General features: G+C 63.7%; 53 protein-coding genes (1 of these 53 running past the window's edge). 22 read left to right on the top strand and 31 right to left on the bottom strand.

What is annotated here, in order from left to right; translation table 11 throughout:
• Positions 1-461 precede the first annotated feature (461 nt).
• On the bottom strand, positions 462-635 hold the full coding sequence (locus RX331_RS29650) for a hypothetical protein (RefSeq protein ID WP_317253145.1): 174 nt from the start codon (positions 633-635) through the stop codon (positions 462-464).
• Positions 636-641: 6 nt separating this feature from the next.
• Positions 642-911, bottom strand: a complete 270-nt coding sequence (locus RX331_RS29645) for a hypothetical protein (RefSeq protein WP_317253144.1) — start codon at positions 909-911, stop codon at positions 642-644.
• Between the two features lie 114 nt (positions 912-1,025).
• Between RX331_RS29645 and RX331_RS29640 the strand changes: the two genes are divergently transcribed.
• On the top strand, positions 1,026-1,502 hold the full coding sequence (locus RX331_RS29640) for a Phasin protein (protein ID WP_317253143.1): 477 nt from the start codon (positions 1,026-1,028) through the stop codon (positions 1,500-1,502).
• A 596-nt stretch (positions 1,503-2,098) separates the two neighbouring features.
• Here the strand turns inward: RX331_RS29640 and RX331_RS29635 are convergent.
• Positions 2,099-3,691 (bottom strand): NAD(P)/FAD-dependent oxidoreductase, encoded by a 1,593-nt coding sequence (locus RX331_RS29635; RefSeq protein ID WP_317253142.1) that lies wholly within the window; start codon positions 3,689-3,691, stop codon positions 2,099-2,101.
• Between the two features lie 196 nt (positions 3,692-3,887).
• On the opposite strand from RX331_RS29635, the gene RX331_RS29630 reads away from it, so the two are divergent.
• The 4 genes from RX331_RS29630 (at position 3,888) to RX331_RS29615 (ending at position 7,210) form a co-directional block, all read left to right on the top strand.
• Positions 3,888-4,043, top strand: coding sequence for a hypothetical protein (locus tag RX331_RS29630; RefSeq protein WP_317253141.1), 156 nt, complete (start codon positions 3,888-3,890; stop codon positions 4,041-4,043).
• Positions 4,044-4,045: 2 nt separating this feature from the next.
• Positions 4,046-5,650: a GMC family oxidoreductase gene (locus tag RX331_RS29625; protein WP_317253140.1), complete on the top strand. Its 1,605-nt coding sequence runs from the start codon at positions 4,046-4,048 to the stop codon at positions 5,648-5,650.
• Between the two features lie 7 nt (positions 5,651-5,657).
• Positions 5,658-6,107, top strand: a complete 450-nt coding sequence (locus RX331_RS29620; protein ID WP_317253139.1) for a hypothetical protein — start codon at positions 5,658-5,660, stop codon at positions 6,105-6,107.
• Positions 6,108-6,190: 83 nt separating this feature from the next.
• A complete protein-coding gene (locus RX331_RS29615) occupies positions 6,191-7,210 on the top strand; it encodes a S1C family serine protease (RefSeq protein ID WP_317253138.1) in 1,020 nt (339 codons plus the stop codon).
• A 199-nt stretch (positions 7,211-7,409) separates the two neighbouring features.
• On the opposite strand, the gene RX331_RS29610 is transcribed toward RX331_RS29615, so the two are convergent.
• The 5 genes from RX331_RS29610 to RX331_RS29590 form a co-directional block, all read right to left on the bottom strand.
• Positions 7,410-8,192: an alpha/beta hydrolase gene (locus RX331_RS29610; RefSeq protein ID WP_317253137.1), complete on the bottom strand. Its 783-nt coding sequence runs from the start codon at positions 8,190-8,192 to the stop codon at positions 7,410-7,412.
• Between the two features lie 3 nt (positions 8,193-8,195).
• Positions 8,196-9,491 (bottom strand): O-acetylhomoserine aminocarboxypropyltransferase, encoded by a 1,296-nt coding sequence (locus tag RX331_RS29605; protein ID WP_317253136.1) that lies wholly within the window; start codon positions 9,489-9,491, stop codon positions 8,196-8,198.
• Positions 9,492-9,534: 43 nt separating this feature from the next.
• Positions 9,535-10,839, bottom strand: coding sequence for a nicotinate phosphoribosyltransferase (pncB, locus tag RX331_RS29600; protein WP_317253135.1), 1,305 nt, complete (start codon positions 10,837-10,839; stop codon positions 9,535-9,537).
• A gap of 61 nt (positions 10,840-10,900) precedes the next feature.
• Complete coding sequence (locus RX331_RS29595) at positions 10,901-14,449, bottom strand: molybdopterin cofactor-binding domain-containing protein (RefSeq protein ID WP_317253134.1); 3,549 nt, start codon at positions 14,447-14,449, stop codon at positions 10,901-10,903.
• Positions 14,449-14,931 carry a (2Fe-2S)-binding protein gene (locus RX331_RS29590; RefSeq protein ID WP_317253133.1) on the bottom strand — a complete coding sequence of 161 codons (483 nt, stop codon included), beginning with the start codon at positions 14,929-14,931 and terminating at the stop codon, positions 14,449-14,451. The genes RX331_RS29595 and RX331_RS29590 overlap by 1 nt, the downstream gene beginning before the upstream one ends.
• 285 nt (positions 14,932-15,216) lie before the next feature.
• Between RX331_RS29590 and RX331_RS29585 the strand changes: the two genes are divergently transcribed.
• From RX331_RS29585 to RX331_RS29550, 8 genes are all read left to right on the top strand, one after another.
• Positions 15,217-16,665, top strand: coding sequence for a 6-hydroxynicotinate reductase (locus tag RX331_RS29585; RefSeq protein ID WP_317253132.1), 1,449 nt, complete (start codon positions 15,217-15,219; stop codon positions 16,663-16,665).
• On the top strand, positions 16,662-17,594 hold the full coding sequence (locus tag RX331_RS29580; protein WP_317253131.1) for a UPF0280 family protein: 933 nt from the start codon (positions 16,662-16,664) through the stop codon (positions 17,592-17,594). Before RX331_RS29585 ends, RX331_RS29580 begins: the two co-directional genes overlap by 4 nt.
• Positions 17,591-18,175 (top strand): amino acid synthesis family protein, encoded by a 585-nt coding sequence (locus RX331_RS29575; RefSeq protein WP_317253130.1) that lies wholly within the window; start codon positions 17,591-17,593, stop codon positions 18,173-18,175. The genes RX331_RS29580 and RX331_RS29575 overlap by 4 nt, the downstream gene beginning before the upstream one ends.
• A gap of 23 nt (positions 18,176-18,198) precedes the next feature.
• Positions 18,199-19,404, top strand: coding sequence for an ABC transporter substrate-binding protein (locus RX331_RS29570; RefSeq protein ID WP_317253129.1), 1,206 nt, complete (start codon positions 18,199-18,201; stop codon positions 19,402-19,404).
• Between the two features lie 178 nt (positions 19,405-19,582).
• Complete coding sequence (locus RX331_RS29565; RefSeq protein WP_317253128.1) at positions 19,583-21,469, top strand: ABC transporter permease; 1,887 nt, start codon at positions 19,583-19,585, stop codon at positions 21,467-21,469.
• Complete coding sequence (locus RX331_RS29560; protein WP_317253127.1) at positions 21,466-22,257, top strand: ABC transporter ATP-binding protein; 792 nt, start codon at positions 21,466-21,468, stop codon at positions 22,255-22,257. The genes RX331_RS29565 and RX331_RS29560 overlap by 4 nt, the downstream gene beginning before the upstream one ends.
• Positions 22,254-22,958: an ABC transporter ATP-binding protein gene (locus tag RX331_RS29555; RefSeq protein ID WP_317253126.1), complete on the top strand. Its 705-nt coding sequence runs from the start codon at positions 22,254-22,256 to the stop codon at positions 22,956-22,958. The genes RX331_RS29560 and RX331_RS29555 overlap by 4 nt, the downstream gene beginning before the upstream one ends.
• A gap of 24 nt (positions 22,959-22,982) precedes the next feature.
• Positions 22,983-23,438 carry a MarR family winged helix-turn-helix transcriptional regulator gene (locus RX331_RS29550; protein ID WP_317253125.1) on the top strand — a complete coding sequence of 152 codons (456 nt, stop codon included), beginning with the start codon at positions 22,983-22,985 and terminating at the stop codon, positions 23,436-23,438.
• Positions 23,439-23,447: 9 nt separating this feature from the next.
• Here RX331_RS29550 and RX331_RS29545 read toward each other — a convergent pair whose 3' ends face one another.
• Positions 23,448-24,113 carry a hypothetical protein gene (locus RX331_RS29545; protein ID WP_317253124.1) on the bottom strand — a complete coding sequence of 222 codons (666 nt, stop codon included), beginning with the start codon at positions 24,111-24,113 and terminating at the stop codon, positions 23,448-23,450.
• Positions 24,114-24,115: 2 nt separating this feature from the next.
• Positions 24,116-25,516 carry a selenium-binding protein SBP56-related protein gene (locus RX331_RS29540; RefSeq protein ID WP_317253123.1) on the bottom strand — a complete coding sequence of 467 codons (1,401 nt, stop codon included), beginning with the start codon at positions 25,514-25,516 and terminating at the stop codon, positions 24,116-24,118.
• Between the two features lie 324 nt (positions 25,517-25,840).
• On the opposite strand from RX331_RS29540, the gene RX331_RS29535 reads away from it, so the two are divergent.
• From RX331_RS29535 to RX331_RS29525, 3 genes are read left to right on the top strand one after another with little or no spacing between them, the layout of a single operon-like run.
• A complete protein-coding gene (locus tag RX331_RS29535) occupies positions 25,841-26,503 on the top strand; it encodes a TetR/AcrR family transcriptional regulator (RefSeq protein WP_317253122.1) in 663 nt (220 codons plus the stop codon).
• Between the two features lie 12 nt (positions 26,504-26,515).
• The gene (locus tag RX331_RS29530) at positions 26,516-27,328 is read left to right on the top strand and encodes a crotonase/enoyl-CoA hydratase family protein (protein ID WP_317253121.1); all 813 of its coding nucleotides are present in this window, start codon (positions 26,516-26,518) and stop codon (positions 27,326-27,328) included.
• A gap of 25 nt (positions 27,329-27,353) precedes the next feature.
• Positions 27,354-28,205, top strand: coding sequence for a crotonase/enoyl-CoA hydratase family protein (locus tag RX331_RS29525; RefSeq protein ID WP_317253120.1), 852 nt, complete (start codon positions 27,354-27,356; stop codon positions 28,203-28,205).
• A gap of 209 nt (positions 28,206-28,414) precedes the next feature.
• Here RX331_RS29525 and RX331_RS29520 read toward each other — a convergent pair whose 3' ends face one another.
• The 5 genes from RX331_RS29520 to RX331_RS29500 form a co-directional block, all read right to left on the bottom strand.
• Positions 28,415-28,876, bottom strand: a complete 462-nt coding sequence (locus RX331_RS29520) for a nuclear transport factor 2 family protein (protein WP_317253119.1) — start codon at positions 28,874-28,876, stop codon at positions 28,415-28,417.
• Positions 28,877-29,274: 398 nt separating this feature from the next.
• Positions 29,275-29,700 carry a DUF4399 domain-containing protein gene (locus RX331_RS29515; RefSeq protein WP_317253118.1) on the bottom strand — a complete coding sequence of 142 codons (426 nt, stop codon included), beginning with the start codon at positions 29,698-29,700 and terminating at the stop codon, positions 29,275-29,277.
• 18 nt (positions 29,701-29,718) lie between these two features.
• Entirely contained in the window at positions 29,719-31,317 is a 1,599-nt protein-coding gene (locus RX331_RS29510) for an SUMF1/EgtB/PvdO family nonheme iron enzyme (RefSeq protein WP_317253117.1), read from the bottom strand.
• A 294-nt stretch (positions 31,318-31,611) separates the two neighbouring features.
• Positions 31,612-32,376, bottom strand: a complete 765-nt coding sequence (locus tag RX331_RS29505; RefSeq protein WP_317253116.1) for a hypothetical protein — start codon at positions 32,374-32,376, stop codon at positions 31,612-31,614.
• A gap of 55 nt (positions 32,377-32,431) precedes the next feature.
• A complete protein-coding gene (locus RX331_RS29500) occupies positions 32,432-33,631 on the bottom strand; it encodes an amidohydrolase family protein (RefSeq protein WP_317253115.1) in 1,200 nt (399 codons plus the stop codon).
• A 143-nt stretch (positions 33,632-33,774) separates the two neighbouring features.
• On the opposite strand from RX331_RS29500, the gene RX331_RS29495 reads away from it, so the two are divergent.
• A complete protein-coding gene (locus RX331_RS29495; protein ID WP_317253114.1) occupies positions 33,775-34,548 on the top strand; it encodes a ferredoxin--NADP reductase in 774 nt (257 codons plus the stop codon).
• Positions 34,549-34,673: 125 nt separating this feature from the next.
• Here the strand turns inward: RX331_RS29495 and soxA are convergent, their stop codons facing one another.
• From soxA to RX331_RS29425, 14 genes are all read right to left on the bottom strand, one after another.
• Complete coding sequence (soxA, locus tag RX331_RS29490; RefSeq protein WP_317253113.1) at positions 34,674-35,444, bottom strand: sulfur oxidation c-type cytochrome SoxA; 771 nt, start codon at positions 35,442-35,444, stop codon at positions 34,674-34,676.
• Positions 35,441-35,761: a thiosulfate oxidation carrier complex protein SoxZ gene (gene soxZ, locus RX331_RS29485; protein ID WP_317253112.1), complete on the bottom strand. Its 321-nt coding sequence runs from the start codon at positions 35,759-35,761 to the stop codon at positions 35,441-35,443. Before soxZ ends, soxA begins: the two co-directional genes overlap by 4 nt.
• Entirely contained in the window at positions 35,761-36,240 is a 480-nt protein-coding gene (locus RX331_RS29480; RefSeq protein WP_317253111.1) for a SoxY-related AACIE arm protein, read from the bottom strand. Before RX331_RS29480 ends, soxZ begins: the two co-directional genes overlap by 1 nt.
• A 9-nt stretch (positions 36,241-36,249) precedes the next feature.
• A complete protein-coding gene (gene soxX / locus RX331_RS29475) occupies positions 36,250-36,678 on the bottom strand; it encodes a sulfur oxidation c-type cytochrome SoxX (RefSeq protein WP_317253110.1) in 429 nt (142 codons plus the stop codon).
• Between the two features lie 19 nt (positions 36,679-36,697).
• Positions 36,698-37,972 (bottom strand): NAD(P)/FAD-dependent oxidoreductase, encoded by a 1,275-nt coding sequence (locus RX331_RS29470; RefSeq protein WP_317253109.1) that lies wholly within the window; start codon positions 37,970-37,972, stop codon positions 36,698-36,700.
• A gap of 58 nt (positions 37,973-38,030) precedes the next feature.
• On the bottom strand, positions 38,031-40,223 hold the full coding sequence (locus RX331_RS29465; protein WP_317253108.1) for a xanthine dehydrogenase family protein molybdopterin-binding subunit: 2,193 nt from the start codon (positions 40,221-40,223) through the stop codon (positions 38,031-38,033).
• 10 nt (positions 40,224-40,233) lie between these two features.
• On the bottom strand, positions 40,234-40,683 hold the full coding sequence (locus tag RX331_RS29460) for a (2Fe-2S)-binding protein (RefSeq protein WP_317253107.1): 450 nt from the start codon (positions 40,681-40,683) through the stop codon (positions 40,234-40,236).
• 154 nt (positions 40,684-40,837) lie between these two features.
• Complete coding sequence (locus tag RX331_RS29455; RefSeq protein ID WP_317253106.1) at positions 40,838-42,223, bottom strand: MFS transporter; 1,386 nt, start codon at positions 42,221-42,223, stop codon at positions 40,838-40,840.
• Positions 42,224-42,356: 133 nt separating this feature from the next.
• On the bottom strand, positions 42,357-43,145 hold the full coding sequence (locus RX331_RS29450; RefSeq protein WP_317253105.1) for an ABC transporter ATP-binding protein: 789 nt from the start codon (positions 43,143-43,145) through the stop codon (positions 42,357-42,359).
• Complete coding sequence (locus tag RX331_RS29445; RefSeq protein WP_317253104.1) at positions 43,133-44,188, bottom strand: dihydrodipicolinate synthase family protein; 1,056 nt, start codon at positions 44,186-44,188, stop codon at positions 43,133-43,135. The genes RX331_RS29450 and RX331_RS29445 overlap by 13 nt, the downstream gene beginning before the upstream one ends.
• An 8-nt stretch (positions 44,189-44,196) precedes the next feature.
• Positions 44,197-45,021: a GNAT family N-acetyltransferase gene (locus RX331_RS29440; protein ID WP_317253103.1), complete on the bottom strand. Its 825-nt coding sequence runs from the start codon at positions 45,019-45,021 to the stop codon at positions 44,197-44,199.
• Complete coding sequence (locus RX331_RS29435; RefSeq protein WP_317253102.1) at positions 45,008-46,045, bottom strand: NAD(P)-dependent oxidoreductase; 1,038 nt, start codon at positions 46,043-46,045, stop codon at positions 45,008-45,010. Before RX331_RS29435 ends, RX331_RS29440 begins: the two co-directional genes overlap by 14 nt.
• A 14-nt stretch (positions 46,046-46,059) precedes the next feature.
• Positions 46,060-46,830: an ABC transporter permease gene (locus RX331_RS29430; protein ID WP_317253101.1), complete on the bottom strand. Its 771-nt coding sequence runs from the start codon at positions 46,828-46,830 to the stop codon at positions 46,060-46,062.
• A 92-nt stretch (positions 46,831-46,922) separates the two neighbouring features.
• Entirely contained in the window at positions 46,923-47,570 is a 648-nt protein-coding gene (locus RX331_RS29425) for a TetR/AcrR family transcriptional regulator (protein WP_317253100.1), read from the bottom strand.
• 99 nt (positions 47,571-47,669) lie between these two features.
• Here RX331_RS29425 and RX331_RS29420 point away from each other — a divergent pair, with 99 nt between their 5' ends.
• A complete protein-coding gene (locus tag RX331_RS29420; RefSeq protein WP_317253099.1) occupies positions 47,670-48,674 on the top strand; it encodes an ABC transporter substrate-binding protein in 1,005 nt (334 codons plus the stop codon).
• 225 nt (positions 48,675-48,899) lie between these two features.
• On the opposite strand, the gene RX331_RS29415 is transcribed toward RX331_RS29420, so the two are convergent.
• Positions 48,900-49,379, bottom strand: a complete 480-nt coding sequence (locus RX331_RS29415) for a helix-turn-helix domain-containing protein (RefSeq protein ID WP_317253098.1) — start codon at positions 49,377-49,379, stop codon at positions 48,900-48,902.
• A gap of 62 nt (positions 49,380-49,441) precedes the next feature.
• Here RX331_RS29415 and RX331_RS29410 point away from each other — a divergent pair, with 62 nt between their 5' ends.
• The 3 genes from RX331_RS29410 (at position 49,442) to RX331_RS29400 (ending at position 53,872) form a co-directional block, all read left to right on the top strand.
• The gene (locus tag RX331_RS29410; RefSeq protein ID WP_317253097.1) at positions 49,442-49,870 is read left to right on the top strand and encodes a DUF1772 domain-containing protein; all 429 of its coding nucleotides are present in this window, start codon (positions 49,442-49,444) and stop codon (positions 49,868-49,870) included.
• A 198-nt stretch (positions 49,871-50,068) separates the two neighbouring features.
• Positions 50,069-51,889 carry an NAD(P)/FAD-dependent oxidoreductase gene (locus RX331_RS29405; protein WP_317253096.1) on the top strand — a complete coding sequence of 607 codons (1,821 nt, stop codon included), beginning with the start codon at positions 50,069-50,071 and terminating at the stop codon, positions 51,887-51,889.
• 39 nt (positions 51,890-51,928) lie between these two features.
• Positions 51,929-53,872, top strand: coding sequence for an alkyl/aryl-sulfatase (locus RX331_RS29400; protein WP_317253095.1), 1,944 nt, complete (start codon positions 51,929-51,931; stop codon positions 53,870-53,872).
• A 149-nt stretch (positions 53,873-54,021) separates the two neighbouring features.
• Here the strand turns inward: RX331_RS29400 and RX331_RS29395 are convergent, their stop codons facing one another.
• Positions 54,022-55,092, bottom strand: a complete 1,071-nt coding sequence (locus tag RX331_RS29395; RefSeq protein ID WP_317258270.1) for a glycosyltransferase family 4 protein — start codon at positions 55,090-55,092, stop codon at positions 54,022-54,024.
• Between the two features lie 304 nt (positions 55,093-55,396).
• Here RX331_RS29395 and RX331_RS29390 point away from each other — a divergent pair, with 304 nt between their 5' ends.
• Positions 55,397-57,157 carry the 5' portion of an ABC transporter ATP-binding protein gene (locus RX331_RS29390; protein WP_317253094.1) on the top strand. The gene runs 3 nt beyond the window's last position, so 1,761 of the gene's 1,764 nt are visible here — the first part of the coding sequence; it begins with the start codon at positions 55,397-55,399; its stop codon lies off the right edge, out of view.

The following is a 57,157-nucleotide window of genomic DNA, read 5'->3' as shown; positions in this document are numbered from 1 at the left end:
ACGCAGAACTTGATCTGCTGCGGCTCTCGCAGCCCGGTCGTCATGCAACTTGTCCAGATTTCTCAAGTAAGCAACTGCAGCTATTTGCAAGAGAGCGAAATCATATTCGCCGGTATCACGAAGTTGGGTGACGTAGCGATGGAGGGCGGAACGCCTGCTATCGTTCTCGCCGACACTGCTGTGGCGCAGCAAGTAGTTCCGCCAAGCGAATGCGCACGCGCCCTCAATGGCCAGAGAAGTCATGGGCACCTCCCGATTTTTTTTAGAAAAGACTGACCAGCCGTTTCGTTCCGCGCTTTTGTCAGGTGTAATGTTGCTCCGCAGCTGCACTGCAAAGTGTTTGCGCGTGATGCCCGTGCTACAGAACGTGCGCGACTCTCTGCCCCAAAACAGGCTGCTGTGCTGGTCGGAAGCAGACTGGACCACCTGGAGCTTACGCATCGGCATGTCGATGGTGTCGGCTAGGGTGCAGGTTCGCCAGTATTAGTTGATCGAGGGGTGTGCTCGCGCAGCGCTTCCAAGGCGAGGCGGGCGCGGCGCGCAGCCTTGAGATCGCCGGTTTTATCGATGTACTCAATTGCCCAAATCAAGTATTGCGTAGCGATGACAGCGGGAGGATCAGGGCGAATGGTCATTGCGGGCTATTCGTAGGGATCTGCACGCCGTTCCGATGAGTTGGCCCGCCACTCACCACAACGATTAGCCAACTTGTCGTATTCCTCAGCGACCCGTAGCATTCGACGCATTTCGCGCGGGTCGTAGCGCAATTGCTTCGCTTTCGCGCGGGTCGCCTTTGCGCGATCACGCCAATACTTCGGCTGTTTGACCAGGTTATCCATGCCGCAGGTAGAACCATTTTCACGCCGTTGCTCCCCAACAATTGTGAAGGAAGGCGGATTCGTGCCGTTCACGATTTATTAGTAAGTAGAAGTTTTTCGGGAAAAGGTGGAAATTGGCTCCGTTTGGAACGCTAGATCGCAAAGCCTGTTGTCTTTCCATAGATCTATCAGCCTTTGGAGCGTCGGATGAGTAAGCGTAAACCAGCCAAGGCGTCAAAGCGCGCCCGCAGCCCCGCGATAGCCACGCGGGCCCATGGGAAGAAGCAGGCTATTGTTAAAAGCGGAAAAGACAATCTATTGCGCTCTGTTGCCGCTGGGCCGACTGAGTCGCCACTTGGGCGTCATGACGATTCAAAACAGGAAGTTCCCAACGTCGAGCAGCAAGGGACTCCCAACGCTGCGAACCCGGTGCAAAACGGCCCCGGTCAGATACGAGGGTTTGACTTTGCTTCAGCGACGGGAAACATGATTGGTTACCAAGTGAAGCTTCTGGAATTAACACAAGCCAACATGCGATTTGCTTTTGATTTCAGCCAGAAGCTTGCGACGATCAGATCGCCGTTTCAATTTGTCGACGTGATTGTAGAATTTACAAAAAGGCGGGCCGACATGTTGGGGCAGCAGTCGACAGAACTGCATGCACTCACAAGACAAGCGAGGTGATAACCCCTTCCTCTTCGACCTGCCCGCTGCTGTCGCGATAGATCACTGTGCGCTCTTGCTTGGTGGGCTCGATCATGACTTCAGCAACGGATCAATACTCTCGCCGTTTCTTCCGTAACTTAACCATTGATTGATCAGGGCGTATGGCGGCACGGTCCTCCGGCGTCATACCCTCCAGCTCTTGTACACACGCCGCTCATCGTCTTGCCTGCATGATGTCCCGCCTTCGAGAGTTATGCGGTTTGGATCACAAGCGCGCATCAGATCGATCAGCCGCGTCGCGCCAGTGCGCTGCGCACGCTAGGCGTCCAAACGAGGCCGCAAGGAAAGCGACACTCCTGAAGCGGCGGCTTCATATTCAGTTGTCGTCACCCGCCCTGTGCGTACTTGCGCACTGGGGCTGGTGCCCAAGTATTCCGGAGACAGTCGTGATTGAGCCGAGAAGCCGCGGTGTACCGGATCCGCCGTCTGCGCGGAGGTGACAGCGGTGTGTGTCGCGCCCAGGCGAGCGAAGCGAAGCAATCCATCTGTCCCCGAGCCGGGACGTGGATTGCTTCGCTTCGTCGCATGAGGGGAGGGAACATGTCGGAATGCCGCTACCCCAACCGCAACTCCGCATACCGCTTCGCAGCGACCTCGTCGCACCTCGCGCGATAGGCCGGGGCGCTGCCGCTGTAGCGGGCGACGATGCGGGTCTGCTTGCCTTCGACGTTGGAATTGATGCCGGTCATCCAGGAATCGACCTCGCTGGATAGCATACCCTCGCCAAGCGCCTTGACGTGATCGGTCCAGGATTTCACGCCCTCCGGCGTCGCCTCCAGCCGGGTTAATCCCTTTTCCCTCGCGAACCTGATCAGCCCCGTGACCCAATCGACGCTATATTCGATGCTGCGCGGAATGTTGCCGAGCGCGGTGTGCGGGCCCATCAGCATCAGCATGTTCGGAAATTCATGCACCATGATGCCGAGATAGGTCTCCGGACCGCGCTTCCATCTTTCCTTCAGCCGCGCGCCGCCGGTCCCACGAAAATCGATCTTGTCGAAACTGCCGGTGATGGCATCAAAGCCCGTCGCATAGATGATGATGTCGAATTCGTAATCCCGATCGCTGGTCTTGATGCCCTTAGGCGTGATCCGCTCGATCGGCGTCTCCTTGATGTCGACCAGTTCGACATTGTCCTGGTTATAGACCTCGTAATAGAAGGTCTCGAGCGGCAGCCGACGCGTCCCAAAACCGTGATTCTTCGGGATCAGCTTTTCGGCGACCGCCTGGTTCTTCACGCGCTCGCGGATCTTCCGCGCGACGAAATCGGAGATCGTGGCGTTTGCCTTGCGGTCGGTCAGGATGTCATTGAAATTGCCCACCCAGATGCCGAAGCCGCGCTCGCCATAGAGTCTTTCATAATTGGCCTCGCGCTCCTCGTCGGATACCTCGAAGGCGCCGCGCGGGTCGGGCGTGTGAATGAAGCAGGCAAAGGTCTCGCGGCAGCGCGCGAATATCTCGGGATAGCTAGTCTTGATCTTCGCCTGGGTCTCGGCGTCGATCTTGCCGTTATGCAGCGGCGCGGCCCAGTTGGCGGTGCGCTGAAACACGGTGAGGTGGCCGACCTGACTGGCGATGGTCTGGATCGTCTGGATGCCGGTCGCGCCGGTGCCGATCACGGCGACACGCTTGCCGGCGAAATCCACCGGCTCCTTCGGCCAGCGCGCGGTGTGATACGCTGCGCCCTTGAAATCGTCGCGGCCTTCGATGTTCGGTAGCGTCGGCGTCGAGAGCGGCCCGATGGCGGTGATCAGGAAGCGTGAATTGAAGTGGCTGCCGTCCTCGAGCGTAACGGTCCAGCTTCGCGCGTCCTCGTCCCAAACGGCAGCCGTCACCCGGCTGCGAAACTGGATGTCACGCCGCAGGTCGAACTTGTCGGCGACGTAGTTGATGTAGCGCAGCGTTTCCGGCTGGCCGGCAAAATGCTCGGACCACTCCCATTCCTGCAGCAACTCCTTCGAGAACGAGTAACCGTAGGAATAGCTTTCAGAGTCGAAGCGCGCGCCGGGATAGCGGTTCCAGTACCAGGTGCCGCCGACATCCGTACCGGCCTCCAACACGCGCACCCGCAGGCCCCGTTCGCGCAAGCGGTAGAGCTGGTACAGGCCGGACAGGCCCGCGCCGATGATGATGGCGTCGTGATCCAAGACTGGCGTTGCTCCGATGCTCATATCTTAGCACAAGCCTATCCGCTCTCGTGGCCGCGGACAAACCCCGCCTGGACGCGGGGCAGGGTTGCAGGTTAGCCATCGCGGTGTCGGCTTTACTCGCAGCCGCATCTGCCTCTATCGTCTCGACCTAGATCGCGCGGCAAGCGGCGATGGGGGAACGGGGTGGGAAGCGATGGCCAAGGCCGGCGGGAATTACGAATTTGGCCCCGTGCCGTTGCCCCGTCATTGCGAGGAGCGTAGCGACGAAGCAATCCATGTCACCGCTCGCGGCGAAATGGATTGCTTCGCTTCGCTCGCAATGACGGCAGAGACAGTTGAGAAACAATAATAATGAACAAACACGATCCCGTTGACGTCCTGATCATCGGCGCCGGCGCGTCCGGCGCGGCGGTGGCATGGAGTCTGGCCGAAACCAAAATGCACATCCTCTGCCTCGACCAGGGCGGCTGGATGAAGCCGTCGGAATATCCCAGCACCGGGCGCGATTGGGAGGCAAAGTTTTATGGCGAGTGGTCGACCAGCCCGAACGTTCGCGGCCGACCGGAGGACTATCCCGTTAACGACGACAACTCGCCAATCAAAGTCGTTAACTTCAACGGCGTCGGCGGCTCGACGGTGATGTACACCGCGCACTGGCCGCGGCTGCACCCGTCCGATTTCAAGGTGAAGACGCTGGACGGCGTCGCCGACGACTGGCCGATCGACTACGATGCGCTGACCCCGTTCTTCGAGGAGAACGACCGGATCATGGGCGTCTCCGGCCTGTCGGGCGATCCGCGCTCGCCGCTGACCCATCCGCCGATGCCGCCGCAGCCGCTCGGGCTCTCCGGCCCGCTGATCGGCAAGGCCATGAACAAGCTCGGCTGGCACTGGTGGCCATCAGATACCACCGTCGCGACAATAGACTACGAGGGCAGGGCGCGCTGCATCAATCTCGGCCATTGCACGCCGGCCTGCGCGCAGGGCGCAAAAGCCTCGACTGACATCACCTATTGGCCGCAGGCGATCCGCGCCGGCGTCGAACTAAGGACACACTGCCGGGTGCGCGAGATCCTGACCAATGAGCACGGCATGGCCTCGGGCGTCGTCTATTACGACCAAGATGGAGTTGAGCAGTTCCAGCCGGCCGAGGTCGTCGTCATCGCCTGCAACGGCGTCGGCACGCCCCGGCTGCTGCTGAACTCGGTGTCCGGCCGCTTCCCGAACGGGCTCGCCAATTCATCCGGCCTGGTCGGCAAGAACCTGATGTTTCATCCCTACGCGCAGATCTACGGTTTCGTGAAGGAGCCGACCGATAGCAACCGCGCGCCGCCGACCTGCCTTTGGAGCAAGGAGTTCTACGACACGGACCTCTCGCGCGGTTTCGTCCGCGGTTACGGCATCCAGTTCGGCCGCGGCGCCGGGCCGGTGTTCGAGGCTGTTGCCAGCGAGCAGAAGGGCATATTGCCATGGGGCGAGGAGCATCATCGCGTGTTCCGCCGGCTGAACGGCCATCGCCTCGCGGTGTCAGCGATCTGTGAGGATCTGCCCGAGGAGCACAACCGCGTCACGCTCGATCCCGTACTCAAGGACAGCCACGGCATCCCAGCCCCGAAGGTCGACTACACGATCAGCGCGAACAGCCGGAAGATGATGGACCACGGGTTGGCGCGCGGCCGGGAGATCCTCGAGGCTGCCGGCGCCACCGATATCTGCATCAACGACCCGATCCCGTGGGGCGGCTGGCACCTGCTCGGCACCGCGCGGATGGGCACCGATCCGGCGCGCTCCGTGGTCAACGAGTGGGGCCGGTCGCACGACGTAAAAAACCTCTTCATCGTCGATGGCAGCGTGTTCGTCACCTCCGGCGGCGTCAACCCGACCTCGACCATCCAGGCAATCGCGCTCTACATCGCCGACCAGATGAAGCAGCGCCTTGCCAACCTCTTCGACTGAGACCGCCATGTCCGCAAGCAATGAACTGACCGCAGCCCAGCGCAATGATCTCCGCACCATCGCGGCGATGATCGTTCCCGCCAGCGACGAGTACAAGGTGCCCGCCGCCGATGATCCCGCAATCCAGGCGGACATGCTGGCCACAATGGGGCGAGACACGCTGCTGGTGCGCACCGCACTGGATCATCTCGCGCGCCTCGCCGGCCAGTCGCTGGCTGAACTCGACGCAGCCAGGCGCGATGCGATCGCAAAGGAATTCCGCGCCACCGGCGGCGCCGCCGCGGCGACGCTCGTCCGCGTCGTCCTGCAATGCTACTACCGCGACGACCGCGTCCTGCGCTCGCTCGGGCTCGAGCTGCGCGCGCCATTCCCGAAGGGCCATGTGCTGCCCGAAGGCGACTGGTCGCTGCTGGATCCCGTCAAGACACGCGGCGGGAATCTTAGGCGGGCGCCATAGCAGGCCAGCCCTGCGCCGAGCGCGTTCCCACCTTGCGCTGGCGGTTCCCGGCCACCATCTGAGGAAGCCGAAGGAATCTCGCCATGTTGGATTTTACCTCAGATATCGCCGATGCCGCCTCGTCATCGCGAACGGCCGAGCCTGCCCCGGATGACCGGGCCCTGCTCGATGCCTATTCCAATGCCGTGATCGACGTGACCGAGCGCGTCGGTCCCGCGGTCGTGCGCGTCGAAACTGGGCCGAAAGTGCGGAATGCGCGCGAGCGCGGCGGGCTCGGCTCGGGCATCGTGATCTCGCCCGATGGGCTCGTGCTGACCAACAGCCATGTGGTCGGCTCGGCGAAAGAGATCCGCCTGCGCGACACCGAAGGTTTTGTGACCGACGCGCATGTGCTCGGCGTCGATCCCGACACCGATCTCGCACTGCTGCGCGCCGACGGCGCGCGCGACCTTGCCTATGCCTCGCTTGGCAACTCGAAGAGCCTGCGGCGCGGGCAACTCGTGGTGGCGATCGGCAATCCGCTGGGATTCGAATCGACGGTGACTGCTGGCGTGGTCTCCGCGCTCGGACGCTCGATCCGGTCGGTGAGCGGACGCACCATCGAGGACGTGATCCAGACCGATGCCGCGCTCAATCCCGGCAATTCCGGCGGGCCGCTAGTGTCGTCGGCGGCGGAGGTGATCGGGATCAACACCGCGATCATCAGCGGCGCACAGGGCATCTGCTTTGCGGTCGCCAGCAACACCGCGCAGTTCGTGCTGTCGGAAATCATCCGCCACGGCTATGTCCGCCGCGCCTATATCGGCGTCGCCGGCCAGACCGCGCCGGTCCCGCGGCGCCATGCGGTGGTCGCCGGCGTCGACAACACGATGGGCGCGCTGCTGGCGCAGATCGAACCGGATAGCCCCGCCGCGAAGGCCGGCCTGCTACCGGGTGATGTCGTGATCAGGCTCGACGGCGCCGAGATCAACGGCGTCGACGACTTGATCCGTGCCCTCGACCGCGACCGCATCGGCCGCACACTGTCGATGGACGTGCTGCGGCTGGGAAGGCTGCGCGGCATCGACATCCATCCAGTGGAGCGGAAGCCGGCGCGGCAGTGATGCTTTGCTTCACCCGCCCCTTGAGAGGGCGGGTCGGCACGCATCGTAAGATGCGTGACGGGGCGGGGTGACAGTCTCTCGACACGGGCGCTGTCAGATGTGGAGAGCCCGTCACCCCACCTCGGTTCGCATTCCATGCGAAACCGATCCTCCCCTCCAGGGTCCCTCCAGGGGAGGATGAGAGCGGAGTGTGTCGCCGCTACAGCCTTAGCGCCGCCAGCAATTCATCCGGCGCCTCGGCCATGATCATGTGGCCGGCGCCGGGCACGACGATGGTGCGCGCATTCGGCGTCGCCGCCGCGAGAGTCTTGCCGGCCTTCGCCGGCGTCATCATGTCGCGTTCGCCGAGAATGAAAGTCACGGGCACTTTCACCTGCGCCGCGGCGGCGACCGCGTTCTGATAGCTGTTGCAGGCGTTGAGATCGCTGTAGAGCACGCCCGGCCGCGTCTGCTGCAGCACGCGTTGTGCGCCCTGATGCATCCACAGTCCTGGCGCGAGGCTGCCGCCGAGCTCGGCCTTGAAGCCGAGGCCCCAGATCGAGACCATGTCGATGGCATCGGGATTGTTGACCTCGGCGGCCTTGAGCAGATCAGGGCCGACCGTCATCGTCGCGGCCGTGCCGATCAGGCTGAGGCCGGAGACCTTGTCCGGATGCCGCGCAGATGTCTCCAGCGCAATCAGCGATCCCATCGAATGCCCGATGAGTTTGGCCTTCGGCGTGCGCGCCGCATCGAGCAGCGCGGCGGTCCAGTCCGCCATGTCGGCGATGGTCGGCAGCGGCTCGCCGCCCGAACGGCCATGGCCGGGGAGGTCGGGCGCCAGCACCGAATAGCCGTGATGCGCGAACCAGCGGCTGTGCAGCGCCCAGGTCGAATGATCGAAACCCGCACCATGCAACATCACCACGGCGGGGAGCGACGGATCGAACGGCCGGCCGCCGGTCGCCACAAAAGTATCAACGCCATTGACGGAAAGCTGCATGGATCAAACCTTCTGCGATGCGCGGAGCGCCTGGCCGAGATCGTCGATGATGTCGGAGATCGCTTCGATGCCGACCGACAGCCGCACCAACTCCTCGCCGATCCCGGCGGCCTTGAGCTGATCGGCATCCATCTGCTGATGCGTCGTGCTGGCGGGATGGATCACCAGCGTCTTGGCGTCGCCGACATTGGCGAGATGGCTGATCATCCGCAGAGACTCGATGAACTTCTTGCCCGCCGCCCGCCCGCCCTTGATGCCGAATGAGACGATCGATCCCGCGCCGCGCGGCAGCAACCGCTTCGCGAGCTGATAGTCGGGATGATTCTCCAGCGCCGGATGCAGCACCCAGTCGACCGCCTTGTTGGAAGTCAGCGCTTCGAGCACCGCCAGCGTATTGCTCGTGTGACGCTCCATGCGTACGCCGAGCGTCTCGACGCCCTGCAGCAACTGAAATGAGTTGGTCGGCGACAGGCAGGCGCCGAAGTCGCGCAAGCCTTCGGTGCGCGCGCGCATGATGAAGGCGGCCTGGCCGAACTGCTCGTCGAAGACGATGCCGTGATAGCCGGCATAGGGCTCGGTGAGCTGGGGGAATTTGCCTGAGGCGTGCCAGTCGAACCGGCCGCCATCGACGATGACGCCGCCGATCGCGATGCCGTGGCCGCCGATCCATTTGGTCGCCGAGTTCATCACGAGATCGGCGCCGAGCTCGATCGGCCGGCTGAGGAACGGCGTTGCAAAGGTATTGTCGATCAGGAGCGGAATCTTCGCATCATGCGCGATCCGGGCGACCTCCGGAATATCCAGCACCTCGAGCCCGGGATTGCCGATGGTCTCCCCGATCACGAGGCGCGTGTTCGGCCTGATCGCGGCGCGGAATTCATCGAGCGCGCGCGGCTTGACGAACGTCGTCGTGATGCCGAAGCGGGGCAGGGTGTGCGCCAGCAAATTGATGGTGCCGCCATAGAGCGAGGCGGAGGCGACGATATGATCGCCGGCATTGAGGATGGTCGCGATCGCCAGATGCAGCGCGGCCATGCCGCTCGCCGTGCAGATCGCGCCGACGCCGGCTTCGAGCGCGGCCAGCCGTTCTTCGAGCACGGCGGTCGTCGGGTTGGAGATGCGGGTATAGATGTGGCCGGCGCGCTCCAGGTTGAACAGCGCGGCGGCGTGGTCGGAATCCTGGAACACGTAGGAGGTGGTCTGGTAGATCGGGACGGCGCGCGCGCCGGTCGCAGGATCCGGGCGCTGGCCGGCATGCAGGCTGAGGGTCTCGAAGGCAGGCGGCTTGGGTGCGGGCATGCGGGACTCGTCAGATCAACAGGTGGCAGGAAAGTATGGTGGCTCAGACGTGCACGGGCGTGCGGACGCGGCCGGCATCGCCGAACACGCGCAGATAACGTTCGACCTCGGACGGGCTGCCGGTCGCCTTTTCAGGGTTATCCGACAGCTTGACCGCCGGCCGGCCATCGACCGACGTCACCTTGCAGACCAGCGAGATCGGATCGAGATCGGCGGAACCATCCGGCGCGCAGCCGACGAAATCATTGGTGAGGTTGGTGCCCCAGCCGAAGGAGATGCGGACGCGCCCGGCGAAGTGCCGATAGGTCTCCTCGATGGAATCGACGTCCATGCCGTCGGAGAACACCAGCAGCTTGTCCTTGGGATCTCGGCCCTTCTGCTTCCACCATTTGACGATGTCCTCGCCCGCCGCGATCGGCGGCGCGCTGTCCGGGCGGAAGCCGGTCCAATCGGCGACCCATTCGGGCGCGTCGCGCAGGAATGTCTTGGTGCCGAAGGCGTCGGGAAGGGCGATCAAAAGGTTGCCGCCGTAGGTGTGGCGCCATTGATCGAGGATGCGATAGGGCGCCCAGCGCAGCTCCTCGTCGGAATTCGCCAGTGCAGCGGCGACCATCGGCAGCTCATGCGCATTGGTGCCGATCGCTTCGAGATCGTTGTCCATCGCGAGCAGCACGTTGGAGGTGCCGGTGAAGGAAGAACCGAGGCCTTCCTTGACGGCCTCGACGCACCAGCGCTGCCAAAGGTGGCCGTGGCGGCGGCGGGTGCCGAAGTCGGAAAGCCGCAGGCCTTCGAGCTTGCGCAGCCGCTCGACCTTTGCCCATAGCTTGGCCTTGGCGCGCGCATAGAGCACGTCGAGCACGAAGCGGCCCTGGCCCTTGGTCGCTTGACGCGAGCGCAGCTCGTTCATGATCGCGAGCGCCGGGATCTCCCACATCGTGGTGTGGGTCCACGGACCATGGAAGTGCAGCTCGTACTGGCCGTCGACCTTGTTGAGCTCGTATTCGGGCAGGCGAAAGTTCGCTAGCCAGTTGATGAAGTCCGGCGAGAACATCTGGGTCTTGCCGTAGAACGTATTACCGGCGAGCCAAATCAGCTCCTTCTTGCTGAACCGAATGGTCCGGGCATGGTCGAGTTGCGCGCGCAATTCGCCCTCATCGATGATCTCGGCGAGGCGGACGCGTTTTGACCGGTTGATGACGGAAAAGGTCACGCGCTGGGCCGGGTAGAGATCCCGGATCATCTGCAGCATCAAAAGCTTGTAGAAATCCGTATCGAGCAGGCTGCGCACGATCGGATCGAGCCGCCAGCCGTGATTATAGGTTCGGGATGCAATATCGGTAACTGCCATGGCGGAACTCTACCGTGCCGGAAGCCGCCCAACTAGGGGGATTTGGCCCCGGCATGGCAGCTCAGCGGGCATGTTCCCGCCTGATGCGGCTGATCGCAGCATGAATATCCTTCCAGACCGGCTTGTCCGGAGCAAATTGTTGCCTGAGGTAGCTGGCCAGATCGGCGATCTGGCTGTCGGTCAGGCTGTCCCTGAAGGCGGGCATATAGCCGAGGTCGGTGATGGCCGGTTTGCTGATGCCGTGCAGGATGACCTGGATCAGATTGTCGGGCGCGGCGCTATGCAACTTGCTGTTCAGCGCCAGCGACGGCCGGCTGCCGAACAGCGGCGCACCGCCGACCTCGTGGCACACCGCGCAGGCGCCCTGGTAGATCCGGGCGCCGATGCCGGAGGCCGCCGAGGCGCGCGTGCCGGTCGCGGACTCCAGTCTCGCGGCGAGGGCCTCCTGCGCCGCCCGGTCCATTGGGGTCGTGTTAAACGAAGCGAGATAGACCGCCATGGCGCGGATATCGGAATCCGGCAGCGCCGCGAGTTCCTTCACGACCGGGGCCATCGGGCCGGCGGCGACGCCGTGAAAGCGCGACTCGCCAGTTCGCAAGTAAGCGTACAGCTCGTCCTCGCTCCAAGGGATCGGCACCTGCGACAGTGAGGTCAGCGCCGGTGCTTCCCATCCCTCGGCAAATCCGCCGGCCAAGTGAGCACCAGCGATTTCCGCGCCGAGCGCGTTGCGCGGCGAATGGCAGGCGCTGCAATGGCCGAGCCCTTCGACCAGATAGGCGCCGCGATTCCATGTCTCGGACTTCACGGGATCAGGTTGGAATGTCGCGGGCTTGTGGAACAGCGCGTTCCAGCCCGCCAGCAATGGACGCTGGTTGAACGGAAATGCCAGCGCATTCGGCGGCGTCACTGTGCGCACGGCCGGCTGAACCATCAGGTAGGCGTAGAGCGCCTGCATGTCGGAGTCGGTCGTCTTGGCAAAATGGGTGTAGGGAAACGCAGGATAAAGCTGCCGGCCATCGCGATGGATGCCCTCGCGCATGGCGCGTTCGAAGGCGGGATAGGACCATGCGCCGATGCCGGTCTCGACGTCGGGTGTGATGTTGGTGGAGTAGATGGTGCCGAACGGCGTTTGCAGGGCGCGGCCGCCGGCGTTGAGCGCGCCGTTCGCCGAGGTGTGGCAGACTGCACAATCGCCGAGTGCGGCGAGTTGCTGGCCGCGGGCGATGGTGGCGGCCGAATAGACCGAGGCGTCCGGCCGCGCAATCGGCGCGATGGCGCGCGGTAGCGCGGCGACGCCGATACTGATGGCAGCGGCGCACAGCGCTGCGGCCGTTGCAAACACGCTGCTGCGTATCGCGAATGGACTTTGCCATGTGCGCGCAGCAGGTTGGGGCGGCGGTGCGGGCAATGCCTCCGGGGCTGCCTGCTCCTCGCCGCGCAGCCCGCGCAAGATGCGTTCCGACGTGAACGGCAGCTCACGAAAGCGCACGCCGGTCGCATCATAGATCGCGTTGGCAATCGCCGCGGCACTTGGCACCGAGGCGGATTCGCCGACGCCGAGCGGCGGCTGGTCCTGCCGCGGCAGCATCAAGACGTCGATCTTGGGCACTTCTGGAAACCTGATGATGGGGTAGGCGCCCCATTCGCGCGCCGTCACCGAGGTGCGGTCGAACGAGACTTCCTCCATCAGTGCGCGGCTGGTCGACTGGATAACGTTGCCGTGGATCTGATGGCGGACGCCATCCGGATTGATCATCAGGCCGGAATCCTGGCCCGCTACGACGCGCGTGACGCTGACATCGCCGGTCGCCCTGTTGACGGCGACATCGGCAATCCATGCCGACCACGCTGCGCCATAGCCCGGAAACTTGCTGTGCACATAAAGCGCGTAGGCAAAACCGCGCCCGCGCACGATGTCGCCCCCGGCTTCCCTGTTCTCGCGATGTGGCCGTGGCTTCCAGCCGGCGCGCTCGGCCACGGCGTTGACGAGGTCGACGGCGCGCGGGTCCTTCAGATAGCGCAGGCGGTATTCGATCGGATCGACGCCGGCTTCATCAGCGCATTCGTCGATCCAGGACTCATGCGCAAACGTGTTGGGCAGCGCCGAGACGCCGCGCAGCCACGACGCCCGCACGATCGGCGGCATGTCGTTCGCCACCACGCGCAGATTCTCGTAGTCGTAAGGCGGGATCGCGGTGCGATCGCCCATCTCGAAAATCGCGGGTGTGTGCGGGACCGCGCCGGTCAACAGCAGCGCCAGCGTCGGCGCGCCGTTCGAGGGATAGCGCGTGGCGAAATCATATCCGGCGACGCTGCCATCGGCGTTCAGGCCGCCATTGACGTCCATCAACTGCGCAGTGCCCTTCGGCTCCCAGGCGTGCTCCTGCTCCCGCGTCAACTGGACGCGCACGGGGCGGCCGACAGCACGCGACAGCAGCAGCGCATCGGCGGAGACGTCGTCGGCGCAGTTGCGGCCGTAGCAGCCGGCAGCTTCCAGCCTGATAATTTCGATCTCGGCTTCGCGCCGGTGGATCAGCTGCGCCAGATCGGTGCGCAGATGATGCGGGTTCTGCGTGCCCGACCAGACCCGCGTCACATCGTCCTGATAGTCGGCAACCGCGCAGGATGGACCGATCGAAGCGTGCATCTGGTAGGGCCAGATGTAGGTCCGCGGCATCGACTTGGCCGCGCCGGCAATAGCCGCCTCGACGTCGCCCTTGTCGATCAGCGTGCGCGGCGTCGACGGATTGGCGCGCAACGCGGTCTCGATGTCCTTGAGATCAGGCAGTGTTGGTGTCGGTTTCCAGCTCACCTTGAGCTGCGCCGCGGCCTTGATCGCGTTTTCCTCGCGCTCGGCGACGACGCCGACGAAATCGCCGATCCTGACGACGGCAACGAGCCCGGGAATATCGCGCACCGAACTCTCGTCGACTGCGATCAAGCTGTTGCCGATGAAGTCGCCGACATCGACGCCGGCATAGGGCGGGCGAACGACCCGGCCGTGCAGCATGCCTGGGATGCGTACGTCGTGCACGTAGACCAGTTCGCCGGTCGCCTTCGCCGGCAGGTCGACGCGCAGCACCGACTGCCCGACGATGCTGTAGGCATCGGGGCATTTCACGGAAATGTCGTCTGCCAGCTCAAGCTGGATGATTTCGCCCGCGATCAATTCGCCGTAGCTGACGCTGCGATTATCCTTGCCGCGGATCAGGCCGTCCTCGATGACGAGGTCTTCCACTGCAAGCTCCAGCCGCTCGGCCGCCCGGGTGATCAAAAACTGCCGCGCCTGGGCCGCAGCCTTGCGCAGCGGCACAGCCGTGATCTGGATCGTCTCGCTCGCGATCGTCGCGCCCTGATTGGGGACGAGCGCCGTATCGCCGAGCACGACGACGACACGCGCAAACGACACGTCGAGCTCTTCCGCGACGATCTGGCCGAGCGCGGTGCGAATACCGGTGCCGAGATCGACATGGCCATTGTAGGCAGTGACCGAACCGTCCGATGTGATCTTGATGAACGTCTCGAACGTGACAGCCTCAACCGGCGAAGCGCGCCGAACGACGCTCAGTGTGCCCTGCATCCGCTCGCGGTTCTCGGCAGGCGCAGCCATCACGCCTGCGCCTCAACGACATGGCCGGCAGCCCGCATCGCCGCGCGCATGATCTCGACATGCGCGCCGCAGCGGCACAGATGATGACGCAGCGCTTCCAGCACCTCGTCTTCGGACGGGCGAGGGGAGCGCAGCAACAGCGCCTTCGTTGTGATGATCATGCCGTTGAGGCAGTAGCCACATTGCGCCGCCTGTTCGCTGATGAAGGCTTGCTGCACGGGATCAGGACGCTCGCGCGTGCCGAGGCCTTCGAGCGTCACAATGTCACGGCCTACGCAGCCTTCGATCGGGATCACGCAGGAGCGCGCGGCGAGGCCGTCGATCAGCACGGCGCAGGCGCCGCATTCGCCGAGCCCGCAGCCGTATTTCGGCCCGTTCAGCGCGAGATCATTGCGCAGCACATAAAGCAATGCGGTATCGGGTGCGGCATCGACGTCGTGAGTCTTGCCGTTGACAGTCAGGCGCATCGTATCTTGAGTCATGCTCCCTCGAGCCCTCGCTGCGTTGCAAAACTCTGCGCTGGGCGCCGGGGAAAGATACCGTTTGTGTACAAACGTGCAAGCCGCGCCATCTCGCACTGCGGTGCGCTGCCCGCTTTATGAACAAAGGGCGAGGCAAATGCGGTATTATGCGGCACGCCGAGATTTTCGTCCGCCGGGCCGCTTGACAGGATTTCCGTCCGCGCGCAACATCATTCGTATACGAACAAATGGTCGGGCCCGCGAGGAGGCAGGGCACGATCGGCGCTCTCGATCGCAGGTCTGTTCATGACAGATACGATGGCCGCCGCCGGTGGCGACAAGATCCGCTGCGATGCCTGTCCGGTGATGTGCTACATCAAGCCGGGCGCGGCGGGCGCGTGCGATCGCTATGCCAATCACAACGGCGAACTGGTGCGCGTCGATCCGCACATCGTGCTGGAGCGAACGGTGTCGCATGGCGGACGGCTGGTGCCGTTCCAGGCTGGCGGCGATTGGGACGGCAAGCTCGTGCATGAGCCCAGCGTGTTCGTCACCGCGATTGGTGCCGGCACGACTTATCCCGACTACAAGCCGGCGCCCTTCATCGTGTCGTCGGAAGTCGACGGCGTCGACATGGTTACGGTCGTGACCGAAGGCATTTTCAGCTATTGCGGCGTCAAGGTGAAGATCGACACCGACCGCTATCTCGGCCCCGAAACGGCAATGGTGCGCGCCGAGGGCGAAGCGATCGGTCATGTGACGACGAGCGAATATGGCTCACAGATGCTGTCGCTCGGCGGCGTGCATCATCTGACCGGCGGCTCCAAGAAGGAGGGCCGCGTCACCTGCGACGCGCTGATGGACCTCTCCAACTGCAAGGCGGTGGAACTGACGATTGATGGCGGCGCCACCGTGGTGGTGCAGGCCGGCCGCCCGCCGATCGTCAACGGCGTAGCCGAGGAGCGCATGCGCGTGGGCTGCGGCTCGGCAACGATCGGCATGTTCGCCAAGCAATGGCACGGCAAGGTCGACGAGGTTGTAGTGGTCGACGACCACATCACCGGCGTGCTCTCGGAACATCAGGCCGGCAAGCTGCTCGATATTCCCGATACCGGGATCAAGATGAAGGGCCGGCGCTCGACACCGGGCCGTTACTTCCAGGTCGCCGATCCCGGAACGGGATGGGGCGGTACCCATATTTCCGACCCGCTGTCGGTGCTGGGGCCGTTCAATCCGAAGGAGGCGCGGCCCGGCCTGACCATGCTGATGGTGTCGACCACGGGCGAGCACGCCGCCTATTACGAACTCGACGAGGCGCTCCGGCCGGTCGAGAAGCAGATGCCGGCTGATTTGCAGTTTTCCGTCGAGCGCATTCAGGAGAATTGCGAGCCGGCGCTATGCACGGTGCTGTTCATGGGCGGCGCCGGCGGCTCGCTGCGCGCCGGCGTCACCGACAATCCGGTGCGGCTGACGCGCTCGGTCAAGGATGCGCTGACGCGGGTGACCAGCGGCGGCGCGCCGGTTTATGTTTGGCCGGGCGGCGGCATCACCTTCATGGTCGATGTCACGCAGATGCCGGCCGGCGCGTTCGGCTATGTGCCGACGCCGGCGCTGGTGGCGCCGATCGAGTTCACGCTGAGACTGTCCGATTACGCCGCGCTCGGCGGCCACATGGATCACGTCCGCCCGCTGGCGTCGCTGCGGGACAACACCGAAACCCGCCCGATGCCATTCATTCCGGGGCGACGCGCATGAAACGGCTGCCGCAAATCGCGCTTCTTCCAGACGGCAAGCGGCTGCACTTGCAGGACGGTCCAATCGACCTGATCATTGAGGCAAAGGGAAGCGAGCGTGACGTGCGCGCAGCTTACCAGGCTGCGGCGCGGCGCTTCACCGGTTTACTCGATGAACTCTGCGATGAGCTGGTCGAACTTCGAAAGGCTGCCGATCCGGCACGAAGCGCGCTGAACGGTGTTATCGCGCGCCGAATGTATGCAGCAATCGCGCCGTTTGCGGCGGAACAGTTCATCACGCCGATGGCGGCGGTGGCGGGCAGCGTCGCGGAGGAGATTCTCGGCGCGATGCTGAACGTTGCGCGGCTCGATCGCGCCTACGTCAACAATGGCGGTGATATCGCGTTGCATCTGACGGGCGGCGAGCAATTCACCATCGGGCTGATGGACCGGCCGGATCGTCACGGCGTGATGCAAAGCATCCGCATTGGTGCCGATGACCCAGCCCGCGGCATCGCGACCAGCGGACGGCACGGCCGCAGCTTTTCGCTGGGAATCGCCGATGCCGTGACCGTGCTGGCGCAAACGGCTGCGCAGGCCGATGCCGCCGCCACCATCATTGCAAACGCCGTCGATCTGCCCGGGCATCCCGCCATTGTCCGCCTGCCGGCAAATGAGTTGCAGCCCGATAGCGACCTCGGCGCACGCCTCGTGACCCGCGATGTCGGCAAACTCCGCGACGAGGAAATCGACCAGGCGCTGCGCGCGGGGGTGAGCCGGGCCCAGCAATTGCTTGCGGCAGGATTGATCGAAGGTGCGGCCTTGCGTCTACTAGGCGAGACGGCCGTGGTGGGCTCAACAGGGATCAGGGCGGGCACGCTGCCGGCGTTTCACGGAAGCGCGGCAGAAGAAGCAGCGCATGTTGGATCGGAAGCGAGGCGGGTAGCATGAGCGCGATCATTCGCAAGATCGTCACGGTGGTCGAGGAAACCCACCTCGAGATGGGACAGAAGGTTGCGCCGCCGACCCGGCGGGCGGCGGCGATTGCCGTGATCGAAAATCCGTTTGCCGGCCGGTATGTCGAGGACCTCTCACCCCTGATCGAGATCGGCGAGGAACTCGGCGACCTCCTTTCGAAGAAGGCGGTTGCTGCGCTCGGCATCGACGGCGCCAAGGCGCATAGCTACGGCAAGGCGGCGGCCGTGGGCGAAAACGGCGAGCTCGAACATGCGGCGGCGATCCTGCATCCGAAGATGGGCGCGCCGGTGCGGAAAGTGCTGGGCAAGGGCGCGGCATTGATCCCCTCGTCGAAGAAGCGCAGCGGCCCCGGGACGACACTGGACATTCCGCTCGGCCATAAGGACGCGGCCTTCGTGCGCAGCCATTTCGACGGCATGGAAGTGCAGATCAACGACGCGCCGCGCGCCAACGAGATCATGGTCGCGGTGGCGGTCACTGATAGCGGCCGGCCGTTGCCGCGCGTCGGCGGATTGACGGTTTCGGAAGTCAAAGGCGAAGACGGTTTGCGATAGTTCACAATAAATTGGAGGTAGGGATGCGACGGAGAGACTTACTGGGCGCGGGGCTGGCGATCGCAGTGGTCGGCATGGCCGGCAACGCCATGGCGCAAAGCGGCGAGATCAAGATCGGCGAGATCAACAGCTATTCGCTGCTACCCGCCTTCACCGAGCCCTATCGCAAGGGCTGGCAGCTCGCGGTCGAAGAGGTCAATGCCGCCGGCGGCATCAATGGCAAGAAGCTCGTCGTCGTCTCCAAGGATGATGGCGGCAAGCCGGCGGACGCGCAGACCGCAGCCAACGAACTGGTGTCGAGCGAGAACGTCGCGATGCTGACCGGCACGTTCCTGTCCAATATCGGCCTTGCCGTTTCCGACTTCGCCAACCAGAAGAAGGTATTCTTCCTGGCCGCGGAGCCCCTGACCGACGCCATCACCTGGTCGAAGGGCAACCGCTACACCTTCCGTCTGCGCCCCTCCAACTACATGCAGGCGGCGATGTTGGTGGAAGAGGCCGCGAAACTTCCGGCCAAGCGCTGGGCGACGATCGCGCCGAATTATGAATACGGCCAGTCGGCGGTCGCGGTGTTCAAGAAGCTGATGTCGGAGAAGCGGCCTGATATCCAGTGGGTCGACGAGCAGTGGCCGCCGCAGGGCAAGATCGACGCGGGTCCGGTAGTGCAGGCGGTGGCGGCTGCCAATCCGGAGGCGATCCTCAACGTCACTTTCGGCGCCGACCTGGTCAAGCTCGTGCGCGAAGGCAACACCCGCGGTCTGTTCAAGAATCGCGCCGTCGTCTCGTTCCTCACCGGCGAGCCGGAATATCTCGATCCCCTCAAGGACGAGACGCCGGAAGGCTGGATCGTCACCGGCTATCCCTGGTACGACATCAAGACGCCGGATCATGACAAGTTCCTGAAGGCCTATCAGGCCAAGTACAATGATTATCCGCGTCTCGGCTCGATCGTCGGCTACCAGACGATCAAGGCCGCGGCGGCGATCCTGGCCAAGGCTAACTCCACCGATCCGGAGAAGCTGATCGCCGCGACCGAAGGCCTGTCGATGCCGTCGCCGTTCGGCGAGATTACCTTCCGCAAGATCGATCATCAGTCGACGTTAGGGGCCTTTGTCGGCAAGACCGCGCTGAAGGACGGCAAGGGCGTGATGACAGGCTCGGTCTATCGCAAGGGCTCGGATTATCTGCCTAGTGATGCGGAAGTCGAGAAGCTCCGGCCGAAGGATTGACCATCTCTCTTCTCCCTCTCCCCGCTCTTTGCGGGGAGAGGGTCGGGGTGAGGGGCTGTCTCCACGAACCGTGCTCGCGGAGAGAGCCCCTCACCCGGAGTTCAAGCTGTCGCTTGAACTCCGGCCTCTCCCTGCACGCGGGGAGAGGCTAAGTCCACCGACCTAACCCGGACCGCCAATGGCCTTTTACTTCGTTCAGTTCCTGACCGGTCTTGCCAGCGCAGCGTCGCTGTTTCTGGTGGCATCAGGGCTGTCGATCATCTTCGGCGTGACGCGGATCGTGAATTTTGCCCATGGCGCATTCTATATGCTCGGTGCCTATGTCGCGTTCACGCTGACCGAGCGCTTTTCCGGCGCGCTCGGCTTCTGGGGCGGCATCGTCGTGGCGGCGCTGGTTGTCGCCGCGGTCGGTGTGCTCATCGAAATGGTGCTGCTGCGGCGGATCTATCATGCGCCGGAGCTGTTCCAGCTATTGGCAACCTTCGGCCTCACGCTGATGGTGCAGGACATCGTGGTGCTGATCTGGGGGCCGGACGATCTGCTCGGCCGCCGCGCGCCGGGTTTCAAGGGCGCGGTCGACTTCTTCGGTCAGAATATTCCGAGCTATGACCTGTTCCTGATCGCGCTCAGCCCGGTCGTGCTCGGCGTGCTCTGGCTGTTGTTCCAGCGCACCCGCTGGGGCGTCTTGGTGCGCGCGGCGACGCAGGACCGCGACATGGTGGCGGCGCTCGGCGTCAACCAGAAATGGCTGTTCACCAGCGTGTTCGCACTCGGCGTCTTTCTCGCCGCACTCGGCGGCGCGCTGCAGATCCCGCGCGATGCCGTGCACCACGCGCTGGATCTGCGCATCATCGTCGAAGTGTTCGTGGTCGTGGTGATCGGCGGGCTCGGCAGCATCATCGGCGCCTTCGTCGCCGCCGTGCTGGTGTCCGAACTCAACGCCTTCGGCATCCTCATCTTCCCGAAGATCTCCATCATCCTGGTGTTTCTGGTGATGGCGGTGGTTCTGATCGTGCGTCCCTGGGGCTTGTTCGGCAAGCCGGAAGCCGCCGCGCGGCGCACGCCGGGTCTCACCGTCAATCCGTGGCGGCCGCTCACGTCAGGCGAACGGTTGATGTCGATCGGCGCACTCGTGCTTGCGGCCATGCTGCCGCTGTTCGCCGGCAATTATGCGCTTACCGTTGGATCGGAAATCGCCATCTACGTGATCTTCGCCGCCAGCCTGCATTTCCTGATGTCGGTCGGCGGGCTCGCGTCGTTCGGCCACGCCGCCTATTTCGGGCTCGGCGCCTATGGCGTCGCGTTCCTCGCCAAGGCGGCGGGATTGCCGATGATCGTCTCATTGCTGCTCGGCCCGCTGCTGGGGCTATTGGGTGCCGCAGTGTTCGGCTTCTTCGCCGTGCAGCTCTCCGGCGTCTATTTCGCCATGCTGACGCTGGCCTTTGCGCAGATCGTCTGGTCGATCGCGTTCCAGTGGGTGACGGTGACCGGCGGCGACAACGGCATTTTGGGCGTCTGGCCGGACAGATGGGCCGCGGGGCCCGCCAGCTTCTACTGGCTGTCGCTCGGCATTGCGGCGCTCGTCGTCACGGTGCTGCGGGTGATCGTGTTCTCGCCGTTCGGCTTTGCGCTGCGCGCGACGCGAGATTCGCCGCTGCGCAGCGAGGCGATCGGCATCAACGGCAAGCGCGTGCAGTGGACGGCGTTCGTGATCGCGGGCACGGCGGCTGGGATCGGTGGCGCGCTGTTCGCCTATCTGAAGGGCAGCGTGTTTCCGGACAGCGTCGGCATCTCGCTCTCGGTGGATGCGCTGGTCATGGTGCTGCTCGGCGGCGTCGAGACGGTATCGGGCGCAGTGATCGGCGCGATCGTGTTCAAGGCGGCCAACATCTGGCTGGTCAGTCAAACCGACCTTTCGAAACTGGTGTTGGGGGGCTTCATCGTGCTGATGGTGGTAGCATTCCCGAAAGGCATCGTCGGCACGCTGGAGACGCTGCGGAGTCACTGGCGGCCTTCCGGCACCAAATCCGCGCTGGCTACCTCCCGCGTGGAGGTCGCCGAATGAGCGCGGTCCCCACACTGCTGTCGGTCGAGGGCTTGAGCAAATCCTACGGCGGCGTCCATGCCGTACGCAGCGTGTCGTTCGAACTGCGCGCCGGCGAGATCCTGGCACTGATCGGGCCCAACGGTGCGGGCAAGAGCACCTGCTTCGACATGCTCAACGGCCAGAACATGCCGGATAGCGGCCGGATCACGCTGCTTGGCGAAGATACGGTGGGCAGGAAGCCGCGCGCGATCTGGCGGCTTGGCGTCGGCCGCACCTTCCAGATCACGGCGACGTTCCCGACCATGACGGTGCGCGAGAACGTGCAGGTCGCGCTGGTGTCCTATGGCCGGCAGTTGTTCAATCTCTTCAGCTCGACGGCGGCTTACGCGCGCGGGGAGGCGGGGCGGCTGCTCGATCTCGTCGGCATGGGCGCCTATGCCGAACGGCCCTGCGGCGAGCTGGCCTATGGCGACCTCAAGCGGCTGGAGCTCGCCATCGCGCTCGCCAACCAGCCGCGGCTCCTGCTGATGGATGAGCCGACCGCGGGCATGGCGCCGCGCGAGCGGATCGAGCTGATGCGGCTCACCGCGCGGATCGCCCGCGAACAGTCGATCGGCGTACTCTTCACCGAGCACGACATGGACGTGGTGTTCGAACATGCCGACCGCATTTTGGTGCTGAACCGCGGCAGCCTGATCGCGGAGGGCTCACCTGAAGAGGTGCGCGGCAACCCCCAGGTCCGCGCAATCTATCTTGGCGAGGGCCTGGTTTACGACGCGCGTCACCGCGAGGGAGCCGGCGCATGAAGCTGCAGGTCGCCGATCTCAACAGCTTTTACGGCCCGGCGCATATCCTGTTCGATATCGCGCTCGAAGTCGGCGAGGGTGAGGTGGTGGCGCTGCTCGGCCGCAACGGCGCCGGCAAGTCGACCACCTTCCGCTCCATCGTCGGCCTCGTGGAGAACCGCTCGGGGAAAATCGTGTTCGAGGGCAAGGACGTCTCGCGCGAACCGACCCATGCCATCGTGCGCGGCGGCCTCGGCTACGTACCGGAAGAGCGGCGCATCTTCACCGATCTGACCGTCGAAGAGAATCTCGAGGTCGGCCGCCAGCCGCAGCGGCCGAACGCACCGCACTGGACCCGCGAAAAACTGTTCACGCTATTTCCCAACCTCGGCGAGATGCGGAGCCGGCCGGGCGGGCGGATGAGCGGCGGCGAACAACAAATGTTGACCATCGCGCGCACGCTGATGGGCAATCCGTCGCTGGTGCTGCTCGACGAACCCTCCGAGGGGCTGTCGCCAAAAATCGTCGAGCAGATGGTCGATGCCATCCTCGCGATGAAGAAAGAAGGCGTCAGCATCGTGGTGTCAGAGCAGAACCTGCATTTCGCGCGGCTGATCTCGGACCGCGCCTACATCATCGAGCGTGGCAAGATCTGTTTCGGCGGCACGATGGCCGAACTCGACGCGCGGCCGGACGTCCGCGACGCGCATCTGTCGCTATAGCCGGGCGCAAGAGGGGTGGGGTCGATGGGAAGGAGTGCATCGCCGAAACGAGCGGTCAAGCCGGCGCGGCCGTCCTACATTCTCGACGAGCAGATCGGCTTCATCCTGCGCCAGGTCTGGCAGCGCCATGCCACCATCTTCGCGCGCGAGATCGGCATCAACCTGACGCCGACGCAATGGGCGGCCGTCTCAAAGCTCGCCGAAACCGGACCGTGCTCGCAGAACCTGCTCGGACGGCTGACCGCGATGGACGTCGCCACCATCAAGGGCGTGATCGACCGCCTCACCGCGCGCGGCCTGACCGAAACCGGCCCCGACCCCGACGACGGCCGCCGCCTGCTGGTCAGTCTCACGCGTGCCGGCCAGCAACTGGTGGAGAAGGCCGCGCCGAACGCGCTCGCGATCACGCGGGAGACGCTGGCGCCGCTGGATGCCAAGGAGCGCGAGACCCTGATCACGCTGCTCGACAAGCTGCGGTGAAGGTCTGTGCTAGATCAGGCTGAATGTCAGCGCAATCGCGCCCACCAGGATGAGGCTGGCGGCCCAGACGGTATCGAGATTGAACCAGCTCTGCTTGATGAATTGGACGCCGAGATATCGGTAGGCGAGCCAGGCGCAGCAGGCGCCGGCGATGATCATCGCGGCGGCATGTACAATGGCGACCAGCACGGCCATGCCGAGATTGGCGTTGATGAGCGTATCGGCAGCGGCGTGGCCGCGGTCGAGGTCAGCTTCGCGGCACAGCCCGAGATAGATCGGCACCAGCATCAGCGCCGCGCCATGCGCGAGCGCCACCGCGAACGACCACAGTCCCAGTTGCGCCGGCGATATCCGCGCCAGGACTTTCGGATGGCGCCGATTGGCCAGCCTATAGAGACCAAAACCGATGACGAGAAGGCCGGCGCCGATCTGGATCGCGCGCTGCCATTCGACGAGCGCAATCAATAGCGCGAAGGGAAGGATCACGAGCAGCATCGCCAGCAGATGGCCGGCCGCGAGCGGCAACAGCGCCGATAGCAGCGCCCGCGGGCTCCTTTCCATCAGTCCGGCGGAAACGGCGAGCGGCCAGCCCATGCCAGGGTTGACGCCGTGATAGAGGCCGCTCGCGATCACGGCCAGCCAAAGCCAGGCCGGTGTCCAGTCGGCTGCGCTCAACTTCAGGCCGACGGATAGCAGAACGAATCCGTCGAGCAGTCGCCGCCGTCGAGCCGGATCTGATGCGCGCGGTAACCGTCGGGGAAGTTCACCCAGTAATCCCGTGCCAGTTCGAGGCCGCCGTCCGGCGAAGCGTTGGCCATTACCATGGCGCCGGGAACGCCATCGGGATAGAACTGGTCGTCCCAGGTCGAGTAGAGCGAGTTGGTCCAGTACACCCGCTTGCCGTCGCGGCTGATCTCGACCATCTGCGGGCCGCCACTAAATGCCTTGCCGTTCGGATGCGGCGTCCGCCGAGCGATGCCGCCGATACGGACCGAGCCGGCAAGCTTCGGCTTGCGCGGCTCGCGCACATCATATTGCCGCATCTCGCCGGTGGCCCAGCAGGCGACGTAAAGTAACTTGTCATCCATCGACAGGTCGATGTCGGTTACCAGCGGCGGCACGGCACCGAAGCCTTGCAGCAGCGGCGGCAGTTGCTCCTTCTCAGCCGGCTCCGGCGGGATCGTCGCCGTCTTCTCGATGTGAAACTTGCCACCCTCGCGCCACCAGGTCCAGATCGAGCCTTCGAGATTGGTGGTGTCGACGACGACGCCGAGAAAACCGTATTCGCGTGCCGGATCGTGCGCGGGACGCACCTCCAGCGCCATCTGGTGGTTGGCGCCGAGATCGATGGTCTGGACGTTGCGGCGGCCGCGCAGATCCCAGAAGTGGATGCGATGGCCGTATTTGTTGGAGAGCAGATCCTCCGGCACGATGCCGTTCTCGAACTGCGGCGGCAGCGCCCACTCGCTCGTCACCATGTAGTCGCGCGGCAGGTTCCACCAGAAGTCGTAATGCAATGTCTGCGGGCCGCGATCGAGCTCCCACCGTCCGAGCACCTCGAAGGTCTCGCAATCCATGATGAAGACGCCGGGCGGTCCGTCGGTGCCGTTCTTGCCGGCGCCGCCAAGTGTCGAAATGTAAATGCCCTCCGGTCCGCAATGAACGGTGTGGGGCCGCGAATATCCGGTCTTCCGGAAAATTTCGTCGGGCTCGATGATCTTGTGAATGGCCGCCTTGGTGGGATCGGGCTTGGTGTCGACAATGTAGATGCGGGACGAGCGCATGCCGGGAATGATGAGGTAGCGGCGTTCGAGAAACGCGTGTCCGGTCAGCGGCGACAGCGCCGACGAGCAGGCGTTCCAGCCGAAATGGTGAAACTCGTCGCCCTTGTTGGGCATCGTCACGGTGTGAACGACGTTGCCATAGCTGGAGGAGCCCGGCTTGACGTCGATCACGGCCAGCGCATCCGGCTTCGACGCGTCCGGGCTGAGCAGCACGGTGTAGGCGAAGCTCTCCGGCGGAGCTTCCATGGCAAGCTTCGGCGAAGCGTGAAAGGTGGGGTCGGGCCGAATGTTCATCGTCTGCCTCCCTGTTTGCCTCATGGTCAGCAACACGGCGCAGCGGCACGCTAACGAAAAGAAATCACCCGGCGCGTTGAATGTCTCTCGCGAGTGCCGCCGGCCGGGGTTTACCGATCGACAATACATCGCAACAAGGCGAGGCGAAATAACGACGCGTCAGCGCACGGTCGCGCGTCCGACCCGGCTGTGCGCGCCATCGGAACCTTCGGCGAATTCAACGGCTGGAAGCGGCAATCGCTCGCCCCGGAGCCTCAAGACGGGGAGGCGCAGAAATATTGTTACCATTGACTGCAGATCGAATGATTTGATAACGTCGTTATCATGAGCAAGCCTGCACCCTCGGCCAAGGACTGGTCGGACGTCGTGAAGGGCGCCAAGCGCGAGCTTCTGCTGCGCGCCGCCCGCGATGAATTCGCCGAACAGGGGCTCGAAGGCGCCACCATGCGCGGCATCGCCGTTCGCGCCGGCTGCACGACGGGGGCGATCTACCCGCTGTTCGACAGCAAGGAGGCGATCTATGCCGAGCTGCTGAAACAGTCGCTCGCGGCGCTCGATGACTTCGTCGCCGCAGCCGTTTCTGCGGCGCGGACGCCGGAAGCGCAGGTCGAAGCGGCCTGCGGCGCCTTCCTGGGCTACTACCTCGACCATCGCTTCGAGATAAATCTCGGCCTCTATGCCTTTCGCGGCCTCAAGCGGCAGGGCGTCGGCAAGCCGTCGGACGACGAGCTCAACCAGGCGCTCTGGAAGGTGCTGGAGCGCATCGCGGTGCCGCTCACCGAAGTGCGCGGGCTCAAGCCCGCGGAGGTTCGGCCCTGGGTGGCGCTGCTCACCAGCCAGATGATCGGCGCGCTGGTGCTGCAGATCGCGGGCCGGCTCGATTTTCTCGACACGGGCGCCAAGACGCTGCTTCGCATGATGCTGGCGCAATGCCTTCCGGAAAGTGCGCCGAAGGGCAGGAAGGCGTCACGTAACAAGAATCAATAAGGGAGGTGCGACATGGTTCGGATCGAAAAGCAGGGCGCTGTGTGGACCGTCATTCACAGCCGGTTTGCCGAGGCGCGCAACGCGATGGACCCCGCCAGTGCGGACGCGCTGGCGGCAGCTCTCAGGGAATTCGACGCCGACGAGTCCGCCAGCGTCGCGGTACTGTGGGGTGAGGGCGGCGCGTTCTGCGCCGGGTGGGATCTCAAATTCGCCAGTACGCTGTCCGATCGCGAGGCCTTTCAGTGCCATGTCGTCGACGGCCTGGCGTTTCCGACCGGCGCCAATCCGGCGCCGCGCGGTCCGCTCGGGCCGACGCGGCTGGAATTGTCCAAGCCGGTGATCGCCGCGGTGGAAGGGCCTGCAGTGGCCGGCGGCATGGAGCTGGCGCTGTGGTGCGATATCCGCGTGATGGCAGAGAGCGCCTATTTCGGCGTCTATTGCCGGCGATGGGGCATCCCGCTGCTGGATGGCGGCAGCGTGCGGCTGGCACGCCTGGTCGGGCAGGGCCGTGCGATGGAAATCATCTTGACCGGCCGCAAGGTCGCGGCTGATGAGGCGCTGCGTATCGGCATGTGCGAGCAGGTGGTCGAGACCGGCGGCGCGCGCGCCGCGGCCGAAGCGATGGCGCGGGAGATCGCGCGGTTTCCGCAAGCCGCCGTGCGGGCCGATCGCCGCTCCGTGGTCGAGACCTATGGCCTGCCGGTCCGCGATGCGCTGCGGCAGGAATGGGCCAACGGCGTCGAAGCGATCTTCAAAGAAGGCGCCGCCGGCGCCGCGCGGTTTGCGGGGGGCCGTGGACGCCACGGCGATTTCGCGAAGATCTGAACTCTTACATCGAGGGAGGCCGCCCATGGCCAAAGTCCTTTACGAGCGCGACGGCCGCATCGCGCGCATCACGCTGAACCGGCCGGAAGTGATGAATGCGATCGATGACGAATTGCCCGGCGCGCTCGCGGATGCGGTGGCGCGTGCCGACAACGATCCCACCGCGCATGTCATCGTGCTGGCGGGCGCCGGCCGCGCCTTCTGCGCCGGCTACGATCTGACCGCGTACGCCTCCGGCAACAAGGGCTACACCCAGAAAATGCCGTGGGATCCGATGCAGGATTACGCGCGCATGTCCGAAAATACCAACAAGTTCATGAGCCTTTTCCGCTCGAAGCGCCCCGTGATCTGCAAGGTGCAGGGCTTTTCGGTCGCCGGCGGCTCCGACATTGCGCTATGCTCGGACATGATCGTGATGGCGGAAGACGCCCGCATCGGCTATCCGCCGGTGCGGGTCTGGGGCTGCCCGACCACGGCGATGTGGATCTATCGGTTAGGCGCCGAAAAGGCCAAGCGCATGCTGTTCACGGGCGACAAGATCACCGGGACTGAAGCGGCCGCGCTCGGCCTCGTGTTGAAAGCCGTGCCGGCCGACAAGCTGGACGAGGAGGTTGATGCGCTCGCACATCGCATTTCTACTGTACCGCAGAACCAGCTCATGATGCAGAAGCTGATGGTCAACCAGGCACTCTACAATATGGGCCTGATGGGCACGCAGATGATCGCCACCGTGTTCGACGGCATCACCCGGCATTCGCCGGAGGGGCTGAATTTCAAGCGGCGGTCGGAAGAGATGGGCTGGAAGCGTGCCGTTGAGGAGCGCGATCAGGGCACGTTCGACTGGACCACCAATCAGCCAATCACGGAGAACAGGTAATCCGCAAACCGGCGGGTTCTAGGTTATGTACTCATTATGCGGCTGGCCGACTGATGTCGGTCAACGCAACAGAGGCCGAAAAGCGACATTCCCCGACGTCGCTGTTGGACCATTCCGGACATCGCTTCCTTCAAGCAATGAAAGGGCTGATTGCAAAAGCGGCGGTGCTGGTTGGTCACCGCCGCTTTGATCGCCGATTGCTAAGTGAGTTACCTTGCTGCTTGCGACTGCGGCGGCGGCGGCTTTGGAACCGACGTCAGCATACGAATTTTCCATTGTCCATTCTCGCGAACATCAACAGACGTCCAAATGACGTTTAGCTCCAGAGGATCGCCTTTCTCGCTTTTGCCAGTTACCCGAGCTTCGCCAGTAAGGAGAGCCATATTTTCTGACAGCGGCTGAATATCGGTCGTCTTTATTTCTAGATGATTCATTCCAGCCTTGAATGCGCCTTCGTAGTATTTCGTATTGTCAGACTCAATTCCGTTCTGAGTAACCCGCAGGTAGTTCTTCGTAAAAAGAGAAGTAATGCCTGCAGCATCCTGCTTGTTGAAGTGTTGCTCGTATGCGGAAGCCACCTTCCCAAGTTCTTCCTTGAGATTTTGATCTGATGCGATCGCAGGAGTTATTGATAGCAGCAGCGGAAAACATACGACTCCAATGGTGCGCATGACGTTTACTCCCTACTGTTGACGCCTCCCTTGAATAGAGGATGGAGACGAGGCTTACCTCCGTCCTCCCTGCCGTCGATCCGCGCGCCAGCGCAAATCGTCAGAGTGATTTCTTATGATGCTCTCTTCCTTTGGTGGTAGCGCGGCTCTCGTGCTTTCCGACATCGAGTTTCCGCAGACGGCCGACGATTTCGTATTGATTTAGATCAACTGATGCTGCTTTGGGTTACAAGCGGCGGTCCAGCCGCATCTCGTCAGGACCGGTTTTCCTCTGCGACCGGCTACGAACTCACCGGCTGGGAGCTGTGCAATGTTCGACGCGCCGATTGTTCGCGGGCACCAGCATGGAGCCTGCATCAACCAGAGTAGGCCATGGCTCGGCGCTAATGAGTCCACTCCTATTTGATCGTCACGGTAATCTTGTCGGAGATAACCGGAGGGACATGGGGATAGTGTTCGGCGTCGCCCAGCACGAGCTGGAGCGTGTGCTTGCCGGGTGGAAGTTCGATACGTGCTTCGGTCTGACCCGCTCCGAAGTGAAGATGTGATTTGTCTTGCGGGATCGGTTCGTTCGGATTGATCGGTTCATTCACGTCGATCAGAAGATGATGATGGCCACTGTTCGGGTAGGTGTCGCCTGCGTGCGTCACGCCCATGTTGCGCAGGCCAAAGCGGCACCAGAACCCACCCTTGATGACGGTTCCGTTCTGCGGCCACACGAAATAAACGCGGGCGTCCTTCCCGGCAGGCTTTCCCTGAGCGTAGGCGGAGAACGGCAGGCAAGTGAGCGCTGCCGACAGAGCGATCCACTGCAACGCCTTCATGACTGCCTCGCAACTTCCTTAGGGAGATAGCGCAACGCGGAAACCGTGAGTGGGATATCTCACGTTGGTGTCATAGCTGCCGCGATTTGACGACCTGACGTAGTTGGAATCTTTCCGCCAGGATCCGGAACGGATGACGTGCGAGGAGCAATCATTCTCAGTCCATGCTGACCCGTCCGCCGGCGCGCCCTGATAATTTTTGTGCCAGCAATCCTCCACCCATTGGTCGACGCTGCCGCCCATATCAAACAGCCCGAAAGGATTTGGCTTGAGGCTGCCGACCTTGGCCGGCTGGTCGCTGACGGGAATGTCGCTGCAGTTCTTGCAATTGACCATGCCGGGCTGAAACTGGTCGCCCCACCAGTACCTGGTTTGCGTGCCGCCGCGCGCGGCATATTCCCATTCCGCTTCGCTCGGCAGGCGGTATGGCTTCCGGGTGGCTCGGGCGAGCCATGCGACATATTGCTTGGCGTCGCTCCAGCTCACATTGGTAACAGGCGCATCGTCCTTTCCGGCAGCCGTGAATCCGCACGCCTTTGCTGCGGCGCATGCGTTCCATTCCTTTACAGAGACGGGGAATTTTCCCATCGCAAAAGGCTTGATCATCACCTGACGGACCGGCTTCTCCGAAATGTCTTCGTTGCTGCCCATCGTGAAGCTGCCACCGCGCAGGGAAATCGTCTCGGGCTCGGGAATAGACGCGGCGGTTTGCGTCGTCGGAGGAGTTGCGGGAGCTGCCGGCGATGCGGGCGGCGCAAGCGGTGCCGCTTGTTTCTGTGCTGGAGACGTCTCCGGACGAGGCGTCGCCTGTTGTTGAGTTGGCGCCGCGGAAGGAGAGGGCTGGGGTGGTGCCGCCGGTGATTTCGCGACAGGCGACCTCGCCACCTCTGCCGGTGATGAAACAGGGGCTGACGCCTGATTCACCGACTTGCGCGGTTTCCAGAGCAGGTCCCAGACCGCGCCGCCCGCAATAATCAACAGTGCAAGGCCGAGCAGGAAGAGCAGGAGGCGTTCGCGCCGGTTCCGACGTTGCTGCAGCGCCGCTGGATCAGGAAGCACGCGATAGACACGCACGGGGTCGGTGATGTTCTTGACCTTGCGATCTCCGAGCGACTCGTATCCGCAAACCAGCTTGTGCTTGATCTGTTCGTAGATGCCGCCGGAAATGTAGACTTCGCCGGCCTGGGCGATGCCTTCGAGTCTCGTCGCAATATTGACGCCGTCGCCATAGACGTCGTCGGTTTCGATGATGACGTCGCCGAGATTGACGCCGATCCGATATTCGATCCAGTGATGCTTGGGCAGCGATGTGTTGCGGCCAACCAGGTTTTGCTGGATCACGATGCTGGCGCGCACGGCTTCGACGGGGCTGTCGAAGATGGCGATGAAGCCGTCACCCGTGGTTTTGACCAGCCTGCCGTGATGTTCTTTGATGGTGGGCTCAATGACTTCGCGCTCGAGCCGTTTGACGCGCTTGTGCGTCCCTTCCTCGTCGATTTGCATCAGGCGGCTGTAGCCGGAGATGTCGCCTGCCACGATGGCGGCAAGACGCCGCGGCATTGGCTCGCGTGGTTGCTCACCACCGCGCCCCGACTTGATGTCACGAATCTGGGCCATGGTTCGGATTGATTTCCTTCCGGCTGTTGCAATTCCAGCGTTCGGCAAACAATCTTTTCCAGCGCGCAGCGTACCATGCCGCATGTTCGCCGCAAAGCCGCCACACGCGGGTTCCATTCCAACCGGCAAGACTGAGTGTGAGTGTAATCACGCAACAGTATGAGACTGATCGCTGCGGCACGTATCCGAATCGAGCCTCGGAATCGGCGGCTAAAGACCTGCCTCGTTGCGATCACCGCCAGTGTGTGAACAAGCGCACTGCCTGAGATGCGGGTCTCTTGCGGCAGGCGGTGATCAACTCTGCCCCGGCCATCTGGCGCGGTAGCGGATTTCGCTGCCGTCGCTGTTGGCCTGCCACGGCCCGAACTCCCGCGAATGCGGAGCCTTTGCCGAGAGGCCGATGAGATAGAGCCGGTCGGCCTGGCCCTTGATCTTGATTTGCAGTTGACGATGCGCGGTGCGGAAGGCGAGCTCGACATGGCCCGCAATGACCGACCTATCGTCATCGCGGCGGAACAGATCGGGCCGTATCTCGCCCGGCATGGTGTTGAGATCGGTCTGCAACTCGGCCGCTATGTCTTTGGGAGAGTTGGGCAATGTGGCTCCGGCCGGCAGGCGAACCTCAAACACGAGCAGCGGGTTCAGGGCATTCGGGTTGAGCCAGGGCGTCGCCGTCGTGACGGCATAGACATAATAGGCGCTCCCTCCCACGGCGCAGAGCGCGACCAATACCGCAAATGCCTTCAGGCTGTTGCGCAGGAGTCCGTCGCCGTTTTCTCGGCCGCGCAGCCGCCGCGCCAGCGCCGTGCCGAGCAGGAGGCCGCCGATCGCACCGCACGGCGCAAACACCAAGAGCGCCAGCATCGCTGATGTGATCGGATCGGCCCGATTGCCGAAGCTGGCCAGCTCGAGCAGCAGCAATGTCGCGACAAAGCCCGTGACAGCGCCGACGACCCCGCCGGCGACTTGCAGCGAATTCTTCAAATTTTCCTCGATGATCTGGACAACCCTGCCACCAGGCCAGCCCGGATTGGTCGCGGTGACGGGCAATCCGTTCACAGCCCTCGAGGCTCAATGTGACTTTTTCACACGCGCCCACGCATACGTGATGAGGTCAATGCCCGCTGACGATCTCGGGCACCTTCCCGGCGGGCGGCGTGTTGCGGCTGCGCTGGGTGCGGACGATGCCGTCGATGATGGTCATGCCGATCCCTGGCAGGTCGCCGAGCTGCACGCTTTCGAGGATGTTCTTGCCGGGCGAGTGCTGCGCCTTGTCCATCAGGACGAAATCGGCGGAGCGGCCGATCTCGATGAGGCCGCAGTCGAGTTCGCGCATGCGGGCGGTGTTGCCGGTCGCCAGGCAGAAGGCGAGTTCAGCCGGCAGCTCGCCGAGCGAGGACAGCATCGAGACCATCCGCAAAATGCCGAGCGGCTGCACCCCGGAGCCGGCGGGCGCGTCGGTGCCGAGGATGACGCGGTGCAGATCGCCCATCTCGCGCGCGGTGCCCAGCGTGAACAGCGCCGAGCGCTCATTGCCGTTGTGCACCAACTCCAGCCCGCGCTTGCAACCCTCGCAGATGCAACGGATCTGGTCGTCGGGCAGGGCGGTGTGGCCGCCGTTGATGTGACCGACCACGTCGGTATCGGCCTCCAGCACCACGTCCTTGTCGATCAGGCCGGAGCCGGGGATTGAGGGACCGCCGGTGTGGATCGTGCTCTGGATGCCATATTTGCGCGCCCAGCCCACCATCTTGCGCGCGGTCGGACCGTCCTTGACGCCGCCAAGGCCGACTTCGCCGAGCAGCTTGACGCCGGCCGCCGCCATCTCCTTGAAGTCGTCTTCCACCATCTCGCATTCGATCACCGGCGCGCCGGCATGAACCTTCACGCCGCCCGGGCGCAGCGTCCAGAATGCGCGCTGCGCGAAGATCGCCATCGCCTTGAGGCCGACGACGTCGCGGGGGCGGCCGGGCATGTGCACCTCGCCGGCCGAGATCATGGTGGTGACTCCGCCATGGAGATAGCTGTCGATCCAGTTGATCTGGTTCTGTCGCGGCGTCCAGTCGCCGGCGACGGGGTGGACATGGCTGTCGATCAGGCCCGGCGCGATCGTGGTGCCGTTGGCGTCGACGACCGTGGTCGCGCCCTCGGTGTTGACGTCCTTGAAGCGCCCGATCGCTGATATTTTGCCGTTCTCGGCCACGATCGTGTCGCCGTCCAGGATCGGCTTCTCCAGCGCCCCCGATAGCATCAGCCCGATATTGCGGATCACCAGCTTGCTCGGACCGGTCGCCTGGGGTGCGTCGTGCGCCATGGTTTTTCCTTTTGCTTCAATGCCTTCGGGCGACATTCTGCCCGGCTTGACGATCCGATCAAGCTGGATTATTCATTTGTATACGAACGATCGTATACAAATGATGTCGCCGGTCAACCGGCTTGAGGTCAGGAAGCGGTGCGATGAGCAATTTCAACCAGGAAAGCGTGCTGAGCGTCCATCACTGGACCGATACGCTGTTCAGCTTCACCACCACGCGCGATCCCTCGTTCCGCTTCCGCAACGGCGAATTCACGATGATAGGGCTCAAGGTCGGTGAGAAGCCGCTGCTGCGCGCCTATTCGGTGGCCAGCGCCAATTACGAGGACCGGCTCGAATTCTTCTCGATCAAGGTGCCGGACGGCCCGCTGACCTCGCGCCTGCAGCACCTCAAGCAGGGCGATGAGATCATCGTCAGCCGCAAGGCGACCGGCACGCTCGTGATCGACAATCTCGAAGACGGCCGCAACCTCTATCTGATCGGCACCGGCACTGGGCTCGCGCCGTTCCTTTCGGTGATCAAGGACCCCGAGACCTATGAGCGATTCGAGAAAGTCGTGCTGCTGCACGGCTGCCGCCGCGTCGCCGAGCTCGCCTATGGCGAGATGATCACGGAAAAGCTGCCGAATGACGAGCTGATCGGCGACTATATCAGAAGCCAGTTGATCTACTATCCGACCGTGACCCGCGATCCCTTCCGCAACCGCGGCCGCATTACCGACCTCATCACCTCGGGCAAGCTGTTTACCGATATCGGACTGCCCGCGCTCGAGCCGGCCCATGACCGCGTCATGATCTGCGGCAGCCCGGCGCTGGTCGCCGACACCCGCGCGCTATTGAACGGCCGCGGCTTTGTCGAGGGCAATCACGGCGAGCCAGCCCAGTTCGTGGTCGAGAAGGCGTTCGCGGAGCGGTAAGGCGCCGGGACGGGACAACATCTTGTGTCCCGACAAGCGGCACGCGTGCTACTGCTGGGGCCATTCTACTTTGCATGGGGTTGTTTTCGCGATTTTGGATCCGGGCGTCGCGGTGAGGGGACCCGTTAGGGCCGCACCGCCGGCGCTTCCATCGGCATGCCGCGCGCCCCGGACATCAGGTACAATTCCAGCTCCACCAGCTCCGGCGCGCCGTAGTCATAGGCCTGTGCGCGGACACCGGTGATGCAGGCGCGCAGGCGCCGCTGCAGCGAACCCAGCGACTGCCATTCCAGCCGGTAGAGCGGATAGCCGGTCGCGTGCCCTTGCGTGATCGCGGAGCCGGCCAGGTGCTTGTCCCAATTGTCGTCATGGCAATTGGTGCAGGCGAGATTGAGCTGGCCCTGCCGCTGCAGATAGAGCTCGCGGCCCTTGGCGACGAACGGCGCAAGCTGTGGGTCGCTGCCGGCCTCGACCGGTGCGCCCTGCGACTGCCGGGCGACAAAGGCGGTCAGCGCCAGCAGCTCACGGCTTTCGAAGGGCAGCGGCGTGGCTTGCTGGTGGTTGCTGCGGCATGCATTGATGCGCTGCTCCAGGTCGATCGGGCGGCCGGCCGCCTTGTCGAAGGCGGGGTAGCGCGCGGCCACGCCCTTCATGCTGGTGCGCGCATCGTCATGGCAATCGGCGCAGGCCTTGTTGGCGGCGCCGAGCTTGCGCTTCCAAAGGGCCTCGCCATCGAGCACCCAGAGCATGCCGGGATTGGCGGTCTCGTCGTCCTGCATCGCCTTTGTGTCCGGCTTCATGAAATCGTAGCCGGAGCGCCGTTCGGCCTGCGGGATCTCGGCGAAGGCCGCGCCTGCGGTCAGCAGCGCCGCGGCTATGGTGCCGGCAAGTCTCATTCGACGATGATCGAGGCGGAGGCGTGTTCGGAAAATCCCTGGTCGCCGATCCATTCAAATTCGAAGGTGCCGCTCTCGGTCGCGGTGGTGAAGAAGGTCATGAAGGGATTGGCCGATATCGCCGGAAACAGGTCGGCGCGAAAGATCTCGGCGCCGTTGAAGCGGCAGGTGAAGCTGGTGATGATGTTGCGCGGCACGATTTCGCCTGATGCGGTATGGCGATAACCGGTTTCCATGATATGCGACATCAGCGTCTTGATCTCGATGATGTCGCCGCGTTTGGCTTTCGGTGGAACGTTGATGAGTGCGGAAGCCATCAGATCAGCTCCTCGGTGCAGGCGGCGAGCGTCACCACGACATCGACGCTGGCCGACCAGAACGTGCCGTCCGACAGCTTTGCGATGGCGACGATCTTCTGACTGTCGGCGAGACGGATGCGGGTCGAGACCTGCGCGCGGCCGTTCTGGGGCCCAAGATGGAAGTTGCCGATATTAGGCTGCGGGTTCTTTTCGTTGAAGATGTGGATGCTGCGGACGTGATCCTCCGGCGCCATCGGATGCGCGACGCTGACCGTCATCGGCACCGTGTTGCCATTCTCGACCAGCGGCGGGATGTCGAGCTTGACCTTGCCGATGCGCACCGCAGCACCTCCGGTGACACTCTGGATTGCCGAGGCCAGCATTGCCGGCGTCGCCTCCGCGGGACGCACGATGACGGTGGGGAGGGCGCCAAGCGCGGCGGCACCGCCGGCGAGGCCGAGGAACTGGCGGCGGGATGAATGGGATGGTTGCTGCATCATTTCTTCCTATTCGCGCAGCGTCACGAGATACGCCACGATATCCTCGATCTGTTCCGCCGACAGGATCGGCTTGCCGCGCCACGGCGTGCCGACGCGATCAAGGCCGTCCGTGCGGTAATAGGACGGCATGATGGTCGCGGCGTTGAGGCGGGACGCGTCCACCAGGCGGAGCCGGAGCTGGCCCTCGGAGGCGCGGCTGCCGGAACCGGAAAGGTCAGGCGCCAGGTCGCCCTGGAATTTCTGTTCGGGAAATGGGCCGCTGTGACAGAGGATGCAAGTGCTGGAACGTTCGACCACGAGCGCGCGTCCGCGTGTTGCATCGCCTCGCACATTCGTGAGCGGCTCCAGAATCGCGTCGCCCGTGATTGTATAGGGGCGCAAGCCCTGTGCGGCGACCGCGCAGGGCGCGGCGAGCAACGCGCCTGTAAGCCACACCCCGATTTGGATCCTCGCTCTAGCCAAAGGTTTCCACCGTGATCGTCCTGAACCAGTCTTCAGCGCCCTCGGCCTCGCGCTGACGCAGCTCGCGCGGCGCGTCGACCGGGCTCGTCGCGCCCTCGACTTCGGCGAACTGGCCGTCCTTCGGCCGGTAAACGCCCGACAGCGAGAAAGCGTAACCCGGCGCGACCGTATTGTAGCAGGCGCCGCTCAGGCGCGGCGTCTCGGGCGCCTTGCCGGACAGCATGGCCACGATGGCTGCGGCGCAAGCCTTGCCTTGCGCGCTCGCGGCCGACGCGGCTTTCGGGATTTGGCCGGCGATGCAGGCATCGCCGACGACGTGAATGTTGGGCACAAGCTTGGAGGCAAAACTGATGGGATCGATCGGGCACCAGAAGGTGTTGTCGGCGGCGCCGGCGAGTTCGGCGATGCGCCCGGCCTTTTGCGACGGAATCACGCTCGCGACGTTGGCAACGTAATTGCCGAAATCGGTGATGATGGTGTTGCTCGCTGGTTCGACCGAGGTCACTCTGCCGCCTTGCGAGAGCGCGATCCGCTCGATCATGCCGCCATAAAGCTCTTTCCACGCCGCCTCGAACAGCCGTTGCTGCGAAAAGCCGTCCTTGGCATCGAGGATCAGAACCTTCGAGCGCGGCTTTTTCGTTTTCAGGTAGTGTGCGATCAGGCTGGCGCGCTCGTAGGGCGCGGGCGGACAGCGCAGCGGCGCGGCCGGTACGGCGATCACGACCGTGCCGCCGTCGTCCATGGCTTCGAGCTGCCGGCGCAGCAGCATCGTCTGTTCGCCGGCCTTCCACGCATGGGGCATTTTGCCGGAGGAGGTCTCGTCGTAGCCGGGTAGCGCGTCGAAACGAAGGTCGATACCGGGCGACAGCACCAGGCGATCATAAGCGATCGAACTGCCGTCGGCCAACGTGACCATGCGCGCCTGCGCATCGACCTTGGCCGCGGCTTGCGCCGCCACGGTTACGCCGCTGGCCGCGATCCTGTCGTAGGTGAATTGCTGTGCCGCCAGTTCGCGCAGGCCCGCGATCACTTCGTTGCTGAAGGGGCAGGCGGTAAAGGTTTGATTTGGCTCGATCAGCGTCACCTGAAGTTTCGGATCAAGCCGCCGCAGCGCCCGCGCGCAGCTGGCGCCGCCAAAGCCGCCGCCGATCACAACAACATTCGCCGCGCCTTGTGCCACCGCGGGGCAGGGCATGATCGCCATCGCCGCGGTCACGGCGATGCCGCGAGCGACATCCCGGCGCGTCATCAGGCGCGTGGCGTCCATGGCTCAAATCCGGAAAAAGCGGGACGGCGGCCGGTAACGCGGCCGCCGTCTCTCATTGTCAGGCGAACGTGATGTTCTGGTCCCTCAGCGGCACAGAACGGATGCGCTTGCCGGTTGCCGCAAAGTAGGCGTTAAGCACCGCGGGCGCGGCGACGCCGATGGTCGGCTCGCCGACGCCCCCCCAGAAGCCGCCACTCGGCACCATCACGCATTCCACCTTCGGCATCTCGGCGATGCGCATGGAATTGTAGGTGTCGAAGTTGGTCTGCTCCATCTTGCCGTCCTTTACCGTGCAGCCGCCATAGAACAGGGCAGACAGGCCGTAGACGAAGGAGCCCGCGATCTGCCGCTCGACCTGCGCCGGATTGACGATGTAGCCGGGGTCGGTCGAGGCGACGATGCGATGCACCTTGATCTTGCTGCCGTCGGTGACGGAGATTTCCGCCGCGCCGGCGACATAGCTGCCATAGCCCATCACTTGCGCAATGCCGCGATAGACGCCCTGCGGAGCCGGCTCGCCCCAGCCGATCTTGTCGGCCACAGCATTGAGCACCGCGAGATGTTTTGGATGCTTGCTCATCAGCTTGCGGCGGAACTCGACGGGGTCCTGGCCCACCGAATGCGCCAGCTCATCCATGAAGCATTCCATGTAGATCGCGTTCTGGTTCACGTTGACGCCGCGCCAGAAGCCAGGCGGAACGTGTGGGTTGCGCATGGAATGCTCGACCAGCAGGTTCGGCACGGAGTAGCCGATCGCCGCATCACCCGACGGGCTGAGGCCCTGGAATGCGGCCGGGTCCATGCCATTCACCAGCGCCGCCGGACGCACGGTGTAGAGGATCGACTGTCCGGACAATCGCACGTGCAGCGCCGTGAGATTGTTGTCTGCATCGAAGGCGCCGGTCAGCTTGCACTGCGTGACCGGATGGAATTTGCCTTGCGCCATATCCTCTTCGCGCGACCACAATAGCTTGACCGGCGTGCCCGGCATCTCCTTGGCGATCAAGACGGCCTGGCGGACATAATCGGTCATGCCGCGACGGCCGAAACCCCCACCGAGGATCAGCTTGTGCACCTCGCATTTCTCGGCCGGCAGGCCAGAGGCTTCCAAGACAGCGGCGAATGCCGCTTCGCCGTTTTGCGTGCCGCACCAGACCTCGCACTTATCAGCCGTGTAGACCGCCGTGGCGTTCAGCGGCTCCATGGTGGCGTGGTTCTGATAGGGATAATTGTAGACCGCCTCGACCTTCTTGACGGCCGAGGCAATCGCAGCCTTGGCGTCGCCGTTCTGGTTGCCGATAAACGCCGGCTGATTGTTGTCGAGACCTTCGGCCAGCCATTTGGCGATCGACTCGCTGGAGACTTTTGCGTTCTCGCCTTCGTCCCAGACGATCGTCATCGCGTCGAGCGCGGTCTTGGCGTGCCACCAGGTGTCGGCGACGACGGCGACCGCGGTGTCGCCGACCTTCACCACCTTCTTGACGCCCTTCATGCCTGATATCTTGGCTTCGTCATAACTCTTCAGCTTGCTGCCAAAGACCGGCGCATCCTTGATCGCGGCGTTGAGCATGCCGGGCAGCTTGACATCGGCGCCATAGATCATCGCGCCGGTCGTCTTGTCGACGGTGTCGAGCCGCTTGACGCCCTTGCCGGCGATCTTCCAGTCCTTGGGATCCTTCAGCTTCACGTCGGCATCTGCCGGCGGTGTGAGCTTTGCGGCGGCCTCGACCACCTGGCCGTAGGTCGTGGTCTTGCCCGAGGGCGTATGGGTGATGACGCTGTTTGCCGCGGTGCACTCCGTAACCGGCACCTTCCATTCGTTCGCGGCGGCCTGCACCAGCATCATGCGCGCGGTGGCGCCGCCCTTGCGGACATAATCCTGGCTGGTGCGAATGCCGCGGCTGCCGCCGGTCGAGAAATCGCCCCAGGCCCGCTTGCGCGCGACACTTTGTCCGGGCGTCGGATACTCGGTGACGACCTTCGACCAGTCGCATTCGAGCTCCTCGGCGACGAGCTGGGCGAGGCCGGTGAGGGTGCCCTGGCCCATCTCGGAGCGGGCGACGCGAATAACGGTTGTGTTGTCGGGCCGGATCACCACCCAGACGTTGACCTCCGGTGAGCCGTCGGCGGCGCGGACGACCTGCGGTCCGCCGAGGGGGATGTCGAGGCCGATGGCAAGGCCGGCGCCCGCGGCGGCGGTGCCGATCACGAAGGCGCGGCGATTGAGTTTGGGCATGACGTGCTTGTTCATGACATCCCCCTCAAGCGCTTGCGGCATCGTGGATCGCCGCGCGGACCTGCTGGAAGGTCCCGCATCGGCAGATATTGGTGATGGCTTCGTCGATGTCCTTGTCGGTCGGCTTCGGCTTCTCCTTCAGAAGCGCCGCAACGGCCATGATCATGCCGGCCTGGCAATAGCCGCATTGCGGCACGTCGTTGGCGATCCAGGCCTGCTGCACCTTGTGCAGCGCGCCGCCAGTGGCGAGCCCTTCGATCGTGGTGATCTGCTTGCCGACCGCCTCGCTGACGGTGACGCCGCAGGAGCGCATCGCGACCCCGTCGATATGAACGGTGCAGGCGCCGCATTGTGCAATGCCGCATCCATATTTGGTGCCGGTTAGTCCAACATTCTCCCTGATCGCCCAAAGCAGCGGCGTGTCGTCTTCGACATCCACATTTATTGTTTTGCCATTAATTGTGAGGTTTGCCATCGCGTATCCCCTGTTAGCTCAATCCACCGAGTGAGCTGCGCGCGGCAAGATGGCCTGCAACTTGGAATAGTTCAAATCAAGAAAAAGCGTGGTTGTCGGTGGGAAGAAATTCAAATGGCCGGTGTTGCGTGGGCACGTGCCCGTCGCATGGCTGTCATGTCTTTTCTGCACCGAAGGCAAGACGCAAGAAACTCATCAGGCTCCCAATCGCGGCAAAGCCGGCGCCGAGCGCCAGCGCCACCGTCGCGCCATCGTGGCCGGCGAGCGCAAAGCACAGCGCCGCCAGCGCGGCGCCGAGGGTTTGCCCGGTCAGGCGCGCTGTGGCGACGATGCCGCTGGCACTGCCACTGCGATGCGGCGGCGCGCTCGACATCAGTGCCCGCAAATTGGGAGTTTGAAAAAAGCCGAAACCAATGCCGCAAATCACCGTGCGCCCGACAATGTTGGCGATGCTCGGGTCCGGCGGCAGCGTCGCGAGCAGCGCCATGCCAATGCCGAGCATCACCAGCCCGAGCCCGCCGAGGATGCCGACGGGATAGCGATCGGAAAGCCGGCCCCCGATCGGCGCCATGATCGCGACCACCAGCGGCCAGGGCGTCATGAAGAAACCGGTCTCGACCTGCGAGCGGTGCAGCACATCCTCGAAGTAGAAGGGCAGCGAGACGAAGCCCAGCCCCTGGACGGCGAAGGCGCAGACCGAGGTGGCCGCCGACAGCGCGAACATCGGCCGCTGAAAGAGGTCGATCGGCAACATCGGCGCCGGATGATCAGCGTGCCTGCGGACAATGATCCAGCCGAGCACCAATGCTGCGCCAAGCGTGAGCCCGACCAGGACGGGCGGGACCTGATGCGCCGCGCCGCCAATGCCGACGATGAACAGCCCAAGGCAACTTGTCGTCAGCCCCGCACTCGCAAAATCGAACGCGTGATCCGCACGCGGCGTCTTCGGCAAGGTCCTCAGGCCGATCCAGATCGCGACCACGCCGAAGGGAATGTTGATTGCGAACAGCCACGGCCATGTGCCGACCGTGAGGATCGCCGAGGCAATGCTCGGGCCGAACGTGAAAGCGGTTCCGACCACAAGTGCGTTGTGGCCGAAGCCGCGGCCCAGCATGTGGGTGGGATAAACGAACCGAACCAGGGCCGCGTTCACGCTCATGATGCCGCTGGCGCCAAGGCCCTGCAGCGCGCGGGCTGCCGTCAAACTGGGTAGCGACCACGCCAGCGCGCAGCCGAGCGAGGCCAGCGTGAACAGCACGAGACCGCCGATATAGATGCGCTCATGACCGACGATTTCGCCGAGCGCACCGAGCGGCAGCAGTGTCGCAACCAGTGCGATCTGATAGATATTAACCACCCAGACCACATCCGCCGGGCTGACGTGGAGATCGGCAGCAATCGCCGGTAGCGCGATATTGGCAATCGCCGTATCCAGCGACGCCATCGCCAGCGCGGTAAAGATCGCCGCAACCGCCCAGCGTCTAAGGTCGGGCGGCAGGCCGTCGATAGGGGCGGCTGGCTTTGAGGTCTCTGCAGACATTCTGTCGGGCTCTCCACGCCGGTCGCGCAGGCGCCCGTCTGCCGGCGTCGTACTACGGACGCGCCATGCGCCACAGACGTTTCCTTGCATGATGCGTATGCAACGGGCCCACGAGGCGCTTGTGCCGGCGCCTCTAGGCGCTCGGGCTCAACCCCAGCCGCGCGTAAATCCGCCGCGCATAGGCGCCGAATTCGTCCGTCGTCTTGATCGGCAGCGCACGCGGAAACGGCAGCTCGATCGGGAAATACTCGGCCATCCGGGCCGGACCTGCGGTCAGCACGGCGCAATGCGAGGCGAGGAACACCGCCTCCTGGATCGAGTGCGTGACGAACAAAATGGTCTTCCCGCTCTCGCGCCAGATCCTGAGCATTTCGAGGTTCATCTGCTCGCGCGTCAGCGCGTCGAGCGCGCCGAACGGCTCGTCCATCAGGATCAGTTTTGGGTCATGGATGAAGGCGCGCGCGATTGCGGTGCGCTGCTGCATGCCGCCGGATAGCTGCTGCGGGTATTTGTCCTCGTAGCCGGCAAGGCCGACCAGGTTGAGGAGATCGCGCGCGCGGCTTCGCGCCGCGTTCATCGGCAGACCGACGATTTCGGCCGGCAGCAGCACGTTGTCGAGGATCGTTCGCCATTTCAGCAGCAGGGCCTGCTGGAACACCATGCCGATGTCGCGCGCGGGATCGAACGGCGTTTTTGAATTGCCGATCTTGATGGTGCCGCCGTCTGCTTCATGCAGCCCGGCCAGGATCTTCAGCACGGTGGTCTTGCCGCAGCCGGACGGGCCGACCAGCGAAACCAGTTCGCCTTCCCTGACGTCCATGGTAACGTCGGAAACGGCGAGGAATTCGGCGCCCTTGGAACGATAGACCTTGCGGACATTGCGCAGGCTGATGAAGGGCTCGTCCGCGCTCATGCCAGCCATTTCTCGAGGTTCGCCTTCACGAAGGCGTCGTCGGAAAGATCGGCATGCTCGCGGCAAACGCGGTCGATCGCTTGCATCTGACCGGGGCTGAGGCCTTCAGCTGGGTCGAGGCACCACAGCCCCTGCATCAGACCCTGCCGCCGCAGCACTTCATGGCAGCCGGCGATGCAGCCGTGGAAATTATTGGCGACATCGAAGAACGCGCTGTTGCAGTCGGTGACGCGGGCATCGAGCGCCAGGAGATCGGCGGGCACGGTGTCCTTGCCGCGCGCTGCCTTGCACATCTCGAACTGCTTTATTGCGCTCGCGGTCCAGACCGACCAGTGCCCGAGCAGGCCACCTTTGAAGTAAGCGCGGGTGGTGATGCCCTTGTTGCGCAGGTCGAACGGCAGCGTGAGGTCGAGCAGGATGTGGTCGTCATTGCCGGTATAGAGCGCGACGCGGTCGAGCGCGCCGGCCGCCGCGACCCCGCGCAGCACATCGAGGGTTCGATAGCGGTTGAACGGCGCGATCTTGATGGCGATGACGTTCTCGATCGAAGCAAAGCGGCGCCAGAAATCGGCACTGAGTATGACGCCGCCGACGGCCGGCTGCAGGTAAAAGCCGACCAGCGGGATCTCGCGTGCCACCACCTCGCAGTGGGCGATGATCTCGTCCTCGGAAGCTGATTTCATCGCGGCGAGGCTGAGCAGGCCGGCGTGATAGCCGATGCCGCGCGCGATTTCTGCTTCCGCGACGGCCTGTTTGGTTGGTCCTGCCAATCCCGCCACCATCGCGACCGGCCGCCTGGTCCATGAAGCTGCCGTCTCTGCCGCCAGTTCCAGCACCGGGCGATACAGGCCGACGTCGCGGATCGCAAACTGCGTGGTGTGAACGCCGACGGCGAGCCCGCCGGCGCCGGCGTCGAGATAGTAGCGCGTCAGCGCCCGCTGGTGCCTGATATCGAGCTTGCGGCTGGCGTCGAGCGCGAGCGGATGCGCCGGCAGCACGGTGCCGTCGGTGATGAGCCTGCGGACCTCGGCATTGATTTCGCTATGATGCATGGCGCTTCCTATCCAAATTCCGGACCGGCGACGGCGAACGGCAGTTGGGCAGGCAGGGCGGTCGCGGCGCCAAACCGCATGCGCTGAAACGGCCGCTCGATGTTCCAGCCCGCGCGGACGAGCCCTTCTAAAAACGCGTCCTGAGCGTGGACGGCATCGATCAGCCAGGGCCCGCTCTCGGAGCCGACGATGGCCTCCACAAGTCCTAACGCCTGATCGGCGCGATCGGCCAGCAGCGGACCGATGTGCCGCGCCGCGCGCCCATCGCGGATGAGAGCCATGGCGCGCTCGTCCGACACGATGCGAGAGCCAGGGCGCGCGACAAATGCCGACAGCAATGTGCTGCGGTCGAACCCCATGGCCCGGCTATCCCGGGTGGCCAAGGCGTCCAGATTGCCGGCCGATAGGGGGCGTGTCGCGTTGGCGCCTTGCGGTTTTTCCAGCCGCAGCCGCCGCAATTGCAGTGTCGGCTCGAAGCCGAGCGGGCCATAGACGGTGGCGCCGGCCGGCGTCGCATCCAGCCAGGCCGTGAGGCCGCGCCGTTTCGCCACGTCGAGGCAGGCATCGACTAGCTTCGTCGCTATGCCGCGGCGGCGAAAGTCCGGCGTCACCAGCACCATGCTGATCCAGGCGTTGCCGGCCCAGTAGGGCAACAGCGCCGCGGACGCGACCAGGCGATCGCCGTCGCGCACGCCGAACACGATGCCGTGACTAAGGAAAAACCGCCAGTCGGCCTCGTTCTGGTTCCAGCCGGCTTCAGTCGACAGCACAAGCCCGGCTGGCGCGTCGGCGACACCGAGTTCGACGATGTCGATGGGCTCAATAGCGGCCATCGCGCACCTCGTATTTGGTGGGCTTGCCGAGGCTCGGCATCGATCGCGATACCCAGTCGGCGGTCCAGCTGATGAGCTGCTCGGTTTCGACAACAGGCAGGCCGAACAGCTTTACCGCCTGCGAGGTGTCGGTCAGCCAGGCCGTCGGCTCTTCGTTGCCGATGATGACAGGCGCGCGGCCAAAGCGCTGGCCGAATTTTGCGGCAAGATCGCGGACGGCGAGGATTTCGTGGCCGCTGACATTGATCGGCGCGGTCGGTGTCTCGCAATGCGCGAGGCAGCGCAGCGCCTGCGCGGACGCATCGCCCTGCCAGATGAAATTGACATGGCCGAGGCTGACGTCAATCGGCTTGCCCTGCAGCACCTTGCTTGCGATGTCGTGCAGCACGCCATAGCGCATGTCGATCGCGTAGTTGAGGCGGAACAACCGGCCAGGCGTCGAATATTTCCTCGAGAAATACTCGAACATGCGCTCGCGCCCGACGCAGGATTGTGCGTATTCGCCGGGCGGATTGGGCGGCATATCTTCGGTCGAGCCCTTGCCGTCCACCGGCACGAAGGGATAGACGCAGCCGGTCGAAAACGCGACGATGCGGGAAGATGAAAATGCCTGCGCGACCAGGGCAGGGACGTGCGCATTCATCGCCCAAGTCAGCGACAGGTCGCCCTCGGCGCCGAACTTGCGGCCTGCCATGAACACGATATTCGCAACCTTCGGCAGCGCCTGGATGGCCGCTTCATCGAGCAGATCACAGTTGATGGTCTCGACGCCGCGCGCCTGCAGCCATTCCTTGACAGTGGGATCGCTGAAGCGTGCGACGCCGATCACGCGGCGCTCCGGCGCGGCTGCCTTGGCGAGGCCCGCCAGCGTCGGTCCCATCTTGCCGGCGACGCCCAAAATCATGATGTCGCCGCTGGTCTTGCGGAGATCGTCGATCAGCGCCTGGCTCGGGCGGCAAAGCAACTCGTCGAGTGCGGCGATGTCGGTAATCGTCTGCGGTAGGTTTTCGCGCGTTAGCAGCATATTCGTTCTCTGTCTTATTGCAGGCGGATATCGCGGACGACGAACATCCGCTCGAGGCCGAGCACGAGGCCATATAGCGCCACGCCGAGCAGCGTCAGCAGCACCACCGCCATCACCATCGCCGGCGTATCGAGCGAGGACTGCACCTGGATCATGAGATAGCCTAGTCCGCGTTCGGATGCGATGAATTCGCCGACGATGGCGCCGGCGACCGCGAGAATGGCGCCGACCTTCATTCCTGAAAACACGTAAGGCAGCGCGCCCGGCAACTGGATCTTGCGGAACAGCGTCCAGCGCGAGCCGCGCAGCGATTTCACGAGATCCAATAGATCAGGCTCGACCTCGCTGAGGCCCCGTGCGGTCGTCAGCAGGATCGGAAAGAAGCAGATCGAAAACGCGATCAGGATGTTCGGAAAGATGCCGTAGGAGAACCAAACGATGAACAGCGGCCCGAGCGCCACCTTCGGAATCATGTTCAGGGTTACGAACAGCGGCAGCAGCAGCAGGCTGACCAGCGGCGACCAGGTGAACATGACGGCCAACGCGACGCCGACCAGTGCGCCGAGGCAGAAGCCGCCGAGAATTTCGGCCGCCGTCACCGCGAGATTGGAAAGCCAGGCATAGCTTGGCGAGGCCAGCGTCTTGATGGTCGCGAGCGGCGAGGGCAGGATGAATTTCGGCACCTGAAAGGCATCGACCAGCACCTGCCAGAGCACGATCACGGCGAGATGCACGATCAGGATGATCGCGAAAGATCGTGCCGATCCGCCGTCTCCGCTGAACACCTCTGGGGCTCCCTTTCAGGCGCGGCCCAGGTTCCCGGCCGCGTGGTGGGCAATCTATCGCGAGCCCATCCGACAATCAACCATCTGGTTGATTAGGGGCGCAGCGAATGCATCACGAGATCGACGACATGCCTGCGTCGGGCCTGCTTTGCCGCCTTGCTCGACAGATCCTTGCCAAAGATCGCCGATAGCGTCGGCGTGTTGGAGAAGTAGAAGTAGCTCAACCCGGCGATCGAGATATAGAGATGCACCGGATTGATCCCCTTGCGGAATATTCCGGCCTTGACGCCCTCGGAGAGGATGGCGGAGACCATGCTGACCAGCGGCGAATGCATGGCTTCCAGCTTGCGCGAGCCGCGCACATGGCGGGCGCCTCCGCGGTTCTCATCGTTCAGCAGCACGATGAAATCAGGATGGGCGGCGAGGTGGTCGAAGGAACTTTCGATCAGTTTTTTGATGGCCTGCTGCGGCGGAAGGCCTTCGAGGTTGAGCTTGCGCTCCTGGGCGCGGATTTCCTCATAAACCCATTCCAGCACCGCCAGATACAGCGCATCCTTGTCGCCGAAATAATGATAGACAAGCTGCTTGTTGACGCCCGCACGCGCCGCGATCTCGTCGACCCGGGCCCCGGCAAGGCCGCTATCGGCAAATTCCCGCCGCGCCGCCGTCAACAGTTTCCTGCGGGTGGCAGCCGGATCACGCCGCTGCGGCTTTACGTCATTGGATCGTTTTTTAGGCATTTCCAACCAAATAGTTGACAACTTGTCTTGTCCCGAGTTGCATTGGTAGCGTCACGGATGCGCGGCGACAAGATCGGTTGCAGAACAAGGAGGGTGCAAATGAAGGTTTTCAGAGTTGCGGGACTTGCGCTTGCACTGGCCCTACCGGCTGTGCCCTCTGTGGCGGGTGAAGCCGTCAACCTGATCCTGAACTGGACGCCGACCGCGGACCATTCGCCGTTCTATTACGCCAAGTCGCAGGGCTGGTACGAGAAGGCCGGGATCGATCTGATGATCGAGGTCGGCAAGGGGTCCGGCGTCTCCTCGCTGAAGGTCGGCTCCGGCGGCTCGCCGTTCGGCATCGCCGATCTCGCGACCGCTTTGGTGGCCAAGAGCAAGGGCGCCGACGTCGTGGCGCTGATGAGCATCTACGCCAACACCGGACAGACCTTCTACTGGCTGAAGAGCTACGGCGTAAACGGGCCGAAGGATTTTCCGAACCACAAGATCGGCAATCCGCCGGGCGACGCCTCGCGGGTGATGTGGCCGGCCTTCGCTAAGGCCGCCGGCATCGCGCCGGATGCCGTGAGTTTCGTCAATGTCGGGCCGACCGCCAAGATCGCGGCGCTGAAGGCGCATACCGTCGACATCATCAGCGACTTCTATAACGAGCACGACCTCAAGGTGATCGAGTTCGGCTCTGATCTCGGCTACATCAATTGGAAGGACATCGGCCTCAATCCTTACGGCAACTCGCTGATCGTCAACGGCGCGTATCTTTCAAAGAACCCGAAACTGGTCGAGGAGTTCGTTAAGATCAGCCAGAAGGCCTATGCCGCCTGCGTCGCCGATGTCGAGCCGTGCCTGAAGGCGCTGCTCGACCAGGCCTCCGGTCTCGACAAGGAAAACCAACAGCGCCAGTGGGAGCGCATCAAGTTCCTGATGACGGACGAGTTCACCACGACCAAGGCGCTCGGCTGGATCGACGCTGAACGGATGAAGAAGGACTACGAGCTGGTGCAGACCTATCTCGGCATGGAAAAGCCGTTCGACGTCAACACGGCGTTCTCGACCAAGATGCTGGATACTTCGGTCAAGATGGACGCCAGCAAGGTGAAGAAGTGACCGAAGGTCATTCCGGGACGGTCCGAAGGACCAGACCTCAGGTGTGCAATTGTACACCGGGGAATCTCGAGATTCTCAGGTGCGCAACTGCGCACCATAGTTCGATGCTTCGCATCGCCCCGGAATGACGGAGTATCCATCACTGCCATGCCCGAGGTCGCGATCACCCTCGTCCTTTTCTTGTAGCCGCCTCCATCGCGAGGGGAAGGCGGAGCCATTGCTGTCTCAATCATCGTCACGGCTCTTACCCAATTCCTGATCGAGCCGTTCGCATAATGTCGAGAGAAGCCCGCGCGTCTTCGCCAGTTCCTCGGCGCTAATTCCCTTGGCCAGCGCGTTTACCCATGGCGCCTGTAACCGGCTGGCGGCAGCAAAGGCTTCTTCGCCGCGGTTCGTGAGCGCGACGAGATGCGCCCGCCGATGGTGCGGGTTGGGGCGCAGTTCGACAAGGCCGTCCTCGCGCATTTCATTGACGATGCGCTGAACTCCTTGGCGATTGAGCCCCATGTTCCGCGCCAGCCAGGCCACCGGTTGGAGGTTCGGGGAAAGCGCAATTGAACCCAGCACCTGCCAGCGCGCACTGGTGAGGCCTAGATCGGCGACCAGGCGGTCGCCGGCCGTGAGCAGGCGCCCGTTCAGCCGGAACACCGCGAGAACCAGATCGGTCAGGGCCTCGCCGCCGGGGGTGCGTCGTTTTTCCGTCATTTGACTATTAGTAGCCAAAACGACAACATATTGTCAATATCGACAACGATACGGAGTAGGCCATGTTTGCAGGACAGCTAGCGACGATCGTCGCCGCCGCATTTGCCGGGGTCGCGTTCTACATCAACGTTGCGGAGCAGCCGGCACGGCTCGGCCTCGATGACCGGGCGCTGCTGCAGCAGTGGAAACCGAGCTACGATCGGGGCCTGCAAATGCAGGCGAGTGGCGCGGTCATTTCGGGCGTGCTCGGCCTCATCGCCGCTTGGGTGACCTGGGATTGGCGCTGGATTGTCGGCGCGGCGCTCATTCTCGCCAACTGGCCGTATACGCTGCTTGGCATCATGCCGACCAACCACGCGCTGAAGGCGATCGCCGATGACGATGCCGGCCTGCAATCGCGCGCGCTGATCGAGAAGTGGGGAGGCCTGCACGCGGTCAGGACAGGCTTCGGGTTCGCGGCGACGCTGGCCTACCTCTGGGCGCTGAACTAGCGCTTCGTCCCTGCGGTGCCACACCGGGGTAACGATCTCTCTCAGGTTCTGGGATTTGGCCGCGGCGTCTGGTCTCTATCGGTGTGCTATGTGTCGCTGCCGGCAGACTGGTGCTGGACCGATGGGCCTGCCGCGTCTTGTTGACAGCGTCCGAGCAGTGATAGTGACGGTGATCCCGCATTCCTGAAGGCGCTCCGGATGACAATCGCCGAACAAGCCCCGGCCTCGCAAAGCTTCGCGATCGACAAGGAGCGGCTGCGGCAAAAGTATCTGGAGGAGCGCAACAAGCGGCTGCGTCCCGACGGCAATGACCAGTATCTGCGCGTCGCCGGCCAGCTCGCGCATTATCTTGACGATCCCTATACGCCGGTTACCGCGCGCGGACCGAAGACCGACCACGTCACCTTCGCCTTCGTCGGCGGCGGCTTTGCCGGGCTCGTCACCGCAGCGCGGCTCTCGGAAGCCGGCGTCAGGGACGTCCGCATCATCGAGAAGGGCGGCGACTTCGGCGGCACCTGGTATTGGAATCGCTATCCGGGAGCGCAATGCGATACCGCCTCGATGGTCTACATGCCGCTGCTCGAGGAAACCGGGCACATGCCGTCGGAGAAATACGCGCATGCGCCGGAAATCCTCGCGCACTGCCAGCGCATCGGCAAGCAATACCGCCTCTATGACAACGCGCTGTTTCATACCGAGGTGGTGAGCCTCGAGTGGGATGAAGCAAGATCACGCTGGCGCATCCGTACCAGCCGCGGCGATGATTTTACCGCGCAGTTCGTCGGCATGGGCACCGGGCCGCTGCACGTGCCGAAGCTGCCTGGCATTCCCGGCATCGAGTCGTTCAAGGGACACTCGTTCCACACCAGCCGGTGGGACTATGAGTACACCGGCGGTGATCCGTCGGGCGCGCTGCTGGAAAAGCTGGCCGACAAGCGCGTCGGCATCATCGGCACCGGCGCGACCTCCGTGCAATGCGTGCCGCATCTCGCCCGCGCCTGCAAGGAGCTCTACGTCTTCCAGCGCACGCCGTCTTCGGTCGATATCCGGGCCAACGCTCCGATCGATGCAGAATGGTTCGCCGGGATCGCGACGTCAGGTTGGCAGCAGCGCTGGCTGGAGAATTTTACCGCGAACCAGGCCGGCGGCTCAGCGGAAGAGGATCTGGTGCAGGACGGCTGGACCGACCTGTCGCGGCGGATCCGCGCCAAGGTCATGAACCTGCCGCGCGAGCAGCGTACGCCACAAAACATGCTGGCGGCGTTCGAGGATTCCGATTTCGAGAAGATGGAGGAAATCCGCGCGCGGTGTGATGCCATCGTGCCGGACCGCGAAACCGCGGCAAAGCTCAAGGCCTGGTATCGCCAGCTCTGCAAGCGGCCATGCTTCCATGACTCCTATTTGCAGGCGTTCAACGCGCCGGGCACGCATCTGGTCGATACCGACGGCAAGGGCGTCGAGCGCATCACCGAGAATGGCGTCGTCGTCGCCGGCAGGGAATACGTGCTCGACTGTGTCATCTATGCGTCGGGCTTCGAGGTCGGCACCGAGTACAAGCGGCGCGCCGGCTTCGACCTGGTCGGCCGCGGCGGCGTCAAGCTGTCGGAGCATTGGGCGTCGGGCATGCGCAGCAAGCACGGCGTTCATGTCCATGGATTCCCCAACGCGTTCTTCGTGCAGCCTGCGCAGGGCGCCAACCTGATCTCCAATGTCCCGCACAATCTGACGGATGCCGCGAAGTCGATCGCGCTGCTGGTGCGGCATGCGCAGGCGAACGGTTTCAACGAAATCGAGGTCAGCAAGGAGGCCGAGGACCAGTGGGTCGAGCTGCTGCTGACCGGCGCTGGCCGCATGATCGGCTCGCCCGATTGCACGCCTGGCTACTACAACAATGAAGGGCGCGAGCCGGGGCCGGCCGCCAAGCTCAATGTCGGCCATCCCGCGGGGCCGATGGCCTACTTCAAATATATCGAAGGCTGGCGCAACAATGGCCAGTTCGAGGGGATCGCCTTTCGCTAATCTCGCGATTTTGGTTTTCCGTGCAAGGAGTACACGACAATGAACCAGGCAGCCCCGGTCGAAGCATCAAAGGAAATGCCGAAGGAAGCGACTGCTTCCGTCATTGCGCAGCACGCGGCGACGCTGAAGGCGCTGCCGTTCTCCGACACGCGCGATTTCGATGACGCGGCGCGCGGCTTGCTCGGCACGATCGAGAACGCGAAAATCGTTTCGTCTCAGGGCAGGACGGTCTGGAGCCTCGAGCCTTACGGCTTCCTGTCGGCGGAAGAAGCGCCGCCGACGGTCGATCCGAGCCTGTGGCGGCAGTCGCGGCTCAACATGCATCATGGTCTGTTCGAAGTCGTGCCCGGCGTCTACCAGGTGCGCGGGCTCGACATCGCCAACATGACCCTGATCGAGGGCGAGCGCGGCGTCATCGTGGTGGATACGCTGACCTCGATCGAGGGCGCGCGGGCCGCGATGGAGCTCTATTTTCAGCACCGCGGCGAACGGCCGGTCTCGGCCGTCATCTTCACTCACACCCACACCGACCATTGGGGCGGCGCGCGCGGCGTGCTTGATGATGCGGCGCTCGCCGGCGGTACGCCGATCATCGCGCCCAACCTGTTCATGGAGCATGCGGTCTCCGAGAACATCATCGCCGGCCCCGCCATGTTGCGGCGCGCGCAATATCAGTTCGGGCCGTTCCTCGCCAAGGGTGTGCGCGGTCAGGTCGATTGCGGACTGGGCAAGACCATGGCAGCGGGAGCGGTCGCGCTGGTGCGCCCGACCGACCTGATCATCGCGACCGGCGACAGGCGGACCATCGACGGCGTCGAGTTCGAATTCCAGATGGCGCCGAACAGCGAAGCGCCGGCGGAAATGCATTTCTTTATCGCACGCTACAAGCTGCTCAATCTGGCGGAAAACTGCACGCATAATTTCCACAATCTGCTGCCGTTCCGCGGCGCCGACGTGCGCGACGCGCTGGCCTGGTCAAAGTATCTCGGCGAGGCCCTGCAGATGTGGGGCGGCAAGGCCGACGCGATGTGCGGCCAGCATCACTGGCCGGTCTGGGGGCAGGAGCGGATCGATACCATGATCCGCCAGCAGCGCGACCTCTATAAGTTCGCGCATGACCAGACCATCCGCCTGATGAACTACGGTCTCACCGCAAGCGAGATCGCGGAAACCATCCGTCTGCCGGCAAGCCTCGAAGGCGCCTGGCACGGCCGCGGCTATTACGGCCATATCAGGCACAATGTGAAGGCGATCTATCAAAAATATCTCGGTTGGTACGACGCCAATCCTGTCAACCTCGATCCACTGCCGCCGGTGGAATCAGGCAAGAAATATGTCGAGTATATGGGCGGTGCCGACGCGACCCTGGCGCGGGCGCGCGCGGATTTTGCCAAGGGCGAGTTTCGATTTGTCGCACAGGCGGTGAGCCATCTGGTGTTTGCCGAACCCGACAACCAGGCGGCACGCGCGATGCTGGCCGATACGTTCGAGCAGCTCGGCTACGCATCGGAGAGCTCGACCTGGCGCAACGCCTATCTGTTCGGCGCGCAGGAGTTGCGGCAGGGCATGCCGAAGACGCCGGCGCCCTCCACCATGCCGCGCGAGACACTGGCCGCGCTGCGCAGCGAGCAGCTCTGGGACGTGCTCGGCGTCCGCCTCAACGGTCCCAAGGCCGAAGGCAAGCGCATCGTGCTGAACTGGAATTTCACCGACACCGGAGAGACGTTCATTCTCAACCTGGAGAACTCTGCGTTGACCTACGTGGCAGGCGCCCAGGCGGCCGGCGCCGATGCCGGCTTCACGCTGCCGCGCAGCGTCCTTGATGAGGTGATCGCCAAGCTGACGACCTTCCAGGAAGCGGTCAGCGCCGGCAAGATCGAGGTCAGCGGCGATCCGATGCGGCTTGGCGAATTGATGGCGCTGATGGACGAATTTCCGCGGATGTTCGAGATCGTCGAGCCGAAGCGGACCGCGGTAAGCTGAACGCGTAGATGGGCAAAGGCGTGTTGCGCCGTGCCGCCCATCTTACGCTCCGCGGTCATTGCGAGGAGCGAAGCGACGAAGCAATCCATGTCTCGACGTGCGGACAGATGGATTGCTTCGCTTCGCTCGCAATGACGGCGAAACCTTCGCTACTCCGCGCTGCTGACCAGCTTGATCCGCGGCTCGGCCTGCTCCGTCAGCTTGCGATAGGCGGCAAGATAATCGAGCGCCATGCGGCGCGCGGTGAAGCGGGCTTCGAATTGCTTGCGGATGGCCTTCCGGTCCAACCCGATCAGACGATCGACCACACCGACCGCGCTGGTTTCATCCTCCACCACGAAGCCCGTGAGTCCGGGATCGATGATCTCCGGGACCGACCCGCGGTTATAGGCAATAACCGGCGTACCGCAGGCCATCGCTTCGATCATCACAAGGCCGAACGGCTCGGGCCAGTCGATCGGGACCAGAAGGCCGATCGCGCCGGAGAGGAAATCGGATTTCTCGCGGTCGCCGATCTCGCCGATGAATTCGACCAGCGGATTGTCTTTGATAAGCGGCGAGATCACCTCATCATAATACTCCTGGTCGGCACGATCGACCTTGGCTGCGATCTTGAGCGGAATACCGCAGCGCGTGGCGATCCGGATCGCGCGGTCGACGCCCTTTTCCGGTGCAATCCGGCCGAGCACGGCGAAATAGGAAGGCTTCACCTGCTGCGGTGTCAGCAAGTCCTCCGGCAATCCATGGTGAATGGTTTGCACCCAGTTGGCTTGCGGCACCGGCCTACGCTGCGCGTTGGAAATCGATATCACCGGGATTTTGGAGAAGGTGTTGAATACCGGCTGGTGCTCCGGCAGGTCGAGGCGGCCGTGCAGCGTGGTGAGGAAGGGGGTCGGCTGCCGGTAGAACAGCGAGAATGGATAGTAGTCGAGATGAAAGTGCAGAAAATCGAACTCTTCGTCGTCGCATTTCTGCCGCACGCGCTCCAGCATCTCCATGTGCAGCGCATTAGGATCCCGGACCGAGCCATCGAGGCGCAACGCTTTTGGCCAACCCGCGTCCAGTTTCGCCGAGGTATGTGAATCGCCGCTGGCGAATAACGTGACGTCCTGTCCTAGCGCTACCAGTTCTTCGGTAAGCCAGTGCACGACCCGCTCGGTGCCGCCGTACAGTTTGGGGGGAACAGCCTCCGTCAGCGGGGCGACCTGCGCGATGCGCATCTTTCCGTCTCCTGTCTGGATTGGTGGTTTGAGTGAAGCCCTCTGCCCGCAATCGGCACCAGTGTGCCGACAACGGGAACGTTCCTGCATCTGCGAAGTTCCAATAAGCTGCACATCTTGCTTCTTCCACACGGCTGTCTTGCTGATGCCATCTGACAGAAACAGATTTACGGCCATCTCGATGCTGCAGAATTGTTGCGCGTTGATGGCCACGCGCATGGAAATCCGAAACGACACTCTTCACGTCACCGTGTGCGGCAGGCGTTAGAGATTCTTGTTCACTCTCAACAGGTTTGCGGAACTCATGGATCATCTCTCAGGATATGCGCGGCGTCCTTTTCCATTCGTCCTGCGCTATCTGCGCCAGCGTCGCACGGCTCACGTCATCATTGTGTCCGCGGTCGTGGCAGCCGTTGCCTGTTCGGTGGGCACGCAATACGGCGTAAAGAATCTGGTCGACAGCCTGACCGCCGGTTCATCGCACGCAGGTAACGTATGGCTGGCATTCGCTTTTCTCATGTCGCTCATTGCCGCCGACAATCTGTTGTGGCGAGTGGCGAGCTGGATTGCGAGTTTTACCTTCGTCGGTGTCACCGGCGATCTCCGGCGCGACATGTTCCGTCATCTGACGGGGCACGCTCCCAGCTATTTCTCCGACCGGCTTCCGGGCATGCTCACAAGCCGCATTACCGCAACGTCGAACGCCGTCTTCACCGTCGAAAACATGTTCGTCTGGAACGTGTTGCCGCCATGCATTGCGACGGTTTCGGCGATCCTGTTGATCGGGACGGTGAGCCTTGCGATGTCCGCAGGCCTGATCGTCATTGCGGCGATCATGCTGATGGCGATGTTCCGCCTCGCCGCGGCAGGCAAGCCGCTGCATGATGACTTCGCCGACAAGGCGGCGGCGGTGGACGGCGAGATGGTCGACGTCATCAGCAACCTGCCGCTGGTTCGCGCTTTCTGCGGCCTCAGCTACGAACATGACCGCTTCGACGCCACCGTCGAGCGGGAACTCGACGCCCGCGGCCGCAGCCTGCGCTATCTGGAAAAGCTGCGGCTCCTTCACGCGGTCGTTACCATTGTACTGACCATTGCGCTGCTCGCATGGGCGATCACGCTCTGGCAGAGCGGCGGAGCGACCACCGGCGACGTTGTGCTGGTCTGCACGCTCGGGCTTTCGATCCTGAGCGCGACACGCGATCTGGCGGTGGCGCTGGTCGATGTGACCCAGCACGTCGCCCGCCTGACCGAGGCGATTGCAACGCTGCTGTTGCCGCACGAGCTGAAGGATCATCCCGAGGCCGAGCCGCTGATCGGCAGCGGCGCCGCCGTCGCCTTCAATAATGTCGCGTTCCACTATCCCGGTGGGTCGCAGGTGTTCGAGAAGTTCTCCCTGCGCATTCAGCCGGGGCAACGGATCGGGCTGGTCGGCCATTCCGGCGGCGGCAAATCCACGCTGTTCATGCTGCTGCAGCGGTTCTACGACATTCAGCGCGGCAGCATCACGATCGACGGTCAGGATATTTCGCGGGTGACGCAGCAAAGCCTGCGCGAGGCGATTTCCGTGGTGCCGCAGGACATCTCCCTGTTCCATCGCTCGATCATGGAAAACATCCGTTATGGACGGCCCAACGCGACCGACGACGAGGTGCTGCGCGCGGCAATTGCAGCGCGCTGCGATTTCATCGAAAATCTGCCGGAAGGCATGGCGACCATCGTCGGCGATCGCGGCATCAAGGTCTCCGGTGGACAGCGGCAGCGGATCGCGATTGCGCGCGCCTTCCTGAAGGACGCGCCGATCCTGCTGCTGGACGAAGCGACCGCGGCGCTCGACAGCGAATCCGAGGAGGCGATCCGCGAGGCATTGTCGCGGCTGATGCGCGGGCGTACCGTGATTGCGATCGCCCACCGCCTCGCCACCTTGCGCAATTTCGACCGCGTGGTGGTGTTGCAGGGCGGACGGATCATTGAAGATGGACCGCCGGATATTCTCGTGCAGGGAAGGGGCCCTTACCGCGAACTGGTTGCGCGCGAACTGGGCCGTCTCGCCAGCTATGCGGCC

Origin of the sequence: Bradyrhizobium sp. BWA-3-5 (genome assembly GCF_032917985.1) — a bacterium.
Classification (GTDB): domain Bacteria; phylum Pseudomonadota; class Alphaproteobacteria; order Rhizobiales; family Xanthobacteraceae; genus Bradyrhizobium.
Note: the sequence above shows the minus strand (reverse complement) of the source record. Positions and strands in the feature narration are given on the sequence as shown.

Coding starts and splice junctions, on each gene's coding strand:
- RX331_RS29625 (WP_317253140.1), top strand. CDS start 4,046: ATGAACAAACACGATCCCGTTGACGTCCTGATCATCGGCGCCGGCGCG.
- RX331_RS29410 (WP_317253097.1), top strand. CDS start 49,442: ATGTTTGCAGGACAGCTAGCGACGATCGTCGCCGCCGCATTTGCCGGG.
- RX331_RS29510 (WP_317253117.1), bottom strand. CDS start 31,317: ATGGCCCAGATTCGTGACATCAAGTCGGGGCGCGGTGGTGAGCAACCA.
- RX331_RS29590 (WP_317253133.1), bottom strand. CDS start 14,931: ATGACTCAAGATACGATGCGCCTGACTGTCAACGGCAAGACTCACGAC.
- RX331_RS29515 (WP_317253118.1), bottom strand. CDS start 29,700: ATGAAGGCGTTGCAGTGGATCGCTCTGTCGGCAGCGCTCACTTGCCTG.
- RX331_RS29520 (WP_317253119.1), bottom strand. CDS start 28,876: ATGCGCACCATTGGAGTCGTATGTTTTCCGCTGCTGCTATCAATAACT.
- RX331_RS29500 (WP_317253115.1), bottom strand. CDS start 33,631: ATGGCGCACGACGCACCCCAGGCGACCGGTCCGAGCAAGCTGGTGATC.
- RX331_RS29570 (WP_317253129.1), top strand. CDS start 18,199: ATGCGACGGAGAGACTTACTGGGCGCGGGGCTGGCGATCGCAGTGGTC.
- RX331_RS29550 (WP_317253125.1), top strand. CDS start 22,983: ATGGGAAGGAGTGCATCGCCGAAACGAGCGGTCAAGCCGGCGCGGCCG.
- RX331_RS29395 (WP_317258270.1), bottom strand. CDS start 55,092: ATGCGCATCGCGCAGGTCGCCCCGCTGACGGAGGCTGTTCCCCCCAAA.
- pncB (WP_317253135.1), bottom strand. CDS start 10,839: ATGGCAGTTACCGATATTGCATCCCGAACCTATAATCACGGCTGGCGG.
- RX331_RS29470 (WP_317253109.1), bottom strand. CDS start 37,972: ATGGACGCCACGCGCCTGATGACGCGCCGGGATGTCGCTCGCGGCATC.
- RX331_RS29535 (WP_317253122.1), top strand. CDS start 25,841: ATGAGCAAGCCTGCACCCTCGGCCAAGGACTGGTCGGACGTCGTGAAG.
- soxZ (WP_317253112.1), bottom strand. CDS start 35,761: ATGGCTTCCGCACTCATCAACGTTCCACCGAAAGCCAAACGCGGCGAC.
- RX331_RS29565 (WP_317253128.1), top strand. CDS start 19,583: ATGGCCTTTTACTTCGTTCAGTTCCTGACCGGTCTTGCCAGCGCAGCG.
- RX331_RS29630 (WP_317253141.1), top strand. CDS start 3,888: ATGGCCAAGGCCGGCGGGAATTACGAATTTGGCCCCGTGCCGTTGCCC.
- RX331_RS29580 (WP_317253131.1), top strand. CDS start 16,662: ATGAAACGGCTGCCGCAAATCGCGCTTCTTCCAGACGGCAAGCGGCTG.
- RX331_RS29605 (WP_317253136.1), bottom strand. CDS start 9,491: ATGCCCGCACCCAAGCCGCCTGCCTTCGAGACCCTCAGCCTGCATGCC.
- RX331_RS29525 (WP_317253120.1), top strand. CDS start 27,354: ATGGCCAAAGTCCTTTACGAGCGCGACGGCCGCATCGCGCGCATCACG.
- RX331_RS29420 (WP_317253099.1), top strand. CDS start 47,670: ATGAAGGTTTTCAGAGTTGCGGGACTTGCGCTTGCACTGGCCCTACCG.
- RX331_RS29560 (WP_317253127.1), top strand. CDS start 21,466: ATGAGCGCGGTCCCCACACTGCTGTCGGTCGAGGGCTTGAGCAAATCC.
- RX331_RS29400 (WP_317253095.1), top strand. CDS start 51,929: ATGAACCAGGCAGCCCCGGTCGAAGCATCAAAGGAAATGCCGAAGGAA.
- RX331_RS29465 (WP_317253108.1), bottom strand. CDS start 40,223: ATGAACAAGCACGTCATGCCCAAACTCAATCGCCGCGCCTTCGTGATC.
- RX331_RS29530 (WP_317253121.1), top strand. CDS start 26,516: ATGGTTCGGATCGAAAAGCAGGGCGCTGTGTGGACCGTCATTCACAGC.
- RX331_RS29445 (WP_317253104.1), bottom strand. CDS start 44,188: ATGCATCATAGCGAAATCAATGCCGAGGTCCGCAGGCTCATCACCGAC.
- RX331_RS29495 (WP_317253114.1), top strand. CDS start 33,775: ATGAGCAATTTCAACCAGGAAAGCGTGCTGAGCGTCCATCACTGGACC.
- RX331_RS29585 (WP_317253132.1), top strand. CDS start 15,217: ATGACAGATACGATGGCCGCCGCCGGTGGCGACAAGATCCGCTGCGAT.
- RX331_RS29415 (WP_317253098.1), bottom strand. CDS start 49,379: ATGACGGAAAAACGACGCACCCCCGGCGGCGAGGCCCTGACCGATCTG.
- RX331_RS29620 (WP_317253139.1), top strand. CDS start 5,658: ATGTCCGCAAGCAATGAACTGACCGCAGCCCAGCGCAATGATCTCCGC.
- RX331_RS29595 (WP_317253134.1), bottom strand. CDS start 14,449: ATGGCTGCGCCTGCCGAGAACCGCGAGCGGATGCAGGGCACACTGAGC.
- soxA (WP_317253113.1), bottom strand. CDS start 35,444: ATGAGACTTGCCGGCACCATAGCCGCGGCGCTGCTGACCGCAGGCGCG.
- RX331_RS29435 (WP_317253102.1), bottom strand. CDS start 46,045: ATGCTGCTAACGCGCGAAAACCTACCGCAGACGATTACCGACATCGCC.
- RX331_RS29425 (WP_317253100.1), bottom strand. CDS start 47,570: ATGCCTAAAAAACGATCCAATGACGTAAAGCCGCAGCGGCGTGATCCG.
- RX331_RS29615 (WP_317253138.1), top strand. CDS start 6,191: ATGTTGGATTTTACCTCAGATATCGCCGATGCCGCCTCGTCATCGCGA.
- RX331_RS29575 (WP_317253130.1), top strand. CDS start 17,591: ATGAGCGCGATCATTCGCAAGATCGTCACGGTGGTCGAGGAAACCCAC.
- RX331_RS29440 (WP_317253103.1), bottom strand. CDS start 45,021: ATGGCCGCTATTGAGCCCATCGACATCGTCGAACTCGGTGTCGCCGAC.
- RX331_RS29555 (WP_317253126.1), top strand. CDS start 22,254: ATGAAGCTGCAGGTCGCCGATCTCAACAGCTTTTACGGCCCGGCGCAT.
- RX331_RS29610 (WP_317253137.1), bottom strand. CDS start 8,192: ATGCAGCTTTCCGTCAATGGCGTTGATACTTTTGTGGCGACCGGCGGC.
- RX331_RS29480 (WP_317253111.1), bottom strand. CDS start 36,240: ATGCAGCAACCATCCCATTCATCCCGCCGCCAGTTCCTCGGCCTCGCC.
- RX331_RS29540 (WP_317253123.1), bottom strand. CDS start 25,516: ATGAACATTCGGCCCGACCCCACCTTTCACGCTTCGCCGAAGCTTGCC.
- RX331_RS29450 (WP_317253105.1), bottom strand. CDS start 43,145: ATGGCTGGCATGAGCGCGGACGAGCCCTTCATCAGCCTGCGCAATGTC.
- RX331_RS29650 (WP_317253145.1), bottom strand. CDS start 635: ATGACCATTCGCCCTGATCCTCCCGCTGTCATCGCTACGCAATACTTG.
- RX331_RS29640 (WP_317253143.1), top strand. CDS start 1,026: ATGAGTAAGCGTAAACCAGCCAAGGCGTCAAAGCGCGCCCGCAGCCCC.
- RX331_RS29460 (WP_317253107.1), bottom strand. CDS start 40,683: ATGGCAAACCTCACAATTAATGGCAAAACAATAAATGTGGATGTCGAA.
- RX331_RS29405 (WP_317253096.1), top strand. CDS start 50,069: ATGACAATCGCCGAACAAGCCCCGGCCTCGCAAAGCTTCGCGATCGAC.
- RX331_RS29455 (WP_317253106.1), bottom strand. CDS start 42,223: ATGTCTGCAGAGACCTCAAAGCCAGCCGCCCCTATCGACGGCCTGCCG.